Annotated in this window: 63 protein-coding genes, 1 tRNA gene and 1 pseudogene (2 of these 65 cut by a window edge); 60 read left to right on the top strand and 5 right to left on the bottom strand. The window is 61.8% G+C overall.

Features of this window, described 5'->3' with window-relative positions:
- The 16 genes and pseudogenes from NKH91_RS18035 to NKH91_RS18110 all read left to right on the top strand — a co-directional run.
- Positions 1-1,382, top strand: the 3' portion of a protein-coding gene (locus tag NKH91_RS18035; RefSeq protein WP_352844903.1) for a COG3904 family protein. 304 nt of this gene lie to the left of the window's left edge; 1,382 of the gene's 1,686 nt are visible here — the last part of the coding sequence; its start codon lies off the left edge, out of view; it ends in the stop codon at positions 1,380-1,382.
- A 21-nt stretch (positions 1,383-1,403) separates the two neighbouring features.
- A pseudogene (locus NKH91_RS18040) lies at positions 1,404-1,502 on the top strand (EF-Tu C-terminal domain-related protein); the annotation flags it as partial.
- A gap of 328 nt (positions 1,503-1,830) precedes the next feature.
- The gene (locus NKH91_RS18045) at positions 1,831-3,513 is read left to right on the top strand and encodes a COG3904 family protein (RefSeq protein ID WP_502899003.1); all 1,683 of its coding nucleotides are present in this window, start codon (positions 1,831-1,833) and stop codon (positions 3,511-3,513) included.
- 105 nt (positions 3,514-3,618) lie between these two features.
- Positions 3,619-4,101, top strand: coding sequence for a group II truncated hemoglobin (locus NKH91_RS18050; RefSeq protein ID WP_023721633.1), 483 nt, complete (start codon positions 3,619-3,621; stop codon positions 4,099-4,101).
- A 130-nt stretch (positions 4,102-4,231) separates the two neighbouring features.
- Complete coding sequence (locus NKH91_RS18055; RefSeq protein WP_352844900.1) at positions 4,232-4,747, top strand: hypothetical protein; 516 nt, start codon at positions 4,232-4,234, stop codon at positions 4,745-4,747.
- A gap of 77 nt (positions 4,748-4,824) precedes the next feature.
- Positions 4,825-4,900: transfer RNA gene (locus tag NKH91_RS18060), tRNA-Trp, on the top strand.
- Between the two features lie 366 nt (positions 4,901-5,266).
- Positions 5,267-5,470, top strand: a complete 204-nt coding sequence (gene secE, locus NKH91_RS18065) for a preprotein translocase subunit SecE (protein ID WP_023721668.1) — start codon at positions 5,267-5,269, stop codon at positions 5,468-5,470.
- Between the two features lie 27 nt (positions 5,471-5,497).
- Positions 5,498-6,025 carry a transcription termination/antitermination protein NusG gene (nusG, locus tag NKH91_RS18070; protein WP_006333333.1) on the top strand — a complete coding sequence of 176 codons (528 nt, stop codon included), beginning with the start codon at positions 5,498-5,500 and terminating at the stop codon, positions 6,023-6,025.
- 159 nt (positions 6,026-6,184) lie between these two features.
- Positions 6,185-6,613 carry a 50S ribosomal protein L11 gene (rplK, locus tag NKH91_RS18075; RefSeq protein ID WP_023680440.1) on the top strand — a complete coding sequence of 143 codons (429 nt, stop codon included), beginning with the start codon at positions 6,185-6,187 and terminating at the stop codon, positions 6,611-6,613.
- A 4-nt stretch (positions 6,614-6,617) separates the two neighbouring features.
- Positions 6,618-7,316 (top strand): 50S ribosomal protein L1, encoded by a 699-nt coding sequence (rplA, locus tag NKH91_RS18080; protein ID WP_352844898.1) that lies wholly within the window; start codon positions 6,618-6,620, stop codon positions 7,314-7,316.
- Positions 7,317-7,707: 391 nt separating this feature from the next.
- Positions 7,708-8,226: a 50S ribosomal protein L10 gene (gene rplJ / locus NKH91_RS18085; RefSeq protein ID WP_008875657.1), complete on the top strand. Its 519-nt coding sequence runs from the start codon at positions 7,708-7,710 to the stop codon at positions 8,224-8,226.
- 54 nt (positions 8,227-8,280) lie between these two features.
- On the top strand, positions 8,281-8,658 hold the full coding sequence (gene rplL / locus NKH91_RS18090) for a 50S ribosomal protein L7/L12 (protein WP_023680442.1): 378 nt from the start codon (positions 8,281-8,283) through the stop codon (positions 8,656-8,658).
- Between the two features lie 282 nt (positions 8,659-8,940).
- A complete protein-coding gene (rpoB, locus tag NKH91_RS18095; RefSeq protein ID WP_352496503.1) occupies positions 8,941-13,077 on the top strand; it encodes a DNA-directed RNA polymerase subunit beta in 4,137 nt (1,378 codons plus the stop codon).
- A 131-nt stretch (positions 13,078-13,208) separates the two neighbouring features.
- Complete coding sequence (gene rpoC / locus NKH91_RS18100; RefSeq protein WP_352950986.1) at positions 13,209-17,405, top strand: DNA-directed RNA polymerase subunit beta'; 4,197 nt, start codon at positions 13,209-13,211, stop codon at positions 17,403-17,405.
- A gap of 84 nt (positions 17,406-17,489) precedes the next feature.
- The gene (locus tag NKH91_RS18105) at positions 17,490-18,155 is read left to right on the top strand and encodes an O-methyltransferase (RefSeq protein WP_023721672.1); all 666 of its coding nucleotides are present in this window, start codon (positions 17,490-17,492) and stop codon (positions 18,153-18,155) included.
- Positions 18,156-18,193: 38 nt separating this feature from the next.
- Positions 18,194-18,565, top strand: a complete 372-nt coding sequence (locus NKH91_RS18110) for a hypothetical protein (protein WP_023721673.1) — start codon at positions 18,194-18,196, stop codon at positions 18,563-18,565.
- Between the two features lie 36 nt (positions 18,566-18,601).
- Here the strand turns inward: NKH91_RS18110 and NKH91_RS18115 are convergent, their stop codons facing one another.
- Entirely contained in the window at positions 18,602-19,537 is a 936-nt protein-coding gene (locus tag NKH91_RS18115; protein ID WP_352844896.1) for a Gfo/Idh/MocA family protein, read from the bottom strand.
- A 90-nt stretch (positions 19,538-19,627) separates the two neighbouring features.
- Positions 19,628-19,909 carry a transcriptional regulator gene (locus tag NKH91_RS18120; protein WP_023680447.1) on the bottom strand — a complete coding sequence of 94 codons (282 nt, stop codon included), beginning with the start codon at positions 19,907-19,909 and terminating at the stop codon, positions 19,628-19,630.
- Positions 19,910-20,371: 462 nt separating this feature from the next.
- Between NKH91_RS18120 and rpsL the strand changes: the two genes are divergently transcribed.
- The 41 genes from rpsL (at position 20,372) to NKH91_RS18325 (ending at position 49,442) form a co-directional block, all read left to right on the top strand.
- Entirely contained in the window at positions 20,372-20,743 is a 372-nt protein-coding gene (rpsL, locus tag NKH91_RS18125; protein WP_006333356.1) for a 30S ribosomal protein S12, read from the top strand.
- Positions 20,744-20,828: 85 nt separating this feature from the next.
- Positions 20,829-21,299 carry a 30S ribosomal protein S7 gene (rpsG, locus tag NKH91_RS18130; protein ID WP_008875664.1) on the top strand — a complete coding sequence of 157 codons (471 nt, stop codon included), beginning with the start codon at positions 20,829-20,831 and terminating at the stop codon, positions 21,297-21,299.
- Between the two features lie 30 nt (positions 21,300-21,329).
- Complete coding sequence (fusA, locus tag NKH91_RS18135) at positions 21,330-23,420, top strand: elongation factor G (RefSeq protein ID WP_352885581.1); 2,091 nt, start codon at positions 21,330-21,332, stop codon at positions 23,418-23,420.
- Between the two features lie 67 nt (positions 23,421-23,487).
- Positions 23,488-24,663: an elongation factor Tu gene (tuf, locus tag NKH91_RS18140; protein WP_127294065.1), complete on the top strand. Its 1,176-nt coding sequence runs from the start codon at positions 23,488-23,490 to the stop codon at positions 24,661-24,663.
- Between the two features lie 63 nt (positions 24,664-24,726).
- Positions 24,727-25,035, top strand: coding sequence for a 30S ribosomal protein S10 (gene rpsJ / locus NKH91_RS18145; protein WP_006205468.1), 309 nt, complete (start codon positions 24,727-24,729; stop codon positions 25,033-25,035).
- 96 nt (positions 25,036-25,131) lie between these two features.
- Entirely contained in the window at positions 25,132-25,860 is a 729-nt protein-coding gene (rplC, locus tag NKH91_RS18150; protein WP_023717519.1) for a 50S ribosomal protein L3, read from the top strand.
- Positions 25,860-26,480, top strand: coding sequence for a 50S ribosomal protein L4 (gene rplD / locus NKH91_RS18155; protein ID WP_023675140.1), 621 nt, complete (start codon positions 25,860-25,862; stop codon positions 26,478-26,480). Before rplC ends, rplD begins: the two co-directional genes overlap by 1 nt.
- On the top strand, positions 26,477-26,770 hold the full coding sequence (locus NKH91_RS18160) for a 50S ribosomal protein L23 (RefSeq protein WP_006205465.1): 294 nt from the start codon (positions 26,477-26,479) through the stop codon (positions 26,768-26,770). Before rplD ends, NKH91_RS18160 begins: the two co-directional genes overlap by 4 nt.
- A gap of 22 nt (positions 26,771-26,792) precedes the next feature.
- Positions 26,793-27,626 (top strand): 50S ribosomal protein L2, encoded by an 834-nt coding sequence (gene rplB / locus NKH91_RS18165; RefSeq protein ID WP_023675138.1) that lies wholly within the window; start codon positions 26,793-26,795, stop codon positions 27,624-27,626.
- A 16-nt stretch (positions 27,627-27,642) separates the two neighbouring features.
- Positions 27,643-27,921 carry a 30S ribosomal protein S19 gene (gene rpsS / locus NKH91_RS18170; RefSeq protein WP_006205463.1) on the top strand — a complete coding sequence of 93 codons (279 nt, stop codon included), beginning with the start codon at positions 27,643-27,645 and terminating at the stop codon, positions 27,919-27,921.
- A 2-nt stretch (positions 27,922-27,923) separates the two neighbouring features.
- A complete protein-coding gene (gene rplV, locus NKH91_RS18175; protein WP_006205462.1) occupies positions 27,924-28,313 on the top strand; it encodes a 50S ribosomal protein L22 in 390 nt (129 codons plus the stop codon).
- A complete protein-coding gene (gene rpsC / locus NKH91_RS18180) occupies positions 28,313-29,038 on the top strand; it encodes a 30S ribosomal protein S3 (protein ID WP_095488567.1) in 726 nt (241 codons plus the stop codon). The genes rplV and rpsC overlap by 1 nt, the downstream gene beginning before the upstream one ends.
- A 27-nt stretch (positions 29,039-29,065) precedes the next feature.
- On the top strand, positions 29,066-29,479 hold the full coding sequence (rplP, locus tag NKH91_RS18185; RefSeq protein ID WP_352849276.1) for a 50S ribosomal protein L16: 414 nt from the start codon (positions 29,066-29,068) through the stop codon (positions 29,477-29,479).
- 13 nt (positions 29,480-29,492) lie between these two features.
- Positions 29,493-29,693 carry a 50S ribosomal protein L29 gene (gene rpmC / locus NKH91_RS18190; protein ID WP_006205459.1) on the top strand — a complete coding sequence of 67 codons (201 nt, stop codon included), beginning with the start codon at positions 29,493-29,495 and terminating at the stop codon, positions 29,691-29,693.
- A gap of 11 nt (positions 29,694-29,704) precedes the next feature.
- The gene (rpsQ, locus tag NKH91_RS18195; protein ID WP_023675136.1) at positions 29,705-29,944 is read left to right on the top strand and encodes a 30S ribosomal protein S17; all 240 of its coding nucleotides are present in this window, start codon (positions 29,705-29,707) and stop codon (positions 29,942-29,944) included.
- Positions 29,945-30,026: 82 nt separating this feature from the next.
- Positions 30,027-30,395 carry a 50S ribosomal protein L14 gene (rplN, locus tag NKH91_RS18200; RefSeq protein ID WP_006205457.1) on the top strand — a complete coding sequence of 123 codons (369 nt, stop codon included), beginning with the start codon at positions 30,027-30,029 and terminating at the stop codon, positions 30,393-30,395.
- Positions 30,396-30,407: 12 nt separating this feature from the next.
- Positions 30,408-30,722, top strand: a complete 315-nt coding sequence (rplX, locus tag NKH91_RS18205) for a 50S ribosomal protein L24 (RefSeq protein WP_254817150.1) — start codon at positions 30,408-30,410, stop codon at positions 30,720-30,722.
- Entirely contained in the window at positions 30,715-31,293 is a 579-nt protein-coding gene (gene rplE / locus NKH91_RS18210) for a 50S ribosomal protein L5 (RefSeq protein WP_023717521.1), read from the top strand. The genes rplX and rplE overlap by 8 nt, the downstream gene beginning before the upstream one ends.
- 27 nt (positions 31,294-31,320) lie before the next feature.
- Positions 31,321-31,626 carry a 30S ribosomal protein S14 gene (gene rpsN / locus NKH91_RS18215; protein ID WP_352849274.1) on the top strand — a complete coding sequence of 102 codons (306 nt, stop codon included), beginning with the start codon at positions 31,321-31,323 and terminating at the stop codon, positions 31,624-31,626.
- Between the two features lie 12 nt (positions 31,627-31,638).
- Positions 31,639-32,037 carry a 30S ribosomal protein S8 gene (gene rpsH, locus NKH91_RS18220; protein WP_006205453.1) on the top strand — a complete coding sequence of 133 codons (399 nt, stop codon included), beginning with the start codon at positions 31,639-31,641 and terminating at the stop codon, positions 32,035-32,037.
- A gap of 88 nt (positions 32,038-32,125) precedes the next feature.
- Positions 32,126-32,659, top strand: coding sequence for a 50S ribosomal protein L6 (gene rplF / locus NKH91_RS18225; RefSeq protein WP_023675133.1), 534 nt, complete (start codon positions 32,126-32,128; stop codon positions 32,657-32,659).
- A gap of 87 nt (positions 32,660-32,746) precedes the next feature.
- The gene (gene rplR / locus NKH91_RS18230) at positions 32,747-33,106 is read left to right on the top strand and encodes a 50S ribosomal protein L18 (RefSeq protein ID WP_023675132.1); all 360 of its coding nucleotides are present in this window, start codon (positions 32,747-32,749) and stop codon (positions 33,104-33,106) included.
- 155 nt (positions 33,107-33,261) lie between these two features.
- Positions 33,262-33,825, top strand: a complete 564-nt coding sequence (gene rpsE, locus NKH91_RS18235) for a 30S ribosomal protein S5 (RefSeq protein ID WP_006333394.1) — start codon at positions 33,262-33,264, stop codon at positions 33,823-33,825.
- 24 nt (positions 33,826-33,849) lie between these two features.
- Positions 33,850-34,047, top strand: a complete 198-nt coding sequence (rpmD, locus tag NKH91_RS18240) for a 50S ribosomal protein L30 (protein ID WP_006205449.1) — start codon at positions 33,850-33,852, stop codon at positions 34,045-34,047.
- Between the two features lie 22 nt (positions 34,048-34,069).
- Positions 34,070-34,543: a 50S ribosomal protein L15 gene (gene rplO, locus NKH91_RS18245; RefSeq protein ID WP_023717522.1), complete on the top strand. Its 474-nt coding sequence runs from the start codon at positions 34,070-34,072 to the stop codon at positions 34,541-34,543.
- 191 nt (positions 34,544-34,734) lie between these two features.
- A complete protein-coding gene (gene secY, locus NKH91_RS18250; protein WP_023717523.1) occupies positions 34,735-36,075 on the top strand; it encodes a preprotein translocase subunit SecY in 1,341 nt (446 codons plus the stop codon).
- Positions 36,072-36,683, top strand: a complete 612-nt coding sequence (locus NKH91_RS18255; protein ID WP_023717524.1) for an adenylate kinase — start codon at positions 36,072-36,074, stop codon at positions 36,681-36,683. The genes secY and NKH91_RS18255 overlap by 4 nt, the downstream gene beginning before the upstream one ends.
- A 198-nt stretch (positions 36,684-36,881) precedes the next feature.
- A complete protein-coding gene (rpsM, locus tag NKH91_RS18260) occupies positions 36,882-37,250 on the top strand; it encodes a 30S ribosomal protein S13 (protein WP_006205445.1) in 369 nt (122 codons plus the stop codon).
- Positions 37,251-37,389: 139 nt separating this feature from the next.
- Complete coding sequence (gene rpsK, locus NKH91_RS18265; protein WP_006205444.1) at positions 37,390-37,779, top strand: 30S ribosomal protein S11; 390 nt, start codon at positions 37,390-37,392, stop codon at positions 37,777-37,779.
- Between the two features lie 106 nt (positions 37,780-37,885).
- Positions 37,886-38,896: a DNA-directed RNA polymerase subunit alpha gene (locus NKH91_RS18270; protein WP_023675128.1), complete on the top strand. Its 1,011-nt coding sequence runs from the start codon at positions 37,886-37,888 to the stop codon at positions 38,894-38,896.
- A 39-nt stretch (positions 38,897-38,935) separates the two neighbouring features.
- A complete protein-coding gene (gene rplQ / locus NKH91_RS18275; RefSeq protein WP_023675127.1) occupies positions 38,936-39,367 on the top strand; it encodes a 50S ribosomal protein L17 in 432 nt (143 codons plus the stop codon).
- A 192-nt stretch (positions 39,368-39,559) separates the two neighbouring features.
- Positions 39,560-41,047, top strand: coding sequence for a DegQ family serine endoprotease (locus tag NKH91_RS18280; RefSeq protein ID WP_352885519.1), 1,488 nt, complete (start codon positions 39,560-39,562; stop codon positions 41,045-41,047).
- Between the two features lie 42 nt (positions 41,048-41,089).
- Complete coding sequence (locus NKH91_RS18285) at positions 41,090-42,400, top strand: replication-associated recombination protein A (protein ID WP_352849271.1); 1,311 nt, start codon at positions 41,090-41,092, stop codon at positions 42,398-42,400.
- A gap of 135 nt (positions 42,401-42,535) precedes the next feature.
- Positions 42,536-43,366 carry an aspartyl/asparaginyl beta-hydroxylase domain-containing protein gene (locus NKH91_RS18290; protein ID WP_023717527.1) on the top strand — a complete coding sequence of 277 codons (831 nt, stop codon included), beginning with the start codon at positions 42,536-42,538 and terminating at the stop codon, positions 43,364-43,366.
- A 31-nt stretch (positions 43,367-43,397) separates the two neighbouring features.
- On the top strand, positions 43,398-43,784 hold the full coding sequence (gene crcB, locus NKH91_RS18295) for a fluoride efflux transporter CrcB (RefSeq protein WP_031193553.1): 387 nt from the start codon (positions 43,398-43,400) through the stop codon (positions 43,782-43,784).
- Complete coding sequence (gene crcB, locus NKH91_RS18300; protein WP_352849269.1) at positions 43,781-44,269, top strand: fluoride efflux transporter CrcB; 489 nt, start codon at positions 43,781-43,783, stop codon at positions 44,267-44,269. Before crcB (NKH91_RS18295) ends, crcB (NKH91_RS18300) begins: the two co-directional genes overlap by 4 nt.
- Positions 44,266-44,604 (top strand): DUF190 domain-containing protein, encoded by a 339-nt coding sequence (locus tag NKH91_RS18305; protein WP_254817158.1) that lies wholly within the window; start codon positions 44,266-44,268, stop codon positions 44,602-44,604. Before crcB (NKH91_RS18300) ends, NKH91_RS18305 begins: the two co-directional genes overlap by 4 nt.
- Positions 44,605-44,666: 62 nt before the next feature.
- The gene (locus NKH91_RS18310) at positions 44,667-45,647 is read left to right on the top strand and encodes an RluA family pseudouridine synthase (RefSeq protein WP_352507446.1); all 981 of its coding nucleotides are present in this window, start codon (positions 44,667-44,669) and stop codon (positions 45,645-45,647) included.
- Positions 45,648-45,715: 68 nt separating this feature from the next.
- On the top strand, positions 45,716-46,573 hold the full coding sequence (locus NKH91_RS18315; RefSeq protein ID WP_502899004.1) for a DMT family transporter: 858 nt from the start codon (positions 45,716-45,718) through the stop codon (positions 46,571-46,573).
- Between the two features lie 2 nt (positions 46,574-46,575).
- Positions 46,576-47,367 (top strand): ATP12 family chaperone protein, encoded by a 792-nt coding sequence (locus NKH91_RS18320; protein ID WP_352849263.1) that lies wholly within the window; start codon positions 46,576-46,578, stop codon positions 47,365-47,367.
- Positions 47,368-47,552: 185 nt separating this feature from the next.
- Entirely contained in the window at positions 47,553-49,442 is a 1,890-nt protein-coding gene (locus tag NKH91_RS18325) for an MFS transporter (protein ID WP_023717534.1), read from the top strand.
- 89 nt (positions 49,443-49,531) lie between these two features.
- Here the strand turns inward: NKH91_RS18325 and NKH91_RS18330 are convergent, their stop codons facing one another.
- Entirely contained in the window at positions 49,532-49,726 is a 195-nt protein-coding gene (locus NKH91_RS18330; protein ID WP_352643139.1) for a DUF2735 domain-containing protein, read from the bottom strand.
- A 317-nt stretch (positions 49,727-50,043) separates the two neighbouring features.
- On the opposite strand from NKH91_RS18330, the gene NKH91_RS18335 reads away from it, so the two are divergent.
- A complete protein-coding gene (locus NKH91_RS18335) occupies positions 50,044-51,084 on the top strand; it encodes a glutamine synthetase beta-grasp domain-containing protein (RefSeq protein ID WP_023717535.1) in 1,041 nt (346 codons plus the stop codon).
- A gap of 115 nt (positions 51,085-51,199) precedes the next feature.
- Here NKH91_RS18335 and glnA read toward each other — a convergent pair whose 3' ends face one another.
- Positions 51,200-52,609 carry a type I glutamate--ammonia ligase gene (gene glnA / locus NKH91_RS18340; protein WP_023717536.1) on the bottom strand — a complete coding sequence of 470 codons (1,410 nt, stop codon included), beginning with the start codon at positions 52,607-52,609 and terminating at the stop codon, positions 51,200-51,202.
- 54 nt (positions 52,610-52,663) lie between these two features.
- Positions 52,664-53,002 (bottom strand): P-II family nitrogen regulator, encoded by a 339-nt coding sequence (locus tag NKH91_RS18345; protein WP_019857988.1) that lies wholly within the window; start codon positions 53,000-53,002, stop codon positions 52,664-52,666.
- Positions 53,003-53,366: 364 nt separating this feature from the next.
- On the opposite strand from NKH91_RS18345, the gene NKH91_RS18350 reads away from it, so the two are divergent.
- Both NKH91_RS18350 and NKH91_RS18355 read left to right on the top strand, forming a co-directional pair.
- Entirely contained in the window at positions 53,367-54,917 is a 1,551-nt protein-coding gene (locus tag NKH91_RS18350; RefSeq protein ID WP_352849260.1) for an NAD(P)H-hydrate dehydratase, read from the top strand.
- Positions 54,914-54,935 carry the start of a hypothetical protein gene (locus NKH91_RS18355; protein ID WP_352849258.1) on the top strand. It continues 1,985 nt past the right edge of the window, so only the first 22 of its 2,007 coding nucleotides appear in the window; the start codon lies at positions 54,914-54,916; its stop codon lies off the right edge, out of view. The genes NKH91_RS18350 and NKH91_RS18355 overlap by 4 nt, the downstream gene beginning before the upstream one ends.

Here is a 54,935-nt window from a genome sequence, read left to right on the forward strand (position 1 = left end):
ATTCCCCCGGCGGCAATGTCGAAGCGGCGCTGACACTTGGTCGCCTGATCCGCAAGAACAAGCTCGATATCGCCGTCGGCAAAACCCGGTTCGTCGGCTGTCTGCCAAATGTGAAAAACTGCAAGGAAAACGACGGCAAGGGCGCCCGTTATTTTGGCAATGCCTATGCCGACGGCGCCATCTGCAATTCCGCCTGTCCGTTGATGTTTTCCGGTGGCATCCGGCGCGTGGTCGGGGAATGGGCCTTTCTCGGCGTCCATCAGATCACCACGACCTATATCCGGACGAAATTGCTGTACCGCACCACCTACCGCGTGGTGAAGGGTAAGAAGAAGATCCTCAACACCAAGGTCGTCAGCCGGAAGAACGCCGGCAGCTACAAGACCTACGAGATGAACAAGCCGCTGGAGCGGAAGCTGGCGGCCTATCTGAAGGAGATGGGCGTCGGCCTGGGCGTGCTCGAGACCATGAAAGGCACGCCGGCCAGCAGCATCCAGCAACTGGTTCCCTACGACATGCTGCAAATGAATCTCGTCACCAGCTTGGATGCCGTCGACCTGCTGACCGCGCCAACCCTATGCAAATCCGATCCGTTGCCGGCGAGTTGCAGGGAGCTGCCGGCGCCGGCGAATATCGCGAAGCCGGCCGGCGAAGTGGTGGCGAACGCCGGGCCTGCACCCGCAGGGCACGAAACCACGCGGCCGAAGGAGGCCGCAGACATGCGCTTCGTCCTGGTCCGCGGCAGCAATCCGCTTTGCAATCCCAACTGCCCGGAATGGATCTCGGCCGAAGGCACAATTACCGCCGACACGCCCGAAAAACTGCGCCAACTGCTGGACGGCGTCGGCGACCGGCGTCTGCCCATCGTCATCAACTCGCCGGGTGGTGATGTGCTCGGTGCTTTGGCGGCCGGAAGGCTGATCCGCGAACGCAAGCTCGACGTCACCGTGGCGCGGACGGATTTCATTGGCTGCGAACCGCGGCAGGCCGACTGCACGGCCGAAGACGGCGTCTATAACGGACTGACGGTCGATGCCGGCGGCGCGTGCGGCTCGGCCTGTCCGATCATGCTCGCCGGCGGTGTCAAACGCCTCGTCGGCCCGCGTGCACAGTTGAGCGTGCATTCGGTAGGGCAGGAGCAAAAGGTCAAGGCCTATCTCGAGGACATGGCCATCGGCCCCGGTCTGTTTACCGCAATTCAGCTGAATTCAGTCGAACGGCAGCTCGAACTCGACAGGATGCTGAAATACGGGCTGACAACCGGGCATCAATCGGCAGACGAATTGACAGGCCCCGGCATCTGCAGATCGGAGCCACAGCCCGAGAACTGCCGCGAAGCCTCGGGCGCCAAGGCTCAGGCCAGCACGCCGGTCAAATCGTAAGGCGGGCTTGATAGCTGCGAGCTGATCGTGCCGATCGCCATGGACGAGAAGCTGCGCTTCGCCATCCGTGAAGGCGGCCGCACCATCGGTGCTGGCGTCGTCGTCACCATTATAGAATGATCGGCGCCGGCATTGCCGGTCGATGCGAAAGGGCGGTCTTCGGGCCGCCTTTTTCGCTTACTGACTCGAGGCAGAACAATCTTGCGCGGGTGTTTCAAAGCTATTGCAACCACCATTGCCGCAACTATTATAGGTTGCATCAAGGGGGCTTTTGCCAAGCGTGGTTTCGGGACGCCGTTTAGATAGCGTGGCAAGGTGGTGGCGCGGGCTGCTGGTTATTGCCATGGCGATGGCTGCCTTCGCCGCAAAGGCCGAGGATGTCTTCCCGAAATGGTCCGATCCGACGACTTGGACCGATCCGAAGCTATTATCCGATGATCTCTCGCCGATGCGATTCGTCGTCGTGCGCAGCAACGCGACCGGCTGCGAGTCTAACTGTCCGGAATGGATTTCGGCAGAAGGCGCCATCGAAGCGGGCACGCCAGCGCAGCTCAAGCGCATATTGAAGACGCTCGGCCGCCGCAAACTGCCGATCATCGTCAATTCCCCGGGCGGCAATGTCGATGCTGCGCTCCAGCTTGGTCGAATAATCCGCAAAAACAAGCTCGATATCGCCGTCGGTACGACCAAGTTTTCCGATTGTTGGCCCGGGATGAAAGATTGCCGGGCCAATGACGGCAAGGGCGCAGCATATTTCGGCATTGCGTCTGACGGGGGTGCCATGTGCAACTCCGCATGTCCGCTGATGTTTGCCGGAGGCGTCGGACGCGTGGTCGGCGGTTGGGCCTATCTAGGCGTCCATCAGATCACTACGACCTATTTCCGCACAACACGGCACTATCGAACCACCTATCGAGTTGTGCGGGGCAAAAAATATAGGATCACCACAGAAACCATCACTCAAGACAATGCCGGCTACAAGACCTATGAGATGAGCAAGGCGCTTGAGAGGAAACTTTCGGCCTATCTCAGGGACATGGGTGTCGGACGGGGCGTAATCGACAGAATGAAGGCCACGCCCGCCAGCGACATCCGGCAGATCGCCCTCGACGACATGCTGACGATGAAGCTGATCACCAGCAGGGACTCCCTCGACATACTTACGCAGGCGGGCATATGCCAGCGGAGTCCTGCGCCGCCGAACTGCAGGGAGGTCCCTGCGAATGCCAAGCCGGCCAAGGTGGCAGCAATCGAAGCGAAGGCCGGACCGTCTCAGCCGGCTCAAGTCCCACTTTCTCAGCTGGCCAAGGAGGCACCTGCTCAGCCGGTCGAGGCAGTGCCAGGAAACGAGGCGCCGGACAAGGGCTTCATACTCGTTCGCGGCAGCGATCCGATGTGCGAGCCCCACTGCCCGGAATGGATGTGGGCTCGGCCGCTCGTGGCAGTGCCGGGGAACGGGGCACCCGAGATGCGCTTCGTTGTGGTTCGCCGCAGCAATTCGTCCTGCAATCCCGACTGCCCGGAATGGATCTCGGCACAAGGCGTAATCACGAGCCAAACCCCGCAGAAGCTGGGCCAGTTGCTCGCTACGCTTGGCAGCCGGCGGCTGCCTATAGTGGTGAGCTCGCGAGGCGGCGACTTGTTCAGCGCTCTGGCGATGGGGCGACTTATCCGTGAAAAGAAGCTCGACGTCGCCGTTGCCCGTACCGATTTCGTTGGCTGCGACCCGGAAGAGTGGAATTGCTTGGCCAAAGATGGCGCCTATGCCGGAGTGGCCAGCGATGCGAAAGGCGACTGCGATTCGTCCTGCGCGCTGATGCTGGCTGGGGGCGTCAGGCGGCTTGTCGGTCCACGGGCGCTACTCAGCCTTTACCTGATGGGACAAGCCCAGCTGATCAAGGCTTACCTTGACGAGATGGCAATCAACCGTGATCTGTTCATGACGCTTCAGCGCATTTCGGTCGAGCGTCAGCTCGAACCTGACGTGATGCTGAGGGCCGGACTGACGACTGGGCCGCAATCAGTGGACGAGCTGACCGGTGCCACCCTGTGCAGATCGGTGCCGAAGCCTGACAATTGCCGCGTGGTGCTCTCGCCTAATGCGCAGGCCGAGGCGCCCGCCAAATTGTAGGGGCGCGTCGGTTTCGGAAGCTGGCCATCGAGACAGGTTGAGCGATGCTGGATGTTTCCGCTATCGTCCGGCGTGGTAGAAGACCAGCCAGGCGAGGGATCGCAAATGAGCCAGGACGTCCCGACATTGTTCGAATGGGCCGGCGGCACCGAAGCGCTGAACCGCCTGACCCAGACCTTCTACGACAACGTCTCTCGGGATCCCATTGTCGGGCCGGTGTTCAAGCATATGTCGGCGGACCATCCGGCCCACGTCGCGGCCTTCATCGGCGAAGTTTTCGGTGGACCGAAAACCTACAGCGAAAAGCATGGCGGCCATCGCGAAATGGTGATGCATCACCTCGGCAAGCATCTGACGGAGGAGCAGCGCCGGCGCTGGATCAATCTCCTAGCCGACGCCGCCGACGAGATCGGGCTGCCTGACGATCCCGAATTCCGCTCGGCCTTCATGGCCTATATCGAATGGGGATCGCGGCTGGCCAAGATGAACTCCAACAAAGGTCCGACCTGCGATCCCGAGGCGGAACCAATGCCGGTCTGGGGTTGGGGCGTGCCGGGCGGCCCCTACAAGCCGCCTTCGGGAAACTGACCGGGCGCGAATCGGTCGAAACCCTGCCGGCCAGGAAAACGGGTGGCTATGGAGGTCTCGGTCCTCCAGGCTAACGGTTTAAAGTCGCCGTCGACTGGCGGGGCCACACTGAAAAACCGGAGGCTTTGCGATGAGATCGGAAGGCAAGAAAAATTCAGGCAGCACCTTTGACGGCAACCGCGGAACCCGAAATCCGTTCGGTGTCATGGATGTCCCCACTCCCGACGACGAGGAGGTGTCGGCGTTCGCCGCCGGCGTAAAACTGGAGGGAGCTGCAAGCGATGAAAACGCCGAAGCCTGGGGCACCGAAAGCGACCGCGACCGCAACGACACCATCGAAGGCAGGTGGTCCAGCCGATGGAACGGCGGTGCCGATCCCACGATTCCAGGCGACAGCAAGGGTAAATGGAAGTCTGGCCGGGGCGAGGTGAAGACCGCGGGAGAGAGAGTTTACCTGCTGTTCGATTGGCATGATGGCGTGCGCAAGGGGCTCATTGATGCGCGGCGCGAGGGTGCGAAAGGGCTGGTTGGAAAATATATCAATCTGACCGACCCAAAAATCGTGCGTCCCTGGGTCGGTTTGGTCGTCAGCAATCAACGGATCGACGGGAAATGGCCGGGAGGACGCCTGGACTTTCGAAGATGAAGGCTGGGCAGCGCACGTCGCTCTTTACAGAGCGCGCGGAAGCTTTTAGGAAGCGCCTGCTGCGCCGACATGCGCATACGGGCATAGCTCAGTTGGTAGAGCGGCGGTCTCCAAAACCGCAGGTCGTAGGTTCGAGCCCTGCTGCCCGTGCCATTCCTTCGAATGGATACCTAAAAAACGATTCTTTTGCAGCGCAGCCTTTGAAAACCGGCTTGTGACTTGCCATATAGCATAAGTTGCGGCATAAGGGCCGCATAGCCGGGACGGGACGACTGGATGGTTCCGAGGCGGCGTTTGGTCATAAAGCGGACACTTGCCACTTGCGTGGATCAAGAATCGGTTTTATGTAGACGAAACAGACACGCGACGCGTGGAGCTGGGAAGCCGGCTTTACGCGTCTGATTTGCATGGGCGAAATGATTGCGCTGATTCGGCGCGAACGCACGCTCAAGCGGCACGTCCCGGCCAGCGGGATCATCCAGGAGACCCGGCCAACGGGTCTTGCAGACAGAGCGGCATATGGCTTCGAAAACCACAAATCCTTTCACCTTTCTCCAGCAGGTTCGCGCGGAGACTGCCAAGGTCACTTGGCCGTCGCGGCGCGAAACGGTGATCTCGACGGTGATGGTCCTTGTGTTCGCGGTCATCGCGATGATCTTTTTCTTTACCGCAGACGTGGCCATGGGCTTTGCGGTCGAAAAAATCCTCGGCCTCGGACAGTAAGTCCGGCGATTACGGAGAAGTCTTAAAATGACCGCGCGGTGGTACATCGTCCACGCCTACTCGAACTTTGAAAAGAAGGTCGCCGAGGACATCGAGAACAAGGCCAAGCAGAAGGGCCTGTCCGCCGACATCGAGCAGATCGTGGTGCCGACCGAGAAGGTCGTCGAGATCCGCCGCGGCCGCAAGGTCGATGCCGAGCGCAAGTTCTTTCCGGGCTATGTGCTGTTGAAGGCCAATCTGACCGATGCCGTGTTCTCGCTCGTCAAGAACACGCCGAAGGTCACCGGGTTCCTGGGCGACTCCAAGCCGGTGCCGATCACCGAAGCCGAAGCCCAGCGTATCCTGAACCAGGTTCAGGAAGGCGTCGAGCGGCCGAAGCCGTCGGTGACGTTCGAGATCGGCGAAGCGATCCGCGTTTCGGATGGACCATTCGCGTCGTTCAACGGTTTCGTCCAGGAAGTGGACGAGGAGCGGGCGCGGCTCAAGGTGGAAGTATCGATCTTCGGGCGCGCCGTGCCGGTCGATCTGGAATTCGGACAGGTCGAGAAGGGCTGATCCGAAATCCCTGCACCGGTTTCGGCGGCAGGGAAGGCGGCGCGGAGATCGCGCGGCCAAAACGGGTGGGAGGCGAATGCGGCTTTAGCCGGCCGCGCGGACCGCACCACCAGACTGCAACCGCCGGCAAGACCGGCATGAGAAAAGGCAGGAAGAGAGATGGCTAAGAAAATTGCAGGCCAGCTCAAGCTCCAGGTTTCCGCGGGATCGGCGACGCCGTCGCCCCCGATCGGCCCGGCGCTTGGTCAGCGTGGCATCAACATCATGGAGTTCTGCAAGGCGTTCAACGCGCAGACCCAGGAAATGGAAAAGGGCTCGCCGGTTCCGGTCGTCATCACCTACTACCAGGACAAGTCGTTCACCTTCGTCATGAAGACGCCGCCGGTGAGCTACTTCCTGAAGAAGGCCGCGAACCTGAAGTCGGGCTCGAAGGAGCCGGGCAAGGTCAAGGCCGGCACGATCGGCCGCGACAAGGTGCGCGCCATCGCCGAGCAGAAGATGAAGGATCTGAACGCAAACGACGTCGAGGCGGCCATGCGCATGGTCGAGGGCTCCGCCCGCTCGATGGGTCTGGAAGTGGTGGGCTGAGATCATGGCAAAGATTGCAAAGCGTGTATCGCAGACCCGCGAAGGCATCGATCCCAACAAGGCTTACGCTTTGGGTGAGGCGCTGAAGCTGCTCAAGGATCGCTCCTCGGTGAAGTTCGACGAGACCATCGAAGTCGCGATGAACCTCGGCGTCGACCCCCGCCATGCCGACCAGATGGTCCGCGGCGTGGTCAACCTGCCGAACGGCACCGGCCGCAGCGTTCGCGTCGCCGTGTTCGCGCGCGGTGACAAGGCCGAGGAGGCCAAGGCCGCCGGCGCCGACATCGTCGGAGCCGAGGATCTGGTCGACATCGTCCAGAAGGGCACGATCGACTTCGACCGCTGCATCGCCACGCCGGACATGATGCCGCTGGTCGGCCGTCTCGGCAAGGTGCTCGGCCCGCGCGGCATGATGCCGAACCCGAAGGTCGGCACCGTCACCACCGACGTGGCCGCCGCCGTGAAGGCATCGAAGGGCGGCGCCGTCGAGTTCCGCGTCGAGAAGGCCGGCATCGTTCATGCCGGCGTCGGCAAGGTCTCGTTCGACGTCAAGGCGCTGGAAGAGAACGTCCGCGCCTTCGCTGATGCGGTGACCAGGGCAAAGCCGGCTGGTGCCAAGGGCAATTACGTCAAGAAGGTGTCGGTCACCTCGACGATGGGCCCGGGCCTCAAGCTCGACGTCTCGACGCTCGCAGCGCCCTGATACGAACAATTGGATCGGCCGCTAAAACGCTGATCCGTGAAAGAATTCCGGGCCTCCGACCTGTCGGCGGCCCGGTACCGGAAGTCGAAAGGCTTCCGGACATCCTGTCCGAGATTGCAGGCGGCCCCCAAGCCTTAGGTGATGTGGGCCTTAATTCATGTGGGCCTGCATGAGACGGGTGAAGACCGGACAAAGGAGCGAACGCTCCAATGAAAGGTTCGAACCGTGTTTGCCTTTTGTCTGCGCACCGTCCGGCTTGCCGGCAGGTGTGGCGAAAGGGGGCAGGATCCTCGAGCGTCGTTCGGGAGATCCGTTACTGGATGGCCCGGCCGGCAAAAGGCAACCCGACGCCTGTCCTTCGTAGAGGGCAGGGGTCAACTGGAGATAGGCAGTGGACAGAGCGGAAAAACGCGAACTCGTCACGGGCCTGAATGATGCGTTCTCAAGCGCTGGTTCAGTCGTCGTGGCCCACTACGCCGGTATCACCGTCGCGCAAATGAACGACCTTCGGTCGAAAATGCGCGCCGCCGGTGGCACCGTCAAAGTCGCGAAGAACCGTCTCGCCAAAATCGCTCTTCAGGGCACGGACTCCGCATCGATCATCGAGCTGTTCAAGGGACAGACGCTGATCGCCTATTCGGAGGATCCGATTGCGGCGCCGAAGGTCGCGTCCGATTTCGCCAAGGGAAATGACAAGCTCGTCATTCTCGGCGGCGCAATGGGCACCACCTCGCTCAACGCCGACGGTGTGAAGGCACTCGCCACACTTCCGTCGCTCGATGAGCTGCGCGCCAGGCTGGTTGGCATGATCGCCACGCCGGCAACCCGGATCGCCCAGATCGTCAATGCGCCTGCGGCTTCGGTCGCGCGCGTCATCGGCGCTTACGCCCGGAAGGACGAGGCGGCATGAGGCCGTTCCTCGCTATCACAAACACACGTTCGAACCTTATGAAGGAACATTGCAATGGCTGATCTGGCAAAGATCGTAGACGACCTTTCGAAGCTGACCGTCCTCGAGGCGGCCGAGCTGTCGAAGCTTCTTGAAGAAAAGTGGGGCGTTTCCGCCGCTGCTCCGGTGGCGGTTGCCGCTGCCGGCGGCGCCGCGGCCGCTGCTGCTCCGGTCGAGGAAAAGACGGAATTCGACGTCGTCCTCACCGAAGCAGGCGCTCAGAAGATCAACGTCATCAAGGAAGTTCGCGCCATCACCGGTCTTGGCCTCAAGGAAGCCAAGGACCTGGTCGAGGCGGCTCCGAAGCCGGTCAAGGAAGCCGTTTCCAAGGCCGACGCGGACAAGTTCAAGGCCCAGCTGGAAGCAGCCGGCGCCAAGGTCGAACTGAAGTAAGCGTTGAGTACCGGCGGCCGGCGGCGCGCCGCCCGCCACTCCCTTCACGTCGAGGGGAGGCTCATGGCGCGAAGAGTGCGAAAACCTCTTTCCTGAGGGCCGCAAACCGGCCTTCAGGAAACGGGTTTTCTCCCGTTTCTGGCCCACCGCCAATTGGTGGTGGGTGAAAAGACAAGAAGCCGCCGACAGGCGGCGGGCAACAAGACAGGGCCGCCGAGGTGGCCCGAGATGCAAGGCGAGCCGCGGCGAGGCTCGTCCCGAGAATTGAGCTAAGGAGCGACGATGGCCCAGACCCAGACTTTCAATGGCCGCAGACGCGTACGCAAGTTTTTCGGTAAGATCCCGGAAGTTGCGGAGATGCCGAACCTGATCGAGGTTCAGAAGGCATCCTATGACCAGTTCCTGATGGTGGAGGAGCCCAAGGGTGGGCGTCCTGACGAGGGGCTGCAGGCAGTTTTCAAGTCGGTCTTCCCGATTTCCGATTTTTCCGGCTCCTCGATGCTGGAATTCGTGAAATACGAGTTCGAAGGACCGAAATTCGACGTTGACGAATGCCGTCAGCGCGACCTGACCTATGCGGCGCCGCTCAAGGTGACGCTGCGCCTCATCGTGTTCGATATCGACGAGGATACCGGCGCGAAGTCGATCAAGGACATCAAGGAGCAGGACGTCTACATGGGCGACATGCCGCTCATGACCTTGAACGGCACCTTCATCGTCAACGGCACCGAGCGCGTCATCGTCTCGCAGATGCACCGTTCGCCGGGCGTCTTTTTCGACCATGACAAGGGCAAGTCGCACTCGTCCGGCAAGCTTCTGTTTGCCGCGCGGGTCATTCCCTATCGCGGCTCGTGGCTCGACATCGAGTTCGATAGCAAGGACGTCGTGCACGCCCGTATCGACCGCCGCCGCAAGATTCCGGTGACGTCGCTGCTGATGGCGCTCGGCATGGACGGCGAAGAGATCCTGTCGACCTTCTACAACAAAATCACCTACAAGCGCGCCGGCGACCATTGGCGCATTCCCTTCAACGTCGAGCGTTTCCGCGGCCTCAAGGCCGTTGGTGACCTGGTTGACGCCGACACCGGCGAGGTCGTCGTCGAGGCCGGCAAGAAGATCACTGCCCGCCAGGCCAGGGCGCTTGGCGAAAAAGGTCTCAAGGCGATCAAGGCGACCGACGAGGATCTGCTCGGCAACTACCTTGCCGAGGACATCGTCAACTATGGCACCGGCGAGATTTTCCTCGAAGCCGGCGACGAGATCGATGAAAAGACGCTGAAAGTGCTTCTCGGCACCGGCGATGACGAGATCAAGGTTCTCGACATCGATCACGTCAATGTCGGCGCCTATATCCGCAACACGCTCAACGTCGACAAAAACGAGAGCCGCCAGGACGCGCTGTTCGACATCTACCGCGTCATGCGCCCCGGTGAGCCGCCGACGCTCGAGACCGCCGAAGCCATGTTCAACTCGCTGTTTTTCGACAGCGAGCGCTATGATCTTTCTGCCGTCGGCCGCGTCAAGATGAACATGCGCCTCGAACTCAAGGCCGAGGATACCGTGCGCGTGCTGCGCAAGGACGACATCCTGGCCGTGGTCAAGACGCTGGTCGAACTGCGCGACGGCAAGGGCGAGATCGACGACATCGACAATCTCGGCAACCGCCGCGTGCGCTCGGTCGGCGAGCTGATGGAGAACCAGTACCGCGTCGGCCTGCTGCGCATGGAGCGCGCGATCAAGGAACGTATGTCCTCGATCGAGATCGACACGGTGATGCCGCAGGACCTGATCAACGCCAAGCCGGCGGCTGCCGCCGTGCGCGAGTTCTTCGGTTCCTCGCAGCTGTCGCAGTTCATGGATCAGACCAACCCGCTGTCGGAGATCACCCACAAGCGCCGCCTGTCGGCGCTTGGACCGGGCGGCCTGACCCGCGAGCGTGCCGGGTTCGAGGTGCGCGACGTGCACCCGACGCATTACGGCCGCATCTGCCCGATCGAGACGCCGGAAGGCCCGAATATCGGCCTGATCAACTCGCTTGCGACCTTCGCGCGTGTCAACAAATACGGCTTCATCGAGAGCCCGTACCGCAAGATCGTCAACGGCAAGCTGACCAATGAGGTCGTCTACCTGTCGGCTATGGAAGAGGCCAAGCACCACGTCGCGCAGGCCAATGCCGAGCTCGACAAGAATGGTCATTTCGTCGACGAATTCGTCATTTGCCGTAACGCCGGCGAAGTGATGATGGCGCCGCGCGAAAACGTCGATCTGATGGACGTGTCGCCGAAGCAGATGGTGTCGGTGGCCGCGGCCCTGATTCCGTTCCTTGAGAACGACGACGCCAACCGCGCGCTGATGGGCTCGAACATGCAGCGTCAGGCCGTGCCGCTGGTGCGCGCCGAAGCGCCGTTCGTCGGCACCGGCATGGAGCCGATCGTCGCCCGTGACTCGGGCGCCGCCATCGGCGCCCGCCGCGGCGGCATCGTCGACCAGGTGGACGCGACGCGTATCGTCATCCGCGCCACGGAAGATCTCGATCCCGGCAAGTCCGGCGTCGATATCTACCGGCTGATGAAGTTCCAGCGTTCGAACCAGAACACCTGCATCAACCAGCGTCCGCTGGTGCGCATGGGCGACCGGGTCAACAAGGGCGACATCATCGCCGACGGCCCGTCGACCGAGCTCGGTGATCTGGCCCTCGGCCGCAACGTGCTGGTCGCGTTCATGCCGTGGAATGGCTACAACTACGAGGATTCCATCCTCTTGTCCGAGCGCATCGTCGCCGACGACGTCTTCACCTCGATCCACATCGAGGAGTTCGAAGTCATGGCCCGCGACACCAAGCTCGGGCCGGAGGAGATCACGCGCGATATCCCGAACGTCTCGGAAGAAGCGCTGAAGAACCTCGATGAGGCCGGCATCGTCTACATTGGTGCGGAAGTGCAGCCGGGCGACATCCTGGTCGGCAAGATCACGCCGAAGGGCGAAAGCCCGATGACGCCGGAAGAAAAGCTGCTGCGCGCCATCTTCGGTGAAAAGGCCTCGGACGTGCGCGATACCTCCATGCGCATGCCTCCGGGAACCTTCGGCACCGTCGTCGAAGTGCGCGTCTTCAACCGCCACGGTGTCGAGAAGGACGAGCGCGCCATGGCGATCGAGCGCGAGGAGATCGAACGCCTCGCCAAGGACCGCGACGACGAGCAGGCGATCCTCGACCGTAACGTCTATTCGCGCCTTTCCGACGTTCTCGTCGGCAAGGAGGCGATTGCCGGGCCGAAGGGCTTCAAGAAGGGCTCGAAGCTGTCGAAGGACACGCTCGACGAGTATCCGCGTTCGCAGTGGTGGCAGTTTGCCGTGGAGAACGAAAAGCTCCAGAGCGAACTGGAAGCCCTGCGTGGCCAGTACGACGATTCCAAGAAGGCGCTCGAGCAGCGCTTCATGGACAAGGTCGAGAAGGTGCAGCGCGGCGACGAGATGCCTCCGGGCGTCATGAAGATGGTCAAGGTCTTCGTGGCCGTGAAGCGCAAGATGCAGCCCGGCGACAAGATGGCCGGCCGGCACGGCAACAAGGGTGTCGTGTCGCGGATCGTTCCGGTCGAGGACATGCCTTTCCTCGAGGACGGCACGCATGCCGACATCGTGCTCAACCCGCTGGGTGTGCCGAGCCGCATGAATGTCGGCCAGATCCTGGAAACGCATCTGGGCTGGGCTTGCGCCGGAATGGGCAAGAAGATCGGCGATCTGATCGATGCGTACAAGACGGCGGGCGACATCAAGCCGCTGCGCAAGACGCTTGAGAGCTTCATGCCGGCCAATGACCGCAACGAGCCGGTCCGCGAATATGACGACGAGAGCATCGTTCGCCTCAGCGAGCAGATGCGCCGCGGCGTCTCCATCGCGACACCGGTGTTCGACGGCGCGCACGAGGCCGACATCAACATCATGCTGGAGCAGGCGGGCCTGCACACCAGCGGTCAGTCGCAGCTCTATGACGGACGCACCGGCGAACCGTTCGATCGCAAAGTGACGATGGGCTACATATATATGCTCAAGCTTCACCACCTTGTGGACGACAAGATCCACGCGCGTTCGATCGGGCCGTACTCGCTCGTTACCCAGCAGCCGCTGGGCGGCAAGGCGCAGTTCGGTGGCCAGCGCTTTGGCGAGATGGAGGTCTGGGCGCTTGAAGCGTACGGCGCCGCCTACACGCTGCAGGAGATGCTGACGGTGAAGTCGGATGACGTCGCCGGCCGCACCAAGGTCTACGAGGCGATCGTCAGAGGCGACGACACATTCGAGGCCGGCATCCCCGAGAGCTTCAACGTTCTCGTTAAGGAAATGCGGTCTCTCGGCCTCAATGTCGAGTTGGAGAACACCAAGCTCGACGACAACCCGATCCGGCTGCCCGACGCGGCCGAGTAAGCAAGACGTCCGGCCGCGGCCTTCCCGCGACCGGACGCACCAAATTCTCGGCCGATGGCCGATCAAGTCGGCGGGCGTTTGGCCCGCGCTAGATGCAAGGGGTTTTCGAAGACCCCGAAAAGGAGAACGGCATGAACCAAGAGGTCATGAATCTCTTCAACCCCCAGGCGCCTGCGCAGGTGTTCGATTCCATCCGGATCTCGCTTGCCAGCCCTGAGAAGATTCTGTCCTGGTCATTCGGCGAGATCAAGAAGCCGGAGACCATCAACTACCGCACCTTCAAGCCGGAGCGTGACGGCCTGTTCTGCGCGCGCATTTTTGGTCCGATCAAGGACTATGAGTGCCTGTGCGGCAAGTACAAGCGCATGAAGTACAAGGGCGTCATCTGCGAGAAGTGCGGCGTCGAAGTCACGCTGTCGCGCGTCCGCCGCGAGCGCATGGGCCATATCGAGCTGGCGGCACCGGTCGCCCACATCTGGTTCCTGAAGTCGCTGCCGTCGCGCATCGGCACGCTGCTCGACATGACCCTGAAGGACATCGAGCGGGTCCTTTACTTCGAGAACTACATCGTCACCGAACCCGGCCTCACCGCGCTGAAGGAGCACCAGCTGCTCAGCGAGGAAGAGTACATGATGGCCGTCGACGAATATGGCGAGGATAGTTTCACCGCCATGATCGGCGCCGAGGCGATCCACGACCTGCTGGCCGGCATGGACCTCGAGAAGATCGCCGGCGATCTGCGTTCGGAACTGGCTTCGACCACCTCCGCGCTCAATCAGAAGAAGTATCTGAAGCGTCTCAAGGTCGTCGAGAACTTCATGGAATCCGGCAACCGTCCGGAATGGATGATCATGAAGGTGGTTCCGGTGATCCCGCCGGATCTGCGTCCGCTTGTCCCGCTGGACGGCGGCCGTTTCGCTACGTCGGATCTGAACGACCTCTACCGCCGCGTCATCAACCGCAACAACCGCTTGAAGCGGCTGATCGAGCTGCGCGCGCCCGGCATCATCGTGCGCAATGAAAAGCGCATGCTGCAGGAAGCCGTCGATGCGCTGTTCGACAATGGCCGCCGCGGCCGCGTCATCACCGGCGCCAACAAGCGTCCGCTGAAGTCGCTGTCCGACATGTTGAAGGGCAAGCAGGGCCGGTTCCGCCAGAACCTGCTCGGCAAGCGCGTCGACTATTCCGGCCGCTCGGTCATCGTCACCGGTCCCGAGCTCAAGCTGCACCAGTGCGGCCTGCCGAAGAAGATGGCGCTCGAGCTGTTTAAGCCCTTCATCTACGCCCGTCTCGACGCCAAGGGTTACTCCTCGACCGTCAAGCAGGCGAAGAAGCTGGTCGAAAAGGAGCGTCCGGAGGTCTGGGATATCCTCGACGAGGTCATCCGCGAGCATCCGGTGCTGTTGAACCGCGCGCCGACGCTGCACCGCCTCGGCATCCAGGCGTTCGAGCCGATCCTGATCGAAGGCAAGGCGATCCAGCTTCACCCGCTGGTCTGCACGGCCTTCAACGCCGACTTCGACGGCGACCAGATGGCGGTCCACGTGCCGCTGTCACTGGAAGCGCAGCTCGAGGCTCGCGTGCTGATGATGTCGACCAACAACATCCTGCACCCGGCTTCCGGCGCGCCGATCATCGTCCCGTCGCAGGACATGGTTCTCGGTCTCTACTATCTGTCGATCGTCAACCAGAACGAGCCGGGCGAGGGCATGGTGTTTGCCGATATGGGCGAGCTCCAGCATGCGCTCGAGACCAAGGCGGTAACGCTGCATTCCAAGATCAAGGGGCGCTTCCGCACGGTCGACGCCGACGGTAAGGTCGTATCGAAGATCCACGACACCACGCCTGGCCGCATGATCATCGGCGAGCTGCTGCCGAAGAACGTCAACGTGCCCTACGAGACCGCCAACCAGGAGATGACCAAGAAGAACATCTCCAAGATGATCGACACCGTCTACCGCCATTGCGGTCAGAAGGAGACGGTCATTTTCTGCGATCGCATCATGGCTCTCGGCTTCAGCCACGCCTGCCGTGCCGGCATTTCGTTCGGCAAGGACGACATGCTGATCCCGGATGCCAAGATCAAGCTGGTGTCCGACACCGAGGCTTTGGCCAAGGAATACGAGCAGCAGTACAATGACGGCCTGATCACCCAGGGCGAGAAGTACAACAAGGTCGTCGACGCCTGGGCCAAGTGCTCGGAAAAGGTCGCCGACGAAATGATGGCCCGCATCAAGGCGGTCGAGTTCGAGGACAACGGCCGTCAGAAGCCGATGAACTCGATCTACATGATGTCGCACTCCGGTGCGCGCGGCTCGCCCACCCAGATGCGCCAGCTCGCCGGCATGCGCGGCCTGATGGCCAAGCCTAGCGGTGAAATCATTGAGACGCCGATCATCTCGAACTTCAAGGAAGGCCTGACCGTGCTCGAGTACTTCAACTCGACCCACGGCGCCCGCAAGGGTCTGGCCGACACCGCCTTGAAGACGGCGAACTCGGGTTACCTGACGCGTCGTCTTGTCGACGTGGCGCAGGACTGCATCGTCAACTCGCTCGACTGCGGCACCGACAAGGGCCTCACCATGCAGCCGATCGTCGATGCCGGTCAGGTCGTCGCTTCGGTTGGTCAGCGCGTTCTCGGCCGCACCTCGCTCGACGATATCACTCACCCGGTCACCGGCGAGGTTCTGGTCAAGGCCGGAACGCTGATGGACGAGCGTGACGTGGAACTGATCGAAAAGGCCGGTGTGCAGTCTGTCCGCATCCGTTCGGCGCTAACCTGCGAGGTCAGGGTCGGCGTTTGCGCGGTCTGTTACGGACGCGATCTGGCCCGCGGCACGCCTGTCAACCAGGGCGAGGCTGTCGGCGTCATCGCGGCGCAGTCGATTGGCGAGCCGGGCACCCAGCTCACCATGCGTACCTTCCACATGGGCGGCACGGCGCAGGTGGTGGATTCCTCGTTCCTTGAAGCCTCGTACGAGGGCAAGGTCGAGATCCGCAACCGCAACGTGGTGCGCAACTCCGACGGCCAGCTGATGGTCATGGGTCGCAACATGGCGGTGCTGATCCTCGACGAGGCCGGCAAGGAACGCGCCACGCACCGCGTCACCTACGGTTCGCGCATCTTCGTCGACGATGGCGACAAGGTGAAGCGCGGCCAGCGTATTGCCGAGTGGGATCCCTATACCCGCCCGGTCCTCACCGAAATCGAGGGCAGGGTGGCGTTCGAAGATCTGGTCGATGGCATTTCCGTTCAGGAAACCGCCGACGAATCGACCGGCATCACCAAGCGCGAGGTCATCGACTGGCGTTCGACGCCACGCGGCAACGACCTCAAGCCGGCGATCGTCGTCCAGGATGCCAAGGGCAAGGTCGGCAAGCTGTCGAAGGGTGGCGACGCCCGCTTCCTGCTCTCGGTCGAGGCCATTCTTTCGGTCGAACCCGGCGCACAGGTTCGCCCCGGCGACGTGCTGGCGCGTATTCCGATGGAAAGCGCCAAGACCAAGGACATCACCGGCGGTCTGCCGCGTGTGGCCGAACTGTTCGAGGCACGCCGTCCGAAGGATCACGCCATCATCGCCGAGATCGATGGCACGATCCGCTTCGGTCGCGACTACAAGAACAAGCGCCGCATCATCATCGAGCCGCATGACTCGACGCTTGAGCCGGTCGAATACCTGATCCCGAAGGGCAAGCCGTTCCATCTCCAGGACGGCGACGTCATCGAGAAGGGCGACTATATCCTCGACGGCAATCCGGCGCCGCACGACATCCTGGCGATCAAGGGCGTGGAGGCGCTTGCCTCCTACCTCGTCAACGAGATCCAGGAGGTCTACCGCCTGCAGGGCGTGTCGATCAACGACAAGCACATCGAGGTGATCGTTCGCCAGATGCTGCAGAAGGTCGAGATCACCACGCAGGGCGATTCGACCTACATTCCGGGCGACCACGTCGACGTGATCGAACTGGAAGAGGTCAACGAGCGCCTGGTCGAGGAGGGCAAGAAGCCGGCCGAAGGCCAGCCGGTGCTGCTGGGCATCACCAAGGCCTCGCTGCAGACGCCGTCCTTCATCTCCGCCGCCTCCTTCCAGGAGACGACGAGGGTGCTGACCGAAGCTGCGGTTGCCGGCAAGACCGACATGCTGCAGGGGCTGAAGGAAAACGTCATCGTCGGCCGGCTCATCCCGGCCGGCACCGGCGGCACGATGAGCCAGATCCGGCGCATCGCCACCTCGCGCGACGAGTTGATCATCGACGAGCGCCGCAAGGCGTCCGGCGTCGAGGTCGCCGAGCCGATGCTGACCGACATGGTTACCGCCGCGCAGTAAGCGCGCAAGTAAGAGAAGATAGAAAAGGGGCCCAAGTGGCCCCTTTTCGCATTGTGGTTCCCCAATCGGATCGGAGGACAACGGATGAGCAGGAGGATCTGGGCTTCTGTCGACGGCTACATTGTCGAGGCTCTTTTCGAGGCGGATCCCGCCCTCGATGCCGTTCTGGCGGCCAACCATGACCACGGCCTACCGCCGATCGATGTTTCCCCGGCACAAGGCAAGCTGCTGTCACTTCTTGCGCGAATGCAGGGAGCGAAGAAGGTACTCGAAATCGGCACGTTGGGCGGCTATTCGACAATCTGGATGGCGCGAGCGTTGCCCGTGGACGGCAAGGTCGTGACGCTCGAGCTTGATCCGCACCACGCCAGTGTCGCGCGGTCGAACTTTGAACGGGCAGGGGTATCTGACCGCGTGGAACTGCGGGTCGGACCGGCGCTTCAATCGCTTGCCGCGTTAGGCGCCGAGAATGCCGGGCCGTTCGACTTCATCTTCATCGACGCCGACAAGCCGAACAACCAGCACTATCTGTCCTGGGCGATGCGTCTTTCGAGGCCGGGGACTGTCATCGTCTGCGACAATGTCATCCGTGACGGCGCGGTGGTGAACGAAGATGGCCGCGACGCCAATGTCGAAGGGGCACGCGCGGCGTTCTCGTTCATTGGCAGCGACAAGCGTCTGCAAGGTACCGCGATCCAGACTGTTGGCGCCAAGGGCTATGACGGCTTTGCAATAGCGATCGTCAGTTGAAGCTGCCACCGGCGGCTGGCTTTTTAAGGAATCGGCAATTGAACGAGGCGACCATCTGGGAATTGATCAACACTGGCCGAGATCGTATGAGCTTTGGGCAGCGAAGGCTTTGGGACCTGATCAAGATCGATCCGGAAGAATGGCTGCATCACTCTCCTGCTGGGAGTGATCATCGCATCTGGGTCGTAGCGTTGATCGGCCGGAGCGTGATTTCTTACAATGACATTGAAGGTGGTTTCGGCCGCTCAAATTTCATTCGATATGGAGAAATCACCGAGCTTGGCTGGGGGCAGGCCGATCTCGAGGTGGCGGTTCAACATGTCATGAGCGAACTTGAACAAGGACACCGGACGGCTCCCGTTGCTTCTGCGCCTCGTCCGGGAGAATTCCTGGACCGCAAGCCAAGATGATCCGGAACATTCAAGGTCGCTCTACCGGGGTCAGTGTCAGTCAAAAAAAGCTTCGACCACATTGCGCTTGCCGAGCATGAAGGCGTCGGCGACGTGCTGGAGCGGCGCGAGGTCGACGTCGGAAACGCCGGCGCGCACGATCTCGGCGAAGCGCTTGTAGAGCATCGGATATTCGGCTTCCGGCTCCTCGTGAACGACGCGGCCATCGATGGCGAGCTTTGAGCCGCCGCCAGAAAGCACCATCGATCCGGCCTCGGTATCGGCCAGGATGTCCCAGCTTTGCGGCCCGGTCTGGCGCCAGTCGAGTTCCATCGTCACCGGCAGACCGTTCGAAGTACGGAAGACGATATGGGCGGCGATCGGGGCCGCGCGGTTTTCGGGGAAATCGAGCTCTGCCGAACTGATGAACATCGGTGGCAGGATGTGGGTGGCGATCGACAGCGCGTTGATGCCGGGATCGAAGACGCCAAAGCCGCCGGGAGCCCAGATCCATTCCTGATTCGGATGCCAGCGGCGCACGTCTTCCTTCCAGTTGATGGCGGCCGACCTGATCGTAGTCGAGCTGAGGAATGTACGCGCTGCTTCGACGGCCGGCGCATAGCGCGAGTGCCAGCTGGCGAACAGGCAGACGCCGTTCGCCACTGCCAGCGCTTTCAAATCCTCGACCTCGCTGACCGTGGCGCCGGGCGGTTTTTCCAGGAAGACATGCTTTTTCGCCGCCAGCGCCGTGCGCGCGGCGTCGTAGCGGAACTGCGGCGGCATGCAGAGCGATACGGCCTCAAGCTCCGGCACAGTGTCGAGCATCGCCTCGATATCGGGAAAATTCGCAATGCCGTCCACCTTGCCGTGCCGGCTGGCGGCGGCGACGAGGCGGTAGTCGCGGTCCTTCGCCAGGGCCGGAAGGTGCTGATCGCGAACGATCTTTCCCACGCCGACAATGCCGAGCTTGATGGGATCGCTATTCAGGGACATGGGGACTCCGCAGGTTGATATTGCGCTTGGTTCTTAGCAGAGAACCGATGCCGGGCAAGCAGGGCGAGACCGCGACAATCACATGGCTGGTCAGATCGGCACATCGAACGTCACGATCGACACTTCGCCTTCGAGCGCGCCCTGATAGGCGGACAGATGCGGTTCCTCGTCGGGCACGCCGTCCATGTCGCCGATCTGGTCGAGCTCGGCCTCGGCATAACCTTCCGCGGCAAGCGATTCGAGAGCGCGGCGCACAGCCGAATCGTCGTCCGGCGCGACCAGCATCACATGCACGCCTTCCGGCTTGCCGCCTTTGCGCTTCCACACCCGGCCGGTAATAATGGTGACCGGGCGCTCCTCATTGTCATTCACGGGTTCGTACCTCCGGGCGAGGGGGTTTGGGCTGTTCATGCCGCCTTTTCGCACGAAGCATGGCCTGGAAACAGCCGCAAGCCGGTCACTTTCTGCCTTCCTCTTGAAAAACGGCGCAAGAAAATTACATGCATTTTTCCCATGGCTGCTACGCCTCGGTTTCAGCGCAATATTTGCCGCTCCGGGGTTGACGGACAGTGGCCATACGAGTAGAAGCCGCCCAGTCAGAACCGATGTGAGGCTCTTGCTTCCGAAGCGACACGCTTTGGAGTTTGCCTCAAACAGGGTTCGTTTTACGAGCGAAAAGACATTTCCGGCGTGCATGAAGCGGCTTCCGCTTCCTCTGCCATTTGTTCGGGCAAGACCGCGAGGCGCGGTTTGTGGCCCGAATTTGCGTATGGAAATGACGCTTTGAGCGGCCCTGACCGGGCGAGACACGGAATTGAGAGACAAGAGGGTTTAATGCCTACCGTCAACCAGCTGATCCGCAAGCCGCGCATTGCGCCGGTGAAGCGCAACAAGGTCCCGGCCATGCAGCAGAACCCGCAGAAGCGGGGCGTCTGCACGCGCGTCTACACCACGACGCCGAAGAAGCCGAACTCGGCGCTGCGCAAGGTGGCCAAGATCCGCCTGACCAATGGTTTTGAAGTGATCGGTTACATCCCCGGCGAAGGCCACAACCTTCAGGAGCACTCGGTGGTGATGATCCGCGGCGGTCGCGTCAAGGATCTTCCGGGCGTCCGTTACCACATCATCCGCGGCGTGCTCGACACGCAAGGCGTGAAGAACCGCAAGCAACGCCGTTCGAAATACGGCGCCAAGCGTCCGAAGTGACCGAAGCGTAGCCAAGGTCGTTCCGGGCGGCGTCAAGCGACGATCCGGGATCCAGGCCACCGCGTAGAATTGAGGCAGAGAAAAAATGTCCCGTCGTCACAGTGCAGAAAAGCGTGAGATCAATCCGGACCCGAAGTTCGGCGATCTGATCGTCACCAAGTTCATGAACGCCGTCATGTATGACGGCAAGAAGTCGGTTGCCGAGACCATCGTCTACGGCGCGCTCGACCAGGTCCAGTCCAAGACCAAGCAGGAACCGGTCACCGTCTTCCATCAGGCGCTCGACAATGTCGCGCCGCATGTGGAAGTGCGTTCGCGCCGCGTCGGCGGCGCCACCTACCAGGTTCCGGTCGACGTGCGCCCCGAGCGCCGTCAGGCATTGGCCATCCGTTGGCTGATCGCCGCCGCCCGCAACCGCAACGAGACCACTATGGTCGACCGCCTCTCCGGCGAGCTGATGGACGCGGCCAACAACCGCGGTACCGCCGTCAAGAAGCGTGAAGATACCCACAAGATGGCAGAAGCCAACCGCGCTTTCGCGCACTACCGCTGGTAAAGCGCGAACGAGACTGAAGAGGCACCTCCCATGGCCCGCGAATATAAAATCGAAGACTACCGCAATTTCGGTATCATGGCGCATATCGACGCCGGCAAGACGACGACCACCGAGCGCGTCCTCTATTACACGGGCAAGTCGCACAAGATCGGCGAAGTCCATGACGGCGCTGCGACCATGGATTGGATGGAGCAGGAGCAGGAGCGCGGCATCACCATCACGTCGGCCGCCACCACGACCTTCTGGAAGGGTCGAGACGGCAAGATCCATCGCTTCAACATCATCGACACCCCCGGCCACGTCGACTTCACCATCGAGGTCGAACGTTCGCTGCGCGTGCTCGACGGCGCCATCGCGCTGCTCGATGCCAATGCCGGTGTCGAGCCGCAGACGGAGACCGTCTGGCGCCAGGCTGACAAGTACCGCGTGCCGCGCATGATCTTCTGCAACAAGATGGACAAGATCGGCGCCGACTTCTACCGCTCGGTCGAGATGATCGGTTCGCGCCTCGGTGCGCATGCCGTCGTCATGCAGCTGCCGATCGGCGCCGAGACCGAGTTCAAGGGTGTCGTCGACCTCGTTGAGATGAACGCGCTGGTCTGGCGCGACGAGACGCTGGGCGCTGCCTGGGACATCGTCGAGATCCCTGCCGACCTCAAGGCTCGTGCCGAAGAGTACCGCGAGAAGATGATCGAGGCCGCCGTCGAAATGGACGAAACGGCGCTCGAGAATTACCTCGAAGGCAAGATGCCGAGCAATGACGAGATCCGTGCGCTCATCCGCAAGGGCACGATCGCGGTGAAGTTCTATCCGATGTTCTGTGGCTCGGCCTTCAAGAACAAGGGCGTGCAGCCGCTGCTCGACGCCGTCGTCGAATATCTGCCGTCGCCGGCCGATGTCCCGGCCATCAAGGGCGTCGACGCCAAGACCGACGCCGAGATCGAGCGTCATGCCGACGACAACGAGCCGCTGTCGATGCTCGCCTTCAAGATCATGAACGACCCGTTCGTCGGTTCGCTCACCTTTGCCCGCATCTATTCGGGCAAGCTCACCAAGGGCATCTCGGTCGACAACACCGTGAAGGGCAAGAAAGAGCGCATCGGCCGCATGCTGCAGATGCATGCGAATTCGCGCGCCGACGTCGAAGAGGCTTTTGCCGGCGACATCGTCGCCCTCGCTGGTCTCAAGGACACCACCACCGGCGACACGCTCAGTGATCCGCTGCATCCGGTCATCCTCGAGCGCATGGAATTCCCCGATCCGGTCATCCAGATCGCCATCGAGCCGAAGACCAAGAACGACCAAGAAAAGATGGGCCTCGCCCTTCACCGCCTGGCCGCCGAGGATCCGTCCTTCCGCGTCAAGACCGACGAGGAAAGCGGCCAGACGATCATCTCCGGCATGGGCGAGCTTCACCTCGACATCATCGTCGACCGCATGCGTCGCGAGTTCAAGGTCGAGGCCAATGTCGGCGCGCCGCAGGTGGCCTATCGCGAGACGATCACTCGCAAGCACGAGCAGGACTACACGCACAAGAAGCAGACCGGCGGTACCGGCCAGTTCGCCCGCGTCAAGATCCTGTTCGAGCCGAATCCGGAAAGCAGCGAATTCGAGTTCGAAACCAAGATCGTCGGCGGCGCTGTGCCGAAGGAATACATCCCCGGTGTCGAAAAGGGCATCAACAGCGTCATGACCTCGGGCCCGTTCGCCGGGTTCCCGATGATCGGCGTCAAGGCGACGCTGATCGATGGTGCCTACCACGACGTGGACTCTTCGGTTCTGGCCTTCGAAATCGCCGGCCGCGCCTGCTTCCGTGAAGCAGCGCCGAAGTTGGGCGTGCAGTTGCTCGAGCCGATCATGAAGGTCGAAGTGGTGACGCCGGAAGATTACGTCGGCAGCGTCATTGGCGACCTGAACGGCCGTCGCGGACAGATCCAGGGCCAGGAAGCCCGCGGCGTCGCGGTGGTCATCAACGCGATGGTGCCGCTCGCCAACATGTTTAAATACGTGGACAACCTTCGCTCGATGAGCCAGGGCCGCGCGGCCTACACGATGCAGTTCGACCATTACGAACCGGTCCCGACCGCGGTCGCCCAGGAAGTCCAGAAGAAATACGCGTAACTCGAAACGAGTTGCACCAGTAACTTAATTCAAGGCCCGCACGGGCTGGCAGGAATGGAGAGATCACATGGCAAAAGGTAAATTCGAGCGCACTAAGCCTCATGTGAACATTGGCACGATTGGTCACGTCGACCACGGCAAGACGTCGCTGACGGCGGCGATCACCAAGTATTTTGGCGAATACAAGCGCTACGACCAGATCGATGCGGCGCCGGAAGAAAAGGCGCGCGGCATCACCATTTCGACGGCACACGTCGAATACGAGACGGCTGCCCGCCACTATGCCCATGTCGACTGCCCCGGCCACGCCGACTATGTGAAGAACATGATCACCGGTGCCGCGCAGATGGACGGCGCGATCCTGGTCGTGTCGGCCGCCGACGGCCCGATGCCGCAGACCCGCGAGCACATCCTTTTGGCCCGCCAGGTCGGCGTGCCCTCGATCGTGGTGTTTTTGAACAAGGTCGACCAGGTCGACGACGCCGAGCTGCTCGAGCTGGTCGAGCTCGAGGTGCGTGAGCTCCTGACCAAGAACGAGTTCCCCGGCGACGACATTCCGATCGTCAAGGGTTCGGCGCTTGCCGCGCTTGAAGATTCTGACAAGAAGATCGGCGAGGACGCGATCCGCGAATTGATGGCGGCGGTCGATGCCTACATCCCGACGCCGGTTCGTCCGCTCGACAAGCCGTTCCTGATGCCGATCGAGGACGTGTTCTCGATCTCGGGCCGCGGCACGGTGGTGACCGGCCGCGTCGAGCGCGGCGTCGTCAAGGTCGGCGAGGAGCTGGAGATCATCGGCATCCGTCCGACCACCAAGACGACCTGCACGGGCGTCGAGATGTTCCGCAAGCTGCTCGACCAGGGCCAGGCCGGCGACAACATCGGCGCGCTGTTGCGCGGTGTCGACCGTGAAGGCGTCGAGCGCGGCCAGGTTCTGGCCAAGCCCGGCACCGTCAAGCCGCACAAGAAGTTCGTCGCCGAAGCCTACATCCTGACCAAGGACGAGGGCGGCCGTCACACGCCGTTCTTCACCAACTACCGTCCGCAGTTCTATTTCCGCACGACGGACGTAACCGGCATCGTGTCGCTGCCGGAAGGCACCGAGATGGTGATGCCGGGCGATAACATCACCGTCGATGTCGAGCTGATCGTGCCGATCGCCATGGAAGAGAAGCTGCGCTTCGCCATCCGTGAAGGCGGCCGCACCGTCGGTGCCGGCATCGTCGTCACCATCAAAGAGTAATTTGGACTTAAACCGATCTGTCGCGGGCGCTGCCCGCGCCGCGCCAGAACAAGGAAGTGACGCATGAACGGACAGAATATCCGCATCCGCCTGAAGGCGTTTGATCACCGGGTGCTCGACGCCTCGACACGGGAAATCGTGTCGACCGCCAAGCGCACCGGCGCCAACGTCCGCGGCCCCATTCCGCTGCCGACGCGGATCGAAAAGTTCACGGTCAACCGGTCGCCTCACGTCGACAAGAAGAGCCGCGAGCAGTTCGAGATGCGCACGCACAAGCGTCTGCTCGACATCGTCGACCCGACCCCGCAGACGGTCGATGCTTTGATGAAGCTCGACCTGGCCGCCGGTGTCGACGTCGAGATCAAGCTCTAAGGAACCAGAGGTCAGCGGGGCGACCCGGAACTCTGAAGGAACAAGAGGCGTGGAGGGGCGACAGCCCCGACAGGGAACTCTAAAGGAATTGAACCGATGCGTTCAGGTGTGATTGCAAAGAAGGTGGGAATGACCCGCATCTACAACGATGCCGGGGAACATGTTCCCGTCACTGTTCTCCAGATGGAGAACTGCCAGGTCGTGGCGCAGCGCACGCAGGAGAAGAACGGCTATACCGCCGTCCAGCTCGGCGTTGGCCTTGCCAAGGTGAAGAACACGTCGAAGGCGATGCGCGGCCATTTCGCGACCGCTTCCGTCGAGCCTAAGGCCAAGGTTGCCGAGTTCCGCGTCTCCGCCGACAACATGATCGATGTCGGCGCCGAGATCACCGTCGAGCATTTCGTCGTCGGCCAGAAGGTCGATGTGACGGGAACCACGATCGGCAAGGGTTTCCAGGGCGTCATCAAGCGGCACCACATGGGTGGCGGCCGCGCGACGCACGGCAACTCGGTGTCGCACCGTACACACGGCTCGACCGGCCAGCGCCAGGATCCGGGCAAGGTGTTCAAGGGCAAGCATATGGCCGGCCACATGGGCGACACACGCGTCACCACGCAGAATGTCGAGGTCGTCTCGACCGACGCCGATCGCGGCCTGATCCTGATCCGCGGTGCGGTCCCGGGTTCGAAGGGTGCATGGATCCTGGTCCGCGACGCGGCCAAGGTGGCGCTTCCGGCCAACGCGCCGAAGCCCGCCGCGATCCGCGCCGTTGCAACCGATGGTGCCGCCAAGAACGAGGCCCCGGCCACAGAGGGAGCGGAATAATGGACCTCAAGATTACAACGCTTGGCGGCAAGGACGCCGGCAAGCTGAAGCTCTCCGAAGAGATTTTTGGCCTTGACCCGCGCGAGGACATCCTGCAGCGCGTCGTGCGCTGGCAGCTTGCCAAGAAGCAGCAGGGCACGCACAAGGCCAAGGGTCGCGCGGAAATCGCCCGCACCGGCGCCAAGATGTACAAGCAGAAGGGTACCGGCCGCGCCCGTCACCATTCGGCTCGCGCTCCGCAGTTCCGCGGCGGTGGCAAGGCCCACGGCCCGGTCGTGCGCAGCCACGAGCACGATCTGCCGAAGAAGGTGCGCGCGCTCGGCCTCAAGCATGCGCTTTCGGCCAAGGCCAAGAGCGCGTCGATCATCATCATCGACGAGCTGAAGCTGACCGAGGCCAAGACCAAGGCGCTGATCGCGAATTTCGCGACGCTGGGCCTGAGCAACGCCCTGGTGATCGGCGGCGCCGAGCTTGACAAGAACTTCAAGCTGGCGGCGACCAACATCCCGAACATCGACGTGCTGCCCATCCAGGGCATCAACGTCTACGACATTCTGCGCCGCGGCACGCTGGTCCTTTCCAAGGCCGCCGTCGAGGCTCTCGAGGAGCGCTTCAAATGACCGACCTTCGTCATTACGATGTGATCGTCTCGCCGGCGATCACCGAAAAGTCGACCATGGCTTCCGAGCAGAACCAGGTCGTCTTCAACGTAGCCAAGAAGGCGTCGAAGCCGGAAATCAAGGCCGCCGTCGAAGCGCTGTTCGGCGTCAAGGTGATGGCCGTGAACACGCTTGTCCGCAAGGGCAAGATCAAGCGCTTCCGCGGCACGATCGGCCGCCAGAGCGACGTCAAGAAGGCGGTTGTGACGCTGGCCGACGGCCAGTCGATCGACGTCGCGACGGGTCTCTGAGCAAGGTCGCGAGGACAGAACAATGGCACTGAAAAAATTCAACCCGGTAACGCCGAGCACCCGTCAGCTGGTCATCGTCGACCGCTCGGGCCTCTACAAGGGCAAGCCCGTCAAGGGTCTGACCGAAGGCCTGACCAAGTCGGGCGGCCGCAACAATTACGGCCGCATCACGGCCCGCTTCATCGGCGGCGGTCACAAGCGTACCTACCGCATCATCGACTTCAAGCGCCGCAAGTTCGACGTCGTCGGCACGGTCGAGCGTATCGAATACGATCCGAACCGCACCGCCTTCATCGCGCTGATCAAGTATGACGATGGCGAGTTGTCCTACATCATCGCCCCGCAGCGTCTGGCTCCCGGCGACAAGATCGTGGCCGGCGAATCGGTCGACGTGAAGCCGGGCAACGCGATGCCGCTGGCCTCGATGCCGGTCGGCACGATCGTCCACAATATCGAGCTGAAGCCTGGCAAGGGCGCTCAGGTCGCCCGCTCGGCCGGCGGTTATGGCCAGCTTGTCGGCCGCGACCAGGGCATGGCGATCCTGCGCCTCAACTCGGGCGAGCAGCGTGTCGTCCACGGCTCCTGCATGGCCACTGTCGGTGCCGTGTCCAACCCGGACCACGGCAACATCAATGACGGCAAGGCAGGCCGCACCGTGTGGCGCGGCAAGCGTCCGCACAATCGCGGCGTGACCATGAACCCGGTCGACCATCCACATGGCGGCGGCGAAGGCCGCACCTCGGGTGGCCGCCATCCGGTTTCGCCCTGGGGCAAGCCGACCAAGGGCAAGAAGACGCGGTCCAACAAGGCGACCGACAAGTTCATCCTGCGCTCGCGCCATCAGCGCAAGAGCTAAGAAGAGGTAACGCCAAGTGACTCGTTCGATTTGGAAAGGCCCCTTCATCGACGGCTACCTTCTGAAGAAGGTGGACAAGGTTCGTGAAGGTGGTCGCAATGAGGTGATCAAGATGTGGAGCCGCCGCTCCACCATCCTGCCGCAGTTCGTCGGCTTCACCTTCGGTGTCTACAACGGCCAGAAGCACGTTCCCGTCTCGGTGAACGAGGACATGGTCGGTCACAAGTTCGGTGAATTCGCTCCGACCCGGACCTATTACGGTCACGGCGCGGATAAGAAGGCGAAGAGGAAATAATCATGGGCAAGGCCAAAGCTCCGCGCAGGCTTGCTGACAACGAAGCGCGCGCCGTGTTGCGCACGATCCGTATCAGCCCGCAGAAGCTGAACCTGGTTGCCGCGCTGATCCGCGGCAAGAAGGTCGCGACAGCGCTTTCCGACCTCGAATTCTCGGCCAAGCGGATTTCCGGCACGGTCAAGAAGACGCTGGAATCGGCGATCGCCAACGCGGAAAACAACCACGACCTCGACGTCGATGCGCTGATCGTGGCGGAAGCCTATGTCGGCAAGTCGATCGTCATGAAGCGGTTCCATGCCCGTGGCCGTGGTCGCGCCAGCCGTATCGAGAAGCCGTTCTCGCACCTCACGATCGTCGTTCGTGAAGTCGAAGAAAAAGGGGAGGCCGCATAATGGGCCAGAAAGTCAATCCGATCGGTCTGCGTCTCGGCATCAACCGCACCTGGGATTCGCGCTGGTTCGCGAATACAGGCGAGTACGGCAAGCTGCTGCACGAGGACATCAAGATCCGCAAATATCTGGAGAAGGAACTCAAGCAGGCTGCGATCTCGAAGGTCGTGATCGAGCGTCCGCACAAGAAGTGCCGCGTCACCATCCATGCGGCGCGTCCGGGCCTGATCATCGGCAAGAAGGGCGCCGACATCGAGAAGCTTCGCAAGAAGCTGATGGAGATGACCAAGTCCGAGACGCATCTGAACATCGTCGAAGTGCGCAAGCCGGAGATCGACGCGACCCTGGTCGCCCAGTCGATCGCCCAGCAGCTCGAGCGCCGCATCGCGTTCCGCCGCGCCATGAAGCGCGCCGTGCAGTCGGCGATGCGCCTCGGTGCCGAAGGCATCCGCATCAACTGTGCCGGCCGTCTTGGCGGCGCCGAGATCGCGCGCATGGAATGGTACCGCGAAGGCCGCGTGCCGCTGCATACGTTGCGCGCCGACGTCGACTACGGCACGGCCGAGGCGCACACGGCCTATGGCATCTGCGGCGTCAAGGTGTGGGTGTTCAAGGGCGAGATCTTAGAGCACGACCCGATGGCTTCGGAACGCCGCGCCACCGAGGGCGATCATGCGCATGGCGGTGGTGGTGAGCGCGAACGCGGTCGCCGTCGCGAAAACGCGTAAGACAGATAGGAATTTGGAGTTAGAACGATGCTGCAGCCAAAGCGCACAAAGTTCCGCAAGCAGTTCAAGGGCCGCATCCACGGTACCGCCAAGGGCGGCACCAACCTGGATTTCGGTGGTTTCGGGCTGAAGGCGCTTGAGCCGAACCGCGTCACCGCGCGCGAGATCGAGGCGGCCCGCCGCGCGATCACCCGCGAGATGAAGCGTGCCGGCCGCGTCTGGATCCGCATCTTCCCGGACGTGCCGGTGACGTCGAAGCCGACCGAAGTCCGCATGGGCAAGGGCAAGGGCGCGGTCGATTACTGGGCGGCGCGCGTCAAGCCCGGCCGCATCATGTTCGAGATCGACGGCGTCAACGAGGAAATCGCCCGTGAGGCGCTGCGTCTCGGCGCGGCCAAGCTCTCGGTCAGGACGCGCTTCGTGCAGCGCATCGCAGAATAAGGACGGGCTGATCATGAAAGCCGAAGACATCCGGACCAAGACCCAGGACCAGCTGACCGACGACCTGGCCAGCCTGAAGAAGGAGCAGTTCAACCTGCGCTTCCAGAAGGCCACCGGCCAGCTTGAGAAGACCGCGCGCGTGAGGCAGGTCCGCAAGGACATTGCGCGTATCAAGACCATCGCTGCGGAAAAGTCCGCGGCCAAGAAGGCTTAAGGACGAAAACCATGCCAAAGCGCATTCTGCAGGGCACCGTCGTCAGCGACAAGAACGAGAAGACGGTTGTCGTCAAGGTCGAACGGCGCTTCACGCATCCCGTGATGAAGAAGACCGTGCGCATGACCAAGAAGTACAAGGCGCACGACGAGAACAACGCCCACAAGGTCGGCGATCAGGTGTTCATCCAGGAATCGAAGCCGATTTCCAAGGACAAGCGCTGGGTCGTGGTGTCTTCGGACCAGGCCTGATCAGGGCTAACGAAACGAATTTTGGACAGACCGGGGAGGGGTGAGAAACCCGTCCCGTTAGAAAAGAAGAAGGCGGCCAGTCATGATTCAGATGCAAACAAACCTCGACGTCGCGGATAATTCCGGCGCCCGTCGTGTCATGTGCATCAAGGTGCTGGGCGGCTCGAAGCGGAAATATGCTTCCGTGGGCGACATCATCGTGGTGTCGATCAAGGAAGCCATCCCGCGCGGCCGCGTCAAGAAGGGCGATGTGATGAAGGCGGTCGTGGTTCGCACGGCCAAGGACATCCGCCGCCCGGACGGCAGCGTGATCCGTTTCGACAAGAACGCAGCCGTTCTCGTCGACAACAAGAAAGAGCCGATCGGCACGCGTATCTTCGGACCGGTTCCGCGCGAACTCCGCGCCAAGAACCACATGAAGATCATCTCGCTCGCGCCTGAAGTGCTGTAAGGAGCCGGACCAATGCAAAAGATTAGAAAAGGCGACAAGGTCGTCGTGCTGGCCGGCAAGGACAAGGGCCGTTCGGGCGAAGTCCTCTCGGTGCAGCCGAAGGACGACACCGCGCTGGTGCGCGGCGTCAACCTGATCCGTCGTCACCAGAAGCAGTCCCAGTCCCAAGAGGGCGGGATCATCACCAAGGAAGCGCCGATCCAGCTGTCGAACATCGCGCTGGCCGACCCCAAGGATGGTAAGCCGACCCGCGTCGGCTTCATCTTCCAGAAGGACGGCAAGAAGGTGCGCGTCGCCAAGCGCTCGGGAGAAGTCATCAATGGCTAAGGCTCAAACCAAGCAGGCAACTGCCCAGAACACGCCCCGCCTCAAGCAGGTCTATAACGAGACCATCCGCAAGGCGCTGCAGGAGCAGTTCGGCTACGACAACGAGATGCAGGTTCCGCGCATCGACAAGATCGTGCTGAACATGGGCGTCGGCGAGGCGACCGGCGATTCGAAGAAGCCTTCGATCGCGGCGGAAGACCTTGCGATGATCGCCGGCCAGAAGGCTGTCGTCACCCGCGCCCGCAACTCGATCGCCGGCTTCAAGGTCCGCGAGAAGATGCCGATCGGCGCCAAGGTCACGCTGCGCAAGGAACGCATGTACGAGTTCCTCGATCGTCTCGTGAACATCGCACTGCCGCGCGTCCGCGACTTCCGCGGGCTCAACCCGAAGAGCTTCGATGGCCGTGGCAACTATGCCATGGGCATCAAGGAACACATCGTGTTTCCGGAGATCAACTACGACAAGGTTGATCAGATCTGGGGCATGGACGTCATCGTTTGTACGACTGCGAAGACGGACGACGAAGCCAGGGCATTGCTCAAGGCCTTCAACTTCCCCTTCCGCCAGTAACGGCAGCGAGAAAAGGAAAAATCTGAAATGGCAAAGACCAGCTCAGTCGAGAAGAACAACAGGCGCCGCAAGCTTGCGGACCAGTTCGCTGCCAAGCGCATGGTGCTCAAGGCGATCATCATGGATCAGTCCAAGCCGATGGAAGAGCGCTTCCGCGCTCAGCTGAAGCTTTCGGCGCTGCCGCGCAACTCGGCCAAGACCCGCATCCGCAACCGCTGCGAAGTCACCGGACGCCCGCGTGCCTATTATCGCAAGCTCAAAGTATCGCGTATCGCGCTTCGTGATCTCGGCAATAACGGCCAGATCCCGGGCCTGGTCAAGTCGAGCTGGTAAGGAGGACATAACATGTCATTGAGCGATCCTCTCGGCGATATGCTGACCCGCATCCGCAACGCGTATGGCCGTAAGAAGTCGAGCGTTTCGACGCCGGCCTCGCGCCTGCGTACCCGCGTCCTCGACGTGCTGAAGGCCGAAGGCTATATCCGCGACTACAGCCAGACCGACTTCGACAACGGCAAGTCCGAAATCGAGATCGAGCTGAAGTATTTCGACGGTGCGCCGGTGGTGCGCGAAATCGCCCGGGTCTCGAAGCCCGGCCGCCGCGTCTACGTTTCGGCCAAGTCGATACCGCATGTCGCCAACGGGCTCGGCATCGCCATCCTTTCGACGCCGAAGGGCGTGATGGCCGACCACGAAGCGCGCGAACAGAATGTCGGCGGGGAAATCCTCTGCCAGATCTTCTGATCTGGTACGTGACCCCAATTGGAAACCGGTTTCGGGATCAAATCCCGAAGCCGAGACCTGAAACAAGAGAAGTGACGAGGACAACAAAATGTCTCGTATTGGAAAGAAGCCCGTTTCGCTGCCGCAGGGCGTGACCGCGACCGTCAACGGCCAGACCGTGACGGCGAAGGGTCCGAAGGGCGAGCTGAAGTTCGTGGTGAACGACGAAGTGCTGGTCAAGATGGAAGGCAGCGAGATCGCTGTCCAGCCGCGCGACCAGACCAAGACCGCCCGCTCCAAATGGGGCATGTCGCGCACGCAGATCGTCAACATCCTGCAGGGCGTCAAGGACGGTTTCGAAAAGAAGCTCGAGATCACCGGCGTCGGCTATCGTGCCGCCATGCAGGGCAAGAACCTGCAGCTGGCGCTCGGCTTCAGCCATGACGTCGTCTACGAAACGCCGCAGGGCGTGACGATTTCGGTGCCGAAACCGACGGAAATCACCGTGACCGGCATCGACAAGCAGCAGGTCGGCCAGGTTGCCGCCGAGATCCGCGAGTATCGCAGCCCCGAGCCCTATAAGGGCAAGGGCGTCCGCTATGCTGGCGAGAAGATCGTCCGCAAGGAAGGCAAGAAGAAGTAATTTTAACGCCGCGGGGAGCGGTCGCGGGAGGCGCTTCGCCTACCGCATATGGTTGCCCCCGTTTTTTGAAGGCAAGGAACTGATATCATGGGCTCGAAAGAATCCACCCAACGCCGCGCTCAGCGCGTCCGCCGCCAGATCAAGAAAGTTGCCGGCGATCGTCCGCGCCTGTCGGTCCATCGCACGTCGAAGAACATCTACGTCCAGGTCATCGACGACGCCAAGGGCCACACCATCGCCGCTGCTTCGACGCTCGAGAAGGAGCTCAAGGGTTCGCTCAAGACCGGCGCCGACACCGCGGCCGCAGCTGCCATCGGCAAGCTGATCGCCGAGCGTGCCTCGAAGGCCGGCGTCAAGGAAGTCGTCTTCGACCGCGGTGCCTACATCTACCACGGCCGCGTCAAGGCGCTTGCCGAGGCTGCCCGTGAAGGTGGTCTGAGCTTCTAAAGCATGATCCCGAACCGGAGGTCAGCGCAGCAAAAAGTTGCAGACTTTTCGGATAGGATCATGCGAAGGAAAAAAGAGTTTTCGCCCCCGGCGACCCACAGAGGCGCCGGATATCATCATCAACCGTGCTTCCGGAAAAAAACAAGGAACAGGATATGGCACAGGAACGTAGGGATGGCGGCCGCGGCCGTGATCGCGAAGAGCGCGACGACGGCATGGTCGACAAGCTCGTCCACATCAACCGTGTCGCCAAGGTCGTCAAGGGCGGCCGGCGCTTCGGCTTTGCAGCGCTCGTCGTCGTCGGCGACCAGAAGGGCCGCGTCGGCTTCGGTCACGGCAAGGCGCGCGAAGTGCCGGAGGCGATCCGTAAGGCGACCGAATCGGCCAAGCGCGACATGATCTTCGTGCCGCTGCGCTCGGGCCGCACGCTGCACCATGACGTCGAGGGACGCTGGGGCGCGGGACGTGTTCTGCTGCGCGCTGCCAAGCAAGGTACCGGCATCATCGCCGGCGGCCCGATGCGCGCCGTCTTCGAGACGCTCGGCATGCATGACGTGGTCGCCAAGTCGATGGGTTCGTCGAACCCCTACAACATGGTTCGCGCCACTTTCGACGCGCTGAAGAGCCAGATGCATCCGAAGGATGTGGCTGCCGCGCGCGGCATCAAGTATTCGACCCTTCAGGCCCGCCGCGGCACCGCCGTTGCGGCTGAAGAATAGTCGACGCTGACCAGGGATCTGACCATGGCCAAGAAAGCAACCAAGACCATCACCGTCGAGCAGATCGGCTCGCCAATCCGCCGGCCGAAGGAGCAGCGCGCAACGCTGGTCGGCCTCGGCCTCAACAAGATGCACAAGCAGCGCACGCTGGAGGATACGCCCTCGGTGCGCGGCATGATCGCTGCCGTCCAGCATCTCGTCCGCGTTGTGGACGAGGGCTGAGCCAGAGCGCAGGAGAACCCAGATGAAACTCAACGATCTGCGTGACAAGGACGGCGCGACGCATTCCAAGAAGCGTCTCGGCCGTGGCATCGGTTCCGGTTCGGGCAAGACCGCCGGTCGCGGCGTCAAGGGCCAGAAGGCGCGCTCCGGCGTCGCCGTCAACGGCTTCGAGGGTGGCCAGATGCCGCTCTACCGTCGTCTGCCGAAGCGCGGCTTCAACAATATCTTCGCCAAGAGCTTCACCGTTGTGTCGCTGGCCCGCATCCAGGCCGCGCTCGATGCCAAGAAGCTCGATGCTAAGACAGTCGTGACGGCCGAGGCGCTGGTTGCGGCCGGCGTCATCCGTCGCGTCAAGGACGGCGTGCGCATCCTTTCGGACGGCGACATCAAGGCCAAGCTTGCCTTCGACGTTGCCGGTGCTTCCAAGGCCGCGGTCGAGAAGATCGAAAAGGCCGGCGGTTCGGTGAAGCTGCCTGAGAAAGCAGCCGCCGAGTAACGGCAATTTGAAGCACGGTCGGCAAAGGTGGAATTCGGTTTTGCCTTCGGTCGTGCTTTGATCCGACAGATGTGGCGGCCGCATCAACGCGGCCGCTTGCATGTTTGCAGTCCGGAGCTTATCTCGTGAGCTTCGGTGACACGCGCCGCCTGAGCTGCGGGCATCGAGCGTGACCAAGCGGAGAATCAGGCATGGCTTCGGCTGCTGAACAACTAGCCTCGAATCTGAATTTTTCGGCCTTCGCCAAAGCCGAGGATCTGAAGAAGCGCATCTGGTTCACCATCGGCGCGCTGCTCGTTTACCGCCTTGGCACCTATATCCCGCTGCCCGGCATCAATCCCGACGCTTTCGCCCAGGCCTTCTCGTCGCAGAGCAAGGGCGTACTCGGCATGTTCAACATGTTCGCCGGTGGCGCCGTGCAGCGCATGGCGATCTTTGCCCTCGGCATCATGCCCTATATCTCCGCCTCCATCATCATGCAGCTGATGACCTCGGTCATTCCTTCGCTGGAAGCGCTGAAGAAGGAGGGCGAGCAGGGTCGCAAGATCATCAACCAGTACACGCGCTACGGCACCGTGCTTCTGGCGCTGGTCCAGGCCTATGGCATTTCGGTCGGGCTTGAGGGCGGCAATGGCATCGTCAACGATCCCGGCATGTTCTTCCGCATCTCCACCGTCGTCACGCTGGTCGGCGGTACCATGTTCCTGATGTGGCTTGGCGAGCAGATCACCGCCCGCGGCATCGGCAACGGCATTTCGCTGATCATCTTCTCCGGCATCGTCGCCGGCCTGCCGCGCGCCATCTCCGGCACGCTGGAGCTTGGCCGCACCGGCGCACTGTCGACCGGCCTGATCCTGGCGATCATCGTGCTCGCCATCGTCGTCATCGCGCTGATCGTCTTCTTCGAGCGCGCCCAGCGCCGCCTGCTGATCCAGTATCCCAAGCGCCAGGTCGGCAATCGCATGTTCCAGGGCGATACCTCGCATCTGCCGCTGAAGCTCAACACGTCCGGCGTCATTCCGCCGATCTTCGCCTCGTCGCTGCTGCTGCTTCCGGCAACGGTTGCCGGCTTCTCGCAGACGACCAACATGCCTGCCTGGGCGAGCACCATCCTGGCGGCGCTCGGCCACGGCCAGCCGCTCTATATGGCCTTCTACGCTGCCATGATCGTGTTCTTCGCCTTCTTCTATACGGCGATCGTCTTCAATCCGAAGGACACCGCCGACCAGCTCAAGAAGCATTCGGGCTTCATCCCGGGCTATCGTCCGGGCGAGCGCACTGCGGACTATATCGACTATGTGCTCACCCGCATCACCGTCGTCGGCGCCATCTATCTGGTGCTGGTGTGTCTGCTGCCCGAGTTCCTGATTTCAGCGACTGGCGTACCGTTCTACCTTGGTGGCACTTCGCTCCTGATCGTGGTCAGTGTAACGCTCGATACGGTGGCGCAGATTCAGGGTCACCTGATCGCGCACCAGTATGAGGGCCTGATCAAGAAGTCGAAGCTGCGCGGGGGGAAGAAGGCCAGATGAGGTTGATATTGCTTGGACCGCCGGGGGCGGGCAAGGGGACACAAGCACTGAGACTGGTAGAAAGACACGGCATCCCACAGCTTTCCACGGGGGACATGCTGCGTGCTGCTGTTCAGGCCGGCACCGAAGTCGGCAGGCGAGCCAAGGCGGTGATGGATGCTGGTGAACTGGTGTCCGACGCTATCGTCAACGCCATCGTGGCCGAGCGCATCGATCAAGCCGATTGCGCAAACGGCTTCATCCTTGACGGATACCCGCGAACCCTGGTGCAAGCGGACGCCGTTGAGGAAATGCTTTCGGATCGCGGGCTGGAGCTAGACGCGGTCATCGAATTTGTCGTCGACGACAAGGCGCTGGTTGGCCGAATCGTCAAACGCGCCGAGGACGCCAAGGCCGCAGGCCTGCCGGTGCGCAAGGACGACAGCCCAGCGGTGTTCGAAGAACGCTTGAGGGAATATTACAAGAAAACCTCGCCGCTGATCGGCTACTACTACGCCAAGGGCAAGCTCAGGGGCGTCGATGGCATGGCCGACATCGATGCGGTGACGCAGCAGATCGAGGCGGTGCTCAGGGCGACGACCCGGCAGGTTGGCCAGGCGGCCGGCTAGAGAAACGAACGATTGCGCTTGACTGGAGCGGTCCGCTGGGGTATGGCGGCCCGTCTTCCTATCAGGCATGAGGCTTGCTTGTCCGCAAGGGCAAGGCAGGCCGCTTTGAACTGGAAACTCCCGCAAGGGCCGGCCTCCACCGGACGCGGGGCAACTTGAAGCGCCGGCTCGTCCGGCCTATATGGAGAAGAGAAGAACATGGCTCGTATAGCCGGCGTCAACATTCCTACCAACAAGCGCGTCGTCATTGCGCTTCAATACATTCACGGCATTGGCAAGAAGTTCGCCCAGGAGATCGTCGACAAGGTCGGCATCCCGGCCGAGCGCCGCGTCAACCAGCTGACCGACGCGGAAGTACTGCAGATCCGGGAGACCATCGACCGCGACTACCAGGTCGAGGGCGACCTGCGCCGCGAAGTGTCGATGAACATCAAGCGGCTCATGGACCTCGGCTGCTACCGCGGCCTGCGTCACCGTCGCTCGCTGCCGGTTCGTGGCCAGCGCACGCACACCAATGCGCGCACCCGCAAAGGCCCAGCCAAGTCGATTGCCGGAAAGAAGAAGTAATTTAGGGCAGTAAGAGAGTAGGGCAGTAAGGCAATAGGAACGGCAGACATACTGCCCTACTGCCATATTCCCCTACTGCCTTCTCCCTGGTGGAGCCGCTGGCATTACGGCGGTGTAGAGATCAACTGAAAGGACTATCATGGCCAAGGAAGCCGCTCGTGTTCGCCGTCGCGAACGCAAGAACATCTCGTCGGGCGTTGCCCACGTCAATTCGACCTTCAACAACACGATGATCACCATCACCGACGCGCAGGGCAATTCCATTGCCTGGTCGTCGGCCGGAGCCCAGGGCTTCAAGGGATCGCGCAAGTCGACCCCTTTCGCTGCCCAGATGGCCGCCGAAGATGTTGCCAAGAAGGCTCAGGAACACGGCATGCGCATGCTCGAGGTCGAGGTCTGTGGACCCGGCTCCGGTCGTGAATCGGCGCTGCGGGCGCTGCAGGCAGCAGGCTTCACCATCACCTCGATCCGTGATGTGACGCCGATCCCGCACAATGGCTGCCGCCCGCGCAAGAAGCGCCGCGTCTAAAGAGAATTTACCGAACGCCGCGCGAGCGCCTCAAGGGCGCTCCTCCACGGCATTCCAGGTCGCCCGCCACGATTGGATGGTGGCGGGACAACGGAAGGAAAGCACTATGATTCAGAAAAATTGGCAGGAACTGATCAAGCCGAACAAGATCGAGTTCTCGTCGAAGAAGAAGACGCTGACCACGCTGGTCGCCGAGCCGCTCGAGCGCGGCTTCGGCCTCACCCTCGGCAACGCGCTGCGCCGCGTGCTTCTGTCTTCGCTGCGTGGCGCGGCTGTGACCGCCGTGCAGATCGACGGCGTTCTGCATGAATTCTCGTCCATCGCCGGCGTGCGCGAGGACGTGACCGACATCGTGTTGAACATCAAGGAAATCGCCATCCGCATGGAAGGCGATGGCCCCAAGCGCATGGTCGTGCGCAAGCAGGGACCGGGCGCGGTTCTCGCCGGCGACATCCAGACGGTCGGCGACGTCGAGATCCTCAATCCCGACCACGTCATCTGCACGCTGGACGAAGGCGCTGAGATCCGCATGGAATTCACCGTCGACACCGGCAAGGGCTATGTGCCGGCCGACCGCAACCGCGCCGAAGACGCGCCGATAGGGCTGATCCCGGTCGACAGCCTGTATTCGCCGGTCAAGAAGGTCTCCTACAAGGTCGAGAACACCCGTGAGGGGCAGGTTCTCGATTATGACAAGCTGACCATGACCATCGAGACCGATGGTTCGATCTCGGGCGAGGACGCGGTGGCCTTCGCCGCTCGCATCCTGCAGGACCAGCTCGGCCTGTTCGTCAATTTCGACGAGCCGCAGAAGGAAGTCGCTGCCGAACAGGTTACCGAGCTTGCCTTCAACCCGGCGCTGCTCAAGAAGGTCGACGAACTCGAGCTTTCGGTGCGTTCGGCCAACTGCCTGAAGAACGACAACATCGTCTATATCGGCGATCTGATCCAGAAGACCGAAGCCGAGATGCTGCGCACCCCGAACTTCGGCCGCAAGTCGCTGAACGAGATCAAGGAAGTCCTGGCGGCGATGGGCCTGCATCTCGGCATGGAAGTGCCGGACTGGCCGCCGGAAAACATCGAAGACCTCGCCAAGCGTTACGAAGATCAATACTGAGGCTCAGGCCTCTTGAACCCGCAATGAAGGAGAAGAGCCATGCGCCACGGATTTAAAGGCCGCCGGTTCGCCCGCAGCATAAGCCATCGCAAGTCGATGTTTGCCAACCTTGCCGTGTCGCTTATCGAGCACGAGCAGATCCTCACCACGCTGCCGAAGGCGAAGGATCTGCGTCCGATCGTCGAGAAGCTGGTGACGCTCGGCAAGCGCGGCGACCTGCACGCCCGCCGCCAAGTGATTGCCCAGATCGGCAATGAGGGCGTCGTCAAGCGTCTGTTCGACACAATCGCGCCACGTTACGCCACTCGCAATGGCGGCTATCTGCGCATCATGAAGGCCGGCTTCCGTCACGGTGACAATGCCGCAATGGCCGTCATCGAATTCGTCGACCGCGACACCTCGGCCAAAGGCGCCGGCGACCGCGCCCGCATCGAGGCCGAAGGCACCGAAGAGGAAGCCGCAGCCGCATAAGCTTCGGTTTTTCTGAGAAGTTCAAAGGGGCCTGCGGGCCCCTTTTTCTGTTTCCGAAGCTGCAGGGCAGGGCTTGCAGGGGTTTTGTCACCGGTTTTTGCGGCGACTATCCAAAATAATCGGATTTCAGCGGCTTAGCCTTTCATTTTGCACAATCGTCAGGACAATGGCGCCCGACTTGGAGGATTCGGAATGCGCGTTAAACGGCTGTCCCTTGTTCTGATCTGCGCCTTGATGGCGCTGGCCGTCGTGCCGGCGGCCAGGCACGCGCTGGCGGAGGAGACCAAGCCAGATCCCGGTCTGTCCGACGTGCTGACCGATCTGCTGCATGGCGTCGAAGGCGAAAACGCCACCTCCGGCCCCGACAAGCGCGTGCCGTTCGGCCGCGAGGAGGTGCAGCTGTCCTTCGCGCCGCTGGTCAAGCAGACGGCCCCGGCCGTGGTCAATGTCTACGCCTCGCAAACCGCCAAGGTGACGTCGCCCTTTGATGGCGATCCGTTCTTCGAGGAGTTCTTCGGCCGCTCGCAGCCGCGCGCGCAGTCTTCGCTCGGTTCGGGGGTGCTGGTCGATCCGACCGGCGTCGTGGTCACCAATTTCCACGTCGTCAAGGACGCCGACCAGGTCAAGGTCGCGACCGCCGACGGGCGCGAATTCGACAGCAAGGTGCTGCTCAAGGATGAGACGCTCGACCTCGCCGTGCTCAAGATTTCTTCCGACAAGCCGTTCCCGGTGATCGCCATTGGCGATTCCGACGCGCTCGAGGTCGGCGACCTGGTGCTGGCGATCGGCAATCCGTTCGGTGTCGGCCAGACCACCACCAGCGGCATCATTTCGGCTGTGGCGCGCAGCCATATCGGCGTCTCCGATTCCAGCTTCTTCATCCAGACCGACGCCGCCATCAACCCGGGCAATTCCGGTGGCGCGCTGGTCAACATGGGTGGTCAACTGATCGGCATCAACACTGCGATCTATAGCCGTAGCGGCGGCTCGATCGGTATCGGCTTTGCCATCCCTTCGAACATGGTTCGCGCCTTCGCCGATGCGGCCAAGGCCGGGCTCGACTTCTTCGAGCGGCCGTATGTCGGTGCCGAGTTCGAGGCGGTGACGCCGCAGATTGCCGAATCGCTCGGCATGGACAAACCGGCCGGCTCGCTGATTTCTTCGGTCGAAGAGGCAGGACCCGCTGCCAAGGCAGGGCTCAAGCCTGGTGACGTGGTGCTGTCGCTCAACGGCAAGCCGGTCGAGAGCGTCGGGGCGCTGGACTACCGGATGGCGACGCTGTCGATCGGTACGAATGCCAGCTTCGGCGTTCTAAGCAAGGGTCAGCAGGCGACGATGGACATCGCGCTGGAACGGCCGCCTGAGGGCGCCAAAGCTGCGGAGCTCACATTGCGCGGCCGTAGCCCGTTTTCCGGTGCCAGGGTTGCCGAACTATCGCCACGGCTTGCCCAGCGGCTTGGTCTGCGCACCGATGTCAAAGGCGTCACCGTCGTCGATATCAACCGCGATTCGCCCGCTGCCGATTTTGGTTTCCAGCCGGGCGACATCGTGCGTGAGGTCAATGGCCTGACGATCGACAAGGCGGCGACCCTGGAACAGATAGCCCAGCAGGATACACGCTGGTGGCGCTTTACCGTCGAGCGCGGCGGGCAGATACTGCGCCAGGTGTTGCGTTACTAAGCCCGACGTCAGCATGGTCGGGCTCCAGGCAGAAGAAGTTGCATGGCCGATCTGTTCAGTGTCGATGAACCGGAAAAGACGCCGCCCGGCAGGCCGCTGGCCGACCGTCTGCGCCCGAAGAACCTCGGCGAGGTCGTCGGCCAGGAGCATCTGACCGGTCCCGACGGCGCGCTGACGCGGCTGATCGGCTCCGGCTCGCTCGGCTCGATGATCTTCTGGGGCCCGCCCGGCACCGGCAAGACCACGGTCGCACGGCTGCTTGCCGGCGAGACAAGCCTCGCTTTCGAACAGATCTCGGCCGTGTTTTCCGGCGTTGCCGACCTGAAGAAAGTGTTCGAGGCAGCGAAGCTGCGCCGCTCCAACGGCCGCCAGACACTGCTGTTCGTCGACGAGATCCATCGCTTCAACCGCGCCCAGCAGGACAGTTTTCTGCCCGTGATGGAAGACGGCACCGTCGTGCTGGTCGGCGCCACCACGGAGAACCCGTCCTTCGAGCTTAACGCCGCGCTGTTGTCGCGCGCACGCGTCATGGTCTTTCACTCGCTCGGCGAGGACAGCATCGCCAAGCTCCTGGCGCGGGCCGAGGAGGCAGAGGGCAGGGCGCTGCCGCTCGATGACGAGGCGCGGGCGATGCTCATCCGCATGAGCGACGGCGACGGCCGCGCGGCGCTGACACTGGCCGAAGAGGTCTGGCGTGCCGCCAAATCAGGTGAAGTGTTTGGCGCCGAGGCCTTACAGCGCATCGTCCAGCGCCGCGCGCCGATCTACGACAAGGGCCAGGACGGCCATTACAATTTGATCTCCGCCTTGCACAAATCGGTGCGCGGCTCCGACCCCGACGCGGCACTCTACTATCTGGCCCGCATGTTCGACGCCGGCGAGGATCCGCTCTATCTCGGGCGCCGGTTGGTGCGCATGGCGATGGAGGATATCGGGCTGGCCGACCCGCAGGCACTCGTCGTCGCCAACGCCGCCAAGGACGCCTACGACTATCTGGGCTCGCCCGAGGGCGAACTGGCCTTCGCCGAGGCTACCGTCTATCTCGCTACCGCGCCGAAATCCAATGCAGTCTATACCGCATTCAAGGCCGCCACACAGGCGGCCAAGGAATTCGGTTCGCTGCTGCCGCCCAAGCACATTCTCAATGCGCCGACCAAGCTGATGAAACAGGAAGATTACGGCGCCGGATATCGCTACGACCACGACGAGCCCGACGCTTTTTCCGGCCAGGACTATTTTCCTGAGAAGATGGGAAGGCAGACATTCTACGATCCGCCCGAGCGCGGCTTCGAGCGCGATATCAGGAAGCGGCTGGACTATTGGGCGAAGCTGCGCAGCGAGCGGGAAAAGTAGCTGCCAGTCGCACACTGGTGTGATCGGCGTTGTCTGGTGGGATAAAAAACCCTATCAAGATGCGCCTTCGGCCGGCGGCAGGCCAGAAACGTACCGACGATATTCAGAACGGAATCGCGCCTGGCGCGTGGAAAAATGACAAAAAAATCCCGCAAAACCCTTCGGAAGTTCGCCATAGCCATTCCGCTGCTGGCGCTCGGCTTCTATGTCATTCCCATTCTGACGACGATTTTCATCGTCCTCGGCCTGATCGACGTGTTGCGCAACGACAACAAGAATTGGGCGCTGTTCAGTGGTTATTTCCTGGGCAACGGCATCTTCACCTGGCTGCTTTCGCCCTTCAATCTGCTGGTGGATCTGCTGTGCTATAGAAACCGCGGTGTCTGGAAATTGGACCAGTTTCCTCCGGACTACCAGCGCGAGGTCAACGAGGTCCTGGATGTCTTCAAGGCACGCAAGGACGAGATCATCGCCGACATCGACGCCAATTTCGGCAGCGGCCGGCGCGGCATGTATGTCTATCAGTGGTATGGCAAGCACAAAATAGACAACGTCGCCGAATTCAACAAGGATTTCAAATACATCAAGACGATTGCCGTCTCTGTGTTCAGCGGCAGGGAATCGACTTCCTGGCACTTTGGCCCGCTCCGGCTCAGCCTGCGCATTCTCTACAACCTCATCCCGGTGAAATCGGAAGTGTTCGTCCAGTGTGGCAACGCCAAGAATTACTGGCACGAGAACCCGCTGTTCATCTTCGACGACACGCTGCTTCATCGCTCGGTCAACGAGTATGACGGGCGCCGCTACTGCGTGTTCATGGACATCATTCGCCCATCGCCGTTTCCCGGTCTGATCTCGACGCTCCTCGCCATTGTTTCGGTCAGCGTCGAGCGCATCAATGCCATGTTCTACAAGAACTGGAAGATGATCGCCTCCAGCAAGCCGAAGAAGGTCGGAGCTGCCTGACACCGTAGCGTAACTGGCGCGAGGGAGCACGATGTATCATCTGTTGCTTGTCTGTCTTGGTGGCGCGATCGGTGCAATGGCCCGCTTCTTCCTGTCCGGCTTCGTCGCCCGCCGGGTCGGCGAGACCTTTCCTTGGGGCACGATGGTCGTCAATGTGTCGGGGGCGTTTGCAATCGGCGTCGTTGCGCATGCCGTGGCGCGCGACGGCATGCCTGCCCTTTGGGCCTTTGTCGTCACCGGCGGCCTCGGCTGCTACACCACGGTCTCTTCATTCAGCCTGCAGACGCTGGCGCTGGCGCGTGAGGGCGAATGGCTGCGCGCCGGCGGAAATGTGCTGCTTTCGGTTTTCCTGAGCCTCGGCGGCGTGACGCTGGGCTTTGCCGCGGGAAGTCTTCTGATTGGCAGCGGGGCGCCATGAGCGGCCCGCAGAAGCTCCGCTCCGACGGGATGGCGGGGCGTGCGGCGCGCCTCATTGGCTGGCGCCGAACGAGCCAAACGGTTCGTATCTATGCGACCGTGACCGCTGGCAGCATGATCGGCGGCGTGCTGCGGGCGCTCGCCTCATTGGCGAGCACCGCCTGGTGGGGCACTGGATTTCCCTTCGGCACGCTCCTCGTCAACATTGTCGGCTCATTCCTCATCGGCTTCTACGCGACATTGACGGGACCGGATGGTCGCGTCTTCGCCGGTCCGCTGCAGCGCCAGTTCTTCATGGCCGGCTTCTGCGGCGGCCTGACGACCTTCTCCGCTTTCAGCCTTGAAACACTCACCCTCGCGCAAGGCGGGAGGCTTGTGGCGGCGGGGCTCAATATCGCGGTCTCCGTGGTGGCCTGGCTTGCCGCCGTCTGGCTTGGCTACATTTTTGCAGTTCGCCTCAACCGGCTGAGAGGGTCCAGGCAATGAAGATACCAACGCAGGCGCAATTGCTGCGCATATTTATCGGCGAAAACGACAAGGCAGATGGCCGTCCGCTGTATGAGGTTATCGTGCTGAGGGCCCGCGAAATGCAGATCGCCGGCGCGACCGTCCTGCGCGGCGCGATGGGGTTCGGCCATTCCAGCCGGCTTCACACCACCAAGATTCTCCGCCTATCGGAGGATCTGCCCCTCGTCATCGAGATCGTCGATGACGAGGAAAAATTGGCCGCTTTCCTGCCCGTTCTTGAAACAATCATGACAAGTGGTTTGATTACGCTGGAGAAAGTTCAGGTTCTGCAATATGGAACCGACAACGAATAACCGAGTGAGATTGCGGATGCCGGCGAATGCCGTTGCATGCCTGCAAAACGGCGATTGGAATCATGGCAGGCGTTGAACAGATCACAGTGGACGCCGGTGAGGCGGGCATGCGGCTCGACCGCTGGTTCAAGAGCCATTTCCCCGGTCTTGGTTTTGGTCATCTGCAGAAGCTGCTGCGTTCCGGCCAGATCCGCGTCGACGGCGGCAGGGTGAAGGCCGATACCCGCGTCGAAGCCGGCCAAACGGTGCGTGTGCCGCCGCTCGAAGTCGACAAGAAAGGCGAAAGCCCGCTGACCGGCCATTCGATACGCAACCAGGGCGATGCCGATGTCCTAGCCAAGATGCTGATCCATGAGGACCCGAAGGTCTTCGTCTTCAACAAGCCGGCCGGCCTGGCGGTGCAAGGCGGCTCCGGGGTCACCCGCAATGTCGACGACATGCTGGAAGCCTGGCGCAACCAGAAGGGCGAGAAGCCGCGTCTGGTGCACCGGCTCGACCGCGACACGTCGGGTGTTCTGGTTGTCGCCCGTACAAGGCTCGCCGCCATGAAGCTCGCCGAAGCGTTCCGGGCGCGTGAGACGAAGAAAACCTACTGGGCGCTGGTCAAGGGTGTGCCGCCGAAGCGCGAGGACAAGATCTCGACCTGGTTGATCAAGGAACCGACGCCCGACGGCGATCGCGTGCGCATCGCCAAGCATGGCGAAAAGGGTGCCGACCACGCCGTGTCCTACTACCGTGTCATCGAGCAGGCTGCACAGACGATGACCTGGCTGGAGATGGAGCCGTATACCGGCCGCACCCACCAGCTTCGTGTCCATGCCGCGCATATCGGCTGCCCGATCATCGGCGACCCCAAATATTTCGAGGCCGACACCAATTGGGATTTTCCCGGCGGCATGCAGAACCGCCTGCATCTGCACGCCCGCCGCATCGTCATCCCGCATCCCGATAAGGGGTTTGTCGACGTCACCGCGCCGATGCCGCCGCACATGCGCCAGAGCTGGAACCTGATCGGCTTCGACGACGCAAGCGCGGAGGACTAGGGCCGGTGGGCGTCGCCACAGATACGCTCGACCGCCGTGACGCGGTCGATCTGGCGGCCGCCGCCATCATGGTTGGGCTGACTTTTTCCTGGGGGCTGAACTACGTCGCCGCCAAGATCTCCTATGCCGGCTACGATCCCGTTTTCCTGTCGATCGCCCGCTCGGTGATCGGCGGCCTGTGTGTTTTCGGCTGGTGCCGCTGGCGCGGCATCGCGCTGTTCACGCCCGACAAGACTCTCGTCGCCGGCATTCTGGCAGGCGCGCTTTTCGGTCTCGAGTTCCTGTTTCTGTATGTCGGGCTCGAGCACACCACCGTCGTGCGCAACACCTTGCTGGTCAACACCATGCCGTTCTGGATGTTGGTCGGCGGCCATTTCCTGCTGGGCGAAAGCATCACGGCACGCAAGCTCGCTGGTCTTCTGCTCGCTTTCGCCGGACTGGTCGCAGTGTTTTCCGATAAACTGAGTGCCAATGGCGGCGCAACATTGAGCGGCGATTTGCTCAGTCTCGGCGCCGGCATTCTGTGGGCCGTGACCAATATCGTCATCAAGCGGTCGAAGCTGGTGACGGCCAGCGCCGAAAAGCTGCTGCTCTATCAGCTGGCCGGGGCCGCCGTCGTCGGGATTTTGGTGATGCCTTTTGCCGGGCCGCCAGTCCGCAGCTTTGTCGTTCTGCCGACCTTGGCTCTGTTGTTCCAGGCCGTCTACGTCGTCGCGTTCACCTATGTTCTGTGGTTCTGGCTGCTCCGGCGCTACCCTGCATCTGGACTGTCGAGCTTCACCTTCCTGTCGCCGGTGTTCGGTGTGCTCTGCGGCGCCGTCTTCTTGAACGAGCCGTTGACCGTTCGTATCTTCCTGGCACTCGGCCTCATCGCCGCCGGTCTTATCATCGTCAACCGCCCGGCCCGAAAACAACCCCCCGGATGAGCATGCGCGACATACTGAACGACCTCGAAGCGGGAAAGCAGCTCTCCGATCCGGACCCGGTGCGTCGCGCCCAGATCCAGATGAAGACGCAACTGCCGAAGCGCTTCTACAAGACCGTCGCGGTGGCACCGGTCGAGGATGGTTTTGCCGTCCATCTCGATGGCAAGCCCGTCCGCACACCGGCCAAGGCGCTGCTGGCGCTGCCGACCGAAAAGGCGGCTGCTCTCGTCGCCGAGGAATTCGCCGCACAGGAGGAGACCATCGACCCGGTAACGATGCCGGTGATGCGTCTGGTCAACACCGCAATCGATGGGGTCGCCAGTGATCCCCAGGCGGTGCTGGAGGACATCCTGCGCTTCGCCTCATCAGATCTGCTCTGCTACCGCGCGGATACACCACAGGGGCTGGTCGACCGGCAGAACGAGCATTGGGATCCGGTCATCGACTGGGCGCGCAGCGCGCTCGGCGCCCGGTTCCAGCTCGCCGAAGGCGTGATCCACGTCGAGCAGCCGCGCGAGAGTATCGCGCTGCTTGGCCAGCATCTAGCCCAACGTGCCGATCCGCTGCGCCTTGCTGCCATCCACGTCATGACCTCGCTGACCGGATCGGCGCTGCTGGGGCTGGCCGTCGATTTCGGCGAGCTCGACGGCGAGGTGGCCTGGGCTGCCGGCCATGTCGACGAGGACTGGCAGGCCGAGCAATGGGGCCATGATGCCGAGGCCGTCGCCCGCCGCGCCGCCCGCAAGCGCGACATGATGGCGGCAGTCAGCCTGCTCGAAGCGCTCAAAGGCTGACGGCACCGGCCGCTATTTCGCACTGCACATTAGACCAAAGTCATAATCCCAAAGGCGGTCTGCCTCTGGGCACTGCTTTCTGTCATTTTTTGCACCGGTGGCTGCACTGAGTCTGCGTTCCGAGGAAACGCGGACGATGACGCGCAGCATCGAAGACCGACGGAATCACACGGGAGGATACACTCATGGCAATGGCATCGACCGCCGGCAAAACAAGCCGCGGCATGACGCGCGAGGAGAAGAAGGTCATCTTCGCCTCCTCGCTCGGCACCGTTTTCGAATGGTATGATTTTTATCTCTACGGCTCGTTGGCAGTGTTCATTGGTTCGACTTTTTTCAGCCCAACCATCCCGGAAGCTACGCGCAATATCTTCGCGCTGCTGGCTTTCGCCGCTGGCTTCCTCGTGCGTCCGTTCGGCGCATTGCTGTTCGGCCGCATCGGCGATCTTGTCGGCCGTAAATACACTTTCCTTGTCACGATGACGATCATGGGCCTGTCGACCTTCCTGGTCGGCTTGCTGCCTGGCTATGCGACTTTGGGCATTGCCGCTCCCGTGATCCTGATCATCTTGCGCATGTTGCAAGGCCTGGCGCTCGGTGGCGAGTATGGCGGTGCCGCGACCTATGTCGCCGAGCACGCACCCGACGATCGCCGCGGCTACTACACGTCGTGGATACAGACGACGGCAACGCTCGGCCTGTTCCTGTCGCTGGTCGTCATCCTGATCGTCCAGGGGTCGATGGCCAAGGAAACCTACGCCGCGTGGGGTTGGCGCATTCCTTTCATCGTTTCCTTTCTGCTCCTCGGGATTTCGATATGGATCCGGCTGTCGCTTTCTGAATCGCCGACCTTCCAGCGCATGAAGGACGAAGGCAAAGGCTCCAAGGCGCCATTGACGGAAGCCTTCGGCCAATGGAAGAACGCAAAGATTGCGCTGCTGGCACTGCTCGGCCTCACAGCCGGCCAGGCCGTGGTCTGGTACAATGGCCAGTTCTACGCGCTGTTCTTCCTAACCAACGTGCTCAAGGTCGACGCGCAGTCGGTCAACATCATGATCGCAATCGCGCTAGCGGTCGGCTCCATCTTTTTCGTCGTGTTCGGCTGGCTCTCCGACAAGATCGGTCGCAAGCCGATCATCATGGCCGGCCTTGCACTGGCGATCGTCTGCACTTTCCCGTTGTTCAAGGCGCTGACCTGGGCAGCCAACCCGGCGCTCGCCACCGCGCAGCAAAACACGCGCGCGACGGTCACCGCGGCACCGGGCGACTGCAAGTTCCAGTTCAATCCGGTGGGCACGGCGAAGTTCACGACGTCCTGCGATATCGCCACCTCGTTCTTGACCAAGAACTCAGTGCCTTATGACGTGGTAACGACGGCAGCCCCCGGCACTGCAGCGTCGGTCAAAATCGGCAACGAGACAGTTGAGTCGTACGACGCGACTGCGGCCGGCGATCAAGCCAAGGCTAAGGACGCCGTTTTCGCCAAAGCGGTAAACACAGCGCTTCGGGACGGCGGCTATCCGCTGAAGCGGGCAGCGGCCAAGGTGCCGGACCAAAAGCTTGAGGCCTTCATTGCGGCCAATCCCGAGCTGAAGCTCGATACGGCCGCGATCCGCTCCGGCGACAAGGCGACGGTCCCGACCGACCAGGCGATCAAGGACAAGCTGCTGACTGCCGATGAGGCTGCGGGAGCCCCCGAGGTCACTGTCTACACCATACCGGGCGGCGGTCCCTTTGCCATGTTTGCCGACCCGGCCGCGGTCAACTGGCCGATGACGATCGCCATCCTGTTCGTCCTCGTGATCTTCGTCACGATGGTGTACGGGCCGATCGCCGCGATCCTGGTCGAGATGTTTCCGACCCGCATCCGCTACACCGGAATGTCGCTGCCCTACCATATCGGCAATGGCTGGTTCGGCGGGCTGCTCCCGGCGACGGTGTTCGCGCTCAGCGCCTACAAGGGCGACATCTACTACGGTCTCTGGTACCCGGTGGTGATCGCGGCGATGTCGCTGGTCATCGGCATGATCTTCATCAGGGATACCCTCGGAACAGACCTGCATACCAAGCAATAGCCGACCTGTCCCGATTCAAAGCAAAGCCCGGCGCGAGCTATCGCGCCGGGCTTTGCGATTCATCGGAGGGAGACGAGAGATGGGGAGGCTCAGCTCTTCCGATCGTTTTTCGCTTCTTCGATCGCTGCCTCATGATACCAGGCACTTCCGAAATCCGTTCGGTTGCGCAAAGAAGCAAGTTCTGCTGCGAACTTAGCCTTTCCGCTTAAATTTGAGGCAGAAGCGCGCGCTGCCACCGGGAACATCAGGATTTTGGCCGACTGACGAGTGGAAGTGATTTCCATTGTCGGTTTCCTTTCTTCGGCACAACCTTGCCGATTCAACCTTTCCCCAAGATAGGTTTCGCAATCGAATTGGGCAACATGATTATAAAAAGATCAGTAGCTGCACAATATTTATGCAAACTATGCTTGTGAGCGATCCGATCGCACAATTACGACGGCTCAGCAATTTTGCGCCGACACTACATCGCTTTTGCCGCACCCGTCGCCAGCCAAATGGCACACGAATTGCATTTTAACAGTCGGCAGGTCGGCTGCTGGATAGGCCGGCTCGCCCCGGCGCCATCCAGGGTTCGGTGATCAAGCAACGAGAGGCTAGAATGACGAAATACAAGCTCGAGTACATTTGGCTCGATGGATACACCCCGGTTCCCAATCTTCGCGGAAAGACGCAGGTCAAGGACTATGCCGAGTTTCCGACGCTCGACCAGCTTCCGCTGTGGGGCTTCGACGGTTCTTCGACCATGCAGGCCGAGGGCCACAGCTCCGACTGCGTTTTGAAGCCGGTCGCCGTCTATCCGGATCCCGCCCGCACCAATGGCGCGCTCGTCATGTGCGAGGTCATGATGCCGGACGGCGTGACGCCGCATGCATCCAACAAGCGCGCCACCATCCTCGACGACGAGGGTGCCTGGTTTGGCTTCGAGCAGGAGTATTTCTTCTACAAGGACGGCCGCCCGCTCGGCTTCCCCGAGAGTGGCTATCCGGCGCCGCAAGGCCCGTACTACACCGGCGTCGGCTACAGCAATGTCGGCTCCGTCGCCAGGCAGATCGTCGAGGAGCATCTCGACCTTTGCCTCGCCGCCGGCATCAACCATGAAGGCATCAACGCCGAAGTGGCCAAAGGCCAGTGGGAATTCCAGATTTTCGGCAAGGGCTCCAAGAAGGCCGCCGACCAGATGTGGATGGCACGCTATCTGATGCAGCGCCTGACCGAGAAATACGGCATCGACATCGAATATCACTGCAAGCCGCTCGGCGATACCGACTGGAACGGCTCCGGCATGCATGCCAACTTCTCGACCGCCTATATGCGAGAAGTCGGCGGCAAGGCGTATTTCGAAGCGCTGATGGCGGCTTTCGACAAGAACCTGATGGATCACATCGCCGTCTACGGTCCGGACAACGACAAGCGTTTGACCGGCAAGCACGAGACCGCGCCGTGGAACAGGTTCAGCTACGGCATCGCCGACCGCGGCGCCTCGATCCGCGTGCCGCACTCCTTCATCAACAACGGCTACAAGGGCTATCTCGAGGATCGCCGTCCGAACTCGCAGGGCGACCCCTACCAGATCGCCTCGCAGATATTGAAGACGATCGCCTCCGTCCCGACCAGCGCCGAGGTTTCGGCCGCGGCTTGAGCATTCGTCCCGGCGTAGACCTCAGGCCTGCGCCGAGACTTTCTCTCCGATCGCATCGCAATAAAAAAACCCCGGCGTCTCCGCCGGGGTTTTTTGTTGGCTGCAACGATCCGGATCAGACCGAATAGTACATATCGTATTCGACCGGATGCGGGGTCATTTCGAAGCGCATCACCTCGGCCATCTTGAGCTCGATATAGCTGTCGATCTGGTCGTCGTCGAAGACGCCGCCAGCCTTCAGGAAGCCGCGGTCCTTGTCGAGGCTCTGCAGGGCTTCGCGCAGCGAGCCGCAGACGGTCGGGATCTTCTTCAATTCCTTCGGCGGAAGGTCGTAGAGATCCTTGTCCATCGGCTGTCCCGGATGGATCTTGTTCTTGATGCCGTCGAGGCCGGCCATCAGCATGGCGGCAAAGGCAAGATAGGGGTTCGCGCCCGGATCGGGGAAGCGGACCTCGACGCGCTTGGCCTTCGGCGACGAGCCGAACGGAATGCGGCACGAGGCCGAGCGGTTGCGAGCCGAATAGGCGAGCAGCACCGGCGCTTCATAGCCGGGCACCAGGCGCTTGTAGGAGTTGGTCAGCGGGTTGGTGAAGGCGTTGATCGCCTTGGCATGCTTGATGATACCACCGATGTAGAACAGGCAGCTCTCGGACAGGCCGGCATATTCGTTGCCGGCGAAGGTCGGCTTGCCTTCCTTCCAGATCGACTGGTGGACGTGCATGCCAGAGCCATTGTCGCCGAATACCGGCTTCGGCATGAAAGTGGCCGTCTTGCCGTACGCATTGGCGACCTGGTGCACGACATATTTGTAGATCAGCATCTTGTCGGCGTTGCGGACCAGCGTGTCGAACTTGATGCCGAGCTCGTGCTGGGCGGCGGCCACTTCATGGTGGTGCTTTTCGACGCGCACGCCCATCTCGGCGAGCACGGTGAGCATTTCCGAGCGCATGTCCTGTGCCGAATCGATCGGCGGCACCGGGAAATAGCCGCCCTTGATGCGCGGCCGGTGGCCGAGGTTACCGGTCTCGTAATCGGTGTCGTCATTGGACGGCAATTCGGTCGAATCCAGCCGGAAGCCGGTATTGTAGGGGTCGGCCTTGTACTTGACGTCGTCGAACACGAAGAACTCGGCTTCAGGACCGACGAAGATCTGGTCGCCGATGCCTTCCGCCTTCATGTAGGCCTCGGCCTTCTTGGCGGTGCCGCGCGGGTCGCGGTTGTAGGATTCTCCCGAGATCGGATCGAGGATGTCGCACAGGATGACCATGGTCGACTGGGCGAAGAACGGGTCCATATGCACCGTATCGGGATCGGGCATCAGCACCATGTCGGACTCGTTGATCGCTTTCCAGCCGGCGATCGAGGAACCGTCGAACATGACACCATCGGCAAACATGTCTTCCTCGACCTCGACGACATCCATAGTAACGTGCTGCAGTTTGCCCTTCGGATCGGTGAAGCGCAGATCGACGAACTTCACGTCGTTGTCCTTGATCTGCTTCATGATGTCTTTGGCTGTCGTCATGTCCCTGCTTCCCTATGTGATGACGTTTTGAACATGGCCTTTTAACGGGAAAATTCAGACCGCGTCCATGCCGGTTTCGCCGGTGCGGATGCGCACGACTTCCTCGATGTTGGAGACGAAGATCTTGCCGTCGCCGATGCGGCCGGTCTGGGCCGCCTTGCGGATGGCTTCGATCGCGGCTTCGACGGCATCGTCGCCGAGCACGACCTCGATTTTCACCTTCGGCAGGAAGTCGACGACATATTCGGCACCGCGATAAAGCTCGGTATGGCCCTTCTGGCGGCCAAACCCTTTGGCCTCGGTAACGGTGATACCTTGCAGCCCGGCCTCCTGAAGCGCTTCTTTCACTTCGTCTAGCTTGAACGGCTTGATGATCGCTTCGATCTTTTTCATGTAAAAAGTGGCCTCCACTGCCAAAAAAGACGGGTTGTGAGCCCCGCTTGCGCCTCAATCAAGCACGAACTGTGCCAATTGATGGGGCGCCGAGCAGCCTCACATGATTTGGATACCATGCCGCGCAGGAATGTACATTCGCATCATTCGCTGCGTCGGATGCGCCATGAACACCGCGAGCCTACACACCGCCGGTCCTGCCGTCCGCACAAAAATTGGGCAGATCGGATATTTCATGAGCAGCTGCGCGCCGTCGTCCCGAACGAGGTACGCCGCCAACTTTGCTTAGGGACCTTCGTTGTTTGCGTCGGATCAAAAACTGGACAATGCTTGGGGAAATGATGTGCATGTCGCCTGATATTCCATGAGCAACGAACTTTTGTCTCCGTCTGAAATGGCCGAGGCCGATCGGCTGGCGATTGCGGCCGGGCCACTCGATGGCTTCGGCCTCATGCGGCGCGCCGGCGAAGCGGTCGCTGCCGTCGTCCTGGCGCGCTATCCCCAGGCGAGACGCGTCCATGTCCTGTGCGGCCCCGGCAACAATGGCGGCGACGGCTATGTCGTGGCGCGGTTGTTGGCAGAGGCCGGCATGAACGTTGCCGTCTGGGCCGAAGGCAAGCAGAAACCCGGAAGCGATGCCGCGTTGGCCTCTGATGCCTGCAACTTGCCCGTGGAACACATTGGCCATTGCTACCCGGAAGCGGGTGAAGTGGTCGTGGACGCACTCTACGGCGCGGGACTGTCCAAGGACATTTCGATGCATGCGTTGGCCGTCTCAGGCTTGAGCAGCGCTGAGCGCGTCCCGGTGGTCTCGATCGATTTGCCTTCGGGTGTGTCAGGCGAGACCGGCTTGACTAACGCTCACTTCCAGGCCGAGGTCACGGTGACTTTCGTGCGGAAAAAGCCAGGCCATCTGCTGATGCCGGGGCGCGAGCTGTGCGGCGAGATCATCGTCGCCGATATCGGCATTCCGGATGGGATCATCGATCAGCTCAAGGTCACGGCGTTCGAGAACACACCGGAACTTTGGCTGCGATGGTACTTCCCGAGAACGGCTGTCGATTCGCATAAATACAAGCGTGGCCATGTTGCTGTCTTTTCCGGCGGACCGAGTGCGACGGGCGCAGCGAGGTTGTCGGCCATGGCCGCGGCTCGCAGTGGGGCAGGGGCAGTAACTGTGCTTTCACCTGGAAACGCCATGCAGGTGAACGCCGCGCATCTGACCTCGATCATGCTGCGCGAGGCCGGCTCGCTCGAAGAGGTGCAGGAATTCCTCGTGGCGCGGCATCCCGAGGCGCTGGTGTTCGGACCGGGGCTCGGGCCGAAACCCAAGGTCGGCGATTTCGCATTGCAGTTGATTGCGGCGATCGCGGATCTGACCCGCGCATCAGCGGCTACGCCTGAAATTCACGCCAGTGCCATCGTTCTGGATGCCGACGCCATCACCTCGTTGGCGCTTCAGCCTCAGGCACTGTTCGACGCAGCGCGTCAGACATGGTCACCGCCACTGGTGCTGACGCCACATGAGGGTGAATTCGCCAGGCTTTTTCCAGATATCGCTGGGAACAAAAAACAGTCCAAAGTGACCAAGGCGCGCGAAGCAGCAAAGCGCGCCAATGCCATTGTCGTCTACAAGGGTGCCGACACGGTGATCGCGGCGCCCGACGGCAGGGCCGCGATCAATGCCAACGGTGCGCCGTGGCTGGCCACGGCTGGCTCTGGTGACGTTCTGTCGGGGATCGCGGCCGGATTGCTGGCGCAAGGCATGGCGGCCTTCCAGGCTGCCTGCGCGGCGGTCTGGATCCACGCCGAGGCCGGCCGTCGTTTCGGGCCCGGCTTGATCGCCGAGGATCTACCGTCGGCTCTGGTGCCAGTGCTGCGGGAATTGATCGAAAGCCAGCCGGACCTTCGATGAGACGCATTGCACTCCTTT

Origin of the sequence: Mesorhizobium sp. M0894, from assembly GCF_040319725.1 — a bacterium.
GTDB lineage: Bacteria > Pseudomonadota > Alphaproteobacteria > Rhizobiales > Rhizobiaceae > Mesorhizobium.

What these genes read in the sequence shown, in the direction of transcription:
- NKH91_RS18315 (WP_502899004.1), top strand. Translation starts at nt 45,716, where the DNA reads ATGGTTGGGCTGACTTTTTCCTGGGGGCTGAACTACGTCGCCGCCAAG.
- NKH91_RS18280 (WP_352885519.1), top strand. Translation starts at nt 39,560, where the DNA reads ATGCGCGTTAAACGGCTGTCCCTTGTTCTGATCTGCGCCTTGATGGCG.
- crcB (WP_031193553.1), top strand. Translation starts at nt 43,398, where the DNA reads ATGTATCATCTGTTGCTTGTCTGTCTTGGTGGCGCGATCGGTGCAATG.
- NKH91_RS18105 (WP_023721672.1), top strand. Translation starts at nt 17,490, where the DNA reads ATGAGCAGGAGGATCTGGGCTTCTGTCGACGGCTACATTGTCGAGGCT.
- rplB (WP_023675138.1), top strand. Translation starts at nt 26,793, where the DNA reads ATGGCACTGAAAAAATTCAACCCGGTAACGCCGAGCACCCGTCAGCTG.
- rpmC (WP_006205459.1), top strand. Translation starts at nt 29,493, where the DNA reads ATGAAAGCCGAAGACATCCGGACCAAGACCCAGGACCAGCTGACCGAC.
- rplC (WP_023717519.1), top strand. Translation starts at nt 25,132, where the DNA reads ATGCGTTCAGGTGTGATTGCAAAGAAGGTGGGAATGACCCGCATCTAC.
- rplR (WP_023675132.1), top strand. Translation starts at nt 32,747, where the DNA reads ATGGGCTCGAAAGAATCCACCCAACGCCGCGCTCAGCGCGTCCGCCGC.
- NKH91_RS18350 (WP_352849260.1), top strand. Translation starts at nt 53,367, where the DNA reads ATGAGCAACGAACTTTTGTCTCCGTCTGAAATGGCCGAGGCCGATCGG.
- rplP (WP_352849276.1), top strand. Translation starts at nt 29,066, where the DNA reads ATGCTGCAGCCAAAGCGCACAAAGTTCCGCAAGCAGTTCAAGGGCCGC.
- rplK (WP_023680440.1), top strand. Translation starts at nt 6,185, where the DNA reads ATGGCTAAGAAAATTGCAGGCCAGCTCAAGCTCCAGGTTTCCGCGGGA.
- NKH91_RS18055 (WP_352844900.1), top strand. Translation starts at nt 4,232, where the DNA reads ATGAGATCGGAAGGCAAGAAAAATTCAGGCAGCACCTTTGACGGCAAC.
- rpsH (WP_006205453.1), top strand. Translation starts at nt 31,639, where the DNA reads ATGTCATTGAGCGATCCTCTCGGCGATATGCTGACCCGCATCCGCAAC.
- rplV (WP_006205462.1), top strand. Translation starts at nt 27,924, where the DNA reads ATGGGCAAGGCCAAAGCTCCGCGCAGGCTTGCTGACAACGAAGCGCGC.
- NKH91_RS18305 (WP_254817158.1), top strand. Translation starts at nt 44,266, where the DNA reads ATGAAGATACCAACGCAGGCGCAATTGCTGCGCATATTTATCGGCGAA.
- rplN (WP_006205457.1), top strand. Translation starts at nt 30,027, where the DNA reads ATGATTCAGATGCAAACAAACCTCGACGTCGCGGATAATTCCGGCGCC.
- nusG (WP_006333333.1), top strand. Translation starts at nt 5,498, where the DNA reads ATGACCGCGCGGTGGTACATCGTCCACGCCTACTCGAACTTTGAAAAG.
- NKH91_RS18330 (WP_352643139.1), bottom strand. Translation starts at nt 49,726, where the DNA reads ATGGAAATCACTTCCACTCGTCAGTCGGCCAAAATCCTGATGTTCCCG.
- crcB (WP_352849269.1), top strand. Translation starts at nt 43,781, where the DNA reads ATGAGCGGCCCGCAGAAGCTCCGCTCCGACGGGATGGCGGGGCGTGCG.
- rpsJ (WP_006205468.1), top strand. Translation starts at nt 24,727, where the DNA reads ATGAACGGACAGAATATCCGCATCCGCCTGAAGGCGTTTGATCACCGG.
- NKH91_RS18115 (WP_352844896.1), bottom strand. Translation starts at nt 19,537, where the DNA reads ATGTCCCTGAATAGCGATCCCATCAAGCTCGGCATTGTCGGCGTGGGA.
- rpsN (WP_352849274.1), top strand. Translation starts at nt 31,321, where the DNA reads ATGGCAAAGACCAGCTCAGTCGAGAAGAACAACAGGCGCCGCAAGCTT.
- NKH91_RS18270 (WP_023675128.1), top strand. Translation starts at nt 37,886, where the DNA reads ATGATTCAGAAAAATTGGCAGGAACTGATCAAGCCGAACAAGATCGAG.
- rpsE (WP_006333394.1), top strand. Translation starts at nt 33,262, where the DNA reads ATGGCACAGGAACGTAGGGATGGCGGCCGCGGCCGTGATCGCGAAGAG.
- tuf (WP_127294065.1), top strand. Translation starts at nt 23,488, where the DNA reads ATGGCAAAAGGTAAATTCGAGCGCACTAAGCCTCATGTGAACATTGGC.
- glnA (WP_023717536.1), bottom strand. Translation starts at nt 52,609, where the DNA reads ATGACGACAGCCAAAGACATCATGAAGCAGATCAAGGACAACGACGTG.
- secE (WP_023721668.1), top strand. Translation starts at nt 5,267, where the DNA reads ATGGCTTCGAAAACCACAAATCCTTTCACCTTTCTCCAGCAGGTTCGC.
- rplA (WP_352844898.1), top strand. Translation starts at nt 6,618, where the DNA reads ATGGCAAAGATTGCAAAGCGTGTATCGCAGACCCGCGAAGGCATCGAT.
- rpmD (WP_006205449.1), top strand. Translation starts at nt 33,850, where the DNA reads ATGGCCAAGAAAGCAACCAAGACCATCACCGTCGAGCAGATCGGCTCG.
- NKH91_RS18320 (WP_352849263.1), top strand. Translation starts at nt 46,576, where the DNA reads ATGCGCGACATACTGAACGACCTCGAAGCGGGAAAGCAGCTCTCCGAT.
- rpsC (WP_095488567.1), top strand. Translation starts at nt 28,313, where the DNA reads ATGGGCCAGAAAGTCAATCCGATCGGTCTGCGTCTCGGCATCAACCGC.
- NKH91_RS18050 (WP_023721633.1), top strand. Translation starts at nt 3,619, where the DNA reads ATGAGCCAGGACGTCCCGACATTGTTCGAATGGGCCGGCGGCACCGAA.
- rpsG (WP_008875664.1), top strand. Translation starts at nt 20,829, where the DNA reads ATGTCCCGTCGTCACAGTGCAGAAAAGCGTGAGATCAATCCGGACCCG.
- secY (WP_023717523.1), top strand. Translation starts at nt 34,735, where the DNA reads ATGGCTTCGGCTGCTGAACAACTAGCCTCGAATCTGAATTTTTCGGCC.
- NKH91_RS18160 (WP_006205465.1), top strand. Translation starts at nt 26,477, where the DNA reads ATGACCGACCTTCGTCATTACGATGTGATCGTCTCGCCGGCGATCACC.
- rplE (WP_023717521.1), top strand. Translation starts at nt 30,715, where the DNA reads ATGGCTAAGGCTCAAACCAAGCAGGCAACTGCCCAGAACACGCCCCGC.
- rpoC (WP_352950986.1), top strand. Translation starts at nt 13,209, where the DNA reads ATGAACCAAGAGGTCATGAATCTCTTCAACCCCCAGGCGCCTGCGCAG.
- NKH91_RS18325 (WP_023717534.1), top strand. Translation starts at nt 47,553, where the DNA reads ATGGCAATGGCATCGACCGCCGGCAAAACAAGCCGCGGCATGACGCGC.
- fusA (WP_352885581.1), top strand. Translation starts at nt 21,330, where the DNA reads ATGGCCCGCGAATATAAAATCGAAGACTACCGCAATTTCGGTATCATG.
- NKH91_RS18345 (WP_019857988.1), bottom strand. Translation starts at nt 53,002, where the DNA reads ATGAAAAAGATCGAAGCGATCATCAAGCCGTTCAAGCTAGACGAAGTG.
- rplF (WP_023675133.1), top strand. Translation starts at nt 32,126, where the DNA reads ATGTCTCGTATTGGAAAGAAGCCCGTTTCGCTGCCGCAGGGCGTGACC.
- rplX (WP_254817150.1), top strand. Translation starts at nt 30,408, where the DNA reads ATGCAAAAGATTAGAAAAGGCGACAAGGTCGTCGTGCTGGCCGGCAAG.
- NKH91_RS18335 (WP_023717535.1), top strand. Translation starts at nt 50,044, where the DNA reads ATGACGAAATACAAGCTCGAGTACATTTGGCTCGATGGATACACCCCG.
- rplQ (WP_023675127.1), top strand. Translation starts at nt 38,936, where the DNA reads ATGCGCCACGGATTTAAAGGCCGCCGGTTCGCCCGCAGCATAAGCCAT.
- rpoB (WP_352496503.1), top strand. Translation starts at nt 8,941, where the DNA reads ATGGCCCAGACCCAGACTTTCAATGGCCGCAGACGCGTACGCAAGTTT.
- NKH91_RS18310 (WP_352507446.1), top strand. Translation starts at nt 44,667, where the DNA reads ATGGCAGGCGTTGAACAGATCACAGTGGACGCCGGTGAGGCGGGCATG.
- rplO (WP_023717522.1), top strand. Translation starts at nt 34,070, where the DNA reads ATGAAACTCAACGATCTGCGTGACAAGGACGGCGCGACGCATTCCAAG.
- NKH91_RS18285 (WP_352849271.1), top strand. Translation starts at nt 41,090, where the DNA reads ATGGCCGATCTGTTCAGTGTCGATGAACCGGAAAAGACGCCGCCCGGC.
- rpsL (WP_006333356.1), top strand. Translation starts at nt 20,372, where the DNA reads ATGCCTACCGTCAACCAGCTGATCCGCAAGCCGCGCATTGCGCCGGTG.
- rpsM (WP_006205445.1), top strand. Translation starts at nt 36,882, where the DNA reads ATGGCTCGTATAGCCGGCGTCAACATTCCTACCAACAAGCGCGTCGTC.
- rpsQ (WP_023675136.1), top strand. Translation starts at nt 29,705, where the DNA reads ATGCCAAAGCGCATTCTGCAGGGCACCGTCGTCAGCGACAAGAACGAG.
- NKH91_RS18290 (WP_023717527.1), top strand. Translation starts at nt 42,536, where the DNA reads ATGACAAAAAAATCCCGCAAAACCCTTCGGAAGTTCGCCATAGCCATT.
- rpsK (WP_006205444.1), top strand. Translation starts at nt 37,390, where the DNA reads ATGGCCAAGGAAGCCGCTCGTGTTCGCCGTCGCGAACGCAAGAACATC.
- NKH91_RS18255 (WP_023717524.1), top strand. Translation starts at nt 36,072, where the DNA reads ATGAGGTTGATATTGCTTGGACCGCCGGGGGCGGGCAAGGGGACACAA.
- rplD (WP_023675140.1), top strand. Translation starts at nt 25,860, where the DNA reads ATGGACCTCAAGATTACAACGCTTGGCGGCAAGGACGCCGGCAAGCTG.
- rplL (WP_023680442.1), top strand. Translation starts at nt 8,281, where the DNA reads ATGGCTGATCTGGCAAAGATCGTAGACGACCTTTCGAAGCTGACCGTC.
- NKH91_RS18045 (WP_502899003.1), top strand. Translation starts at nt 1,831, where the DNA reads ATGCGATTCGTCGTCGTGCGCAGCAACGCGACCGGCTGCGAGTCTAAC.